Source organism: Paraburkholderia sp. BR10141 (genome assembly GCF_056155635.1).
Genome location: NZ_JBMIQH010000004.1, coordinates 339,523 through 397,193 on the forward strand (window position 1 = coordinate 339,523; position 57,671 = coordinate 397,193).

Genomic DNA, 57,671 nt, shown 5'->3' on the forward strand with positions numbered 1-57,671 from the left:
ACGAAGACGGTGGCCGTGTCGTCCGACTTCGGCGAGATGGTGAAGTTCGGCGATATCTGGCTCGCGCCGAAGCAGGGCACCGACGCGGCGCTCGCGCTCGCGATGGGCCACGTGGTGCTCAAGGAGTTTCACGCTACGGCGAAGTCCGCGTACTTCCGCGATTACGTGAAGCAGTACACCGACATGCCGATGCTCGTCGCGCTCGCGAAGCGCGACGGCTCGCTGGTGCCGGACCAGTTCCTGCGCGCGTCGCAACTCGCCGCGAATCTCGACGAAGCGAACAACCCGCAGTGGAAGACGCTCGCCATCGATTCGACCACGGGCGACATCGTCGCGCCGAACGGCTCGATCGGCTTCCGTTGGGGCGAAGGCGAGCACGACGGCGGCAAGAAGGTGGGCCGCTGGAACCTCGAAATGAAGGACGGTGGCAGCGGCCGCGAAATCGATCCGCGCCTTTCGCTCGTCGATCGGCATGACGAAGTGGTCGAGGTGGGCTTCCCGTACTTCGGCGGCGAACATGGCGCGCTGCTCGCGCGCCGCGTGCCCGTGAAGCGCGTGGCGCTGGCGGACGGCACGAGTGTGCTGGTCGCCACCGTCTACGACCTGCAGATGGCCAACTACGGCGTCGACCAGGGGCTTGGCGGCCCGAACGTCGCGTCCTCGTATGACGACGACGTGCCCTGCACGCCAGCATGGCAGGAGAAGCACACCACGGTGCCGCGCAAGCTCGTGATCCAGGTGGCGCGCGAGTTTGCCGACAACGCCGACCGCACGCGCGGCAAGAGCATGGTGATCGTCGGCGCGGCGCTCAATCACTGGTACCACAACGACATGATCTACCGCGGCATCATCAATCTGCTGATGATGTGTGGCTGTATCGGCCAGAGCGGCGGCGGCTGGGCGCACTACGTGGGCCAGGAAAAGCTGCGTCCGCAATTCGGCTGGGCGCCGCTCGCGTTCGCGCTCGACTGGTCGCGCCCGCCGCGCCAGATGAACGGCACGTCGTTCTTCTACAACCACACGAGCCAGTGGCGCCACGAGAAGGTGAGTCTCGACGAGATCCTCGGCCCCGGCGCGGACCGCGAACGCTACAAGAATCTGTCGATGCTCGACCTCAACGCGAAGTCCGAGCGCATGGGCTGGCTGCCTTCGGCGCCGCAACTGGGCGCCAATCCGCTCGACGTGGTGGATGCCGCGCAGCGCGCGGGCGTGCCGCCGGTGCAATACACCGTCGATCAGCTGAAGTCGGGCGCATTGAACTTCGCCTGCGACGACCCCGACAACCCTGCGAACTTCCCGCGCAACATGTTCGTGTGGCGCTCGAACATCCTCGGCAGTTCGGGCAAGGGGCACGAGTATTTCCTCAAGTACCTGCTCGGCACGCAGAACGCGCTGTTCGGCGACGAAGCCGACTCGATCAAGCCTTCCGAAGTGAAGGTGCGCGAAGCGGCCGAAGGCAAGCTCGACCTGCTCACCGTCCTCGACTTCCGCATGAGCACCACGTGCCTGTACGGCGACATCGTGCTGCCCTCGGCCACGTGGTACGAGAAGGACGACCTCAACACGTCGGACATGCACCCGTTCATCCATCCGCTTTCGGAGGCGGTGCAGCCGTTGTGGGAGAGCAAGACCGACTGGGAGATCTACAAGGCCATCGCGAAGACGTTTTCGGAGATCGGCGGCGCGCATCTGGGCAAGCGCACGGACCTCGTGTGCACGCCGCTCATGCACGACACACCGGGCGAACTCGGCCAGGCGTTCGAGCCGAAGGACTGGCGTCTTGGCGAATGCGATCTGATCCCTGGCAAGACCGCACCCTCGATGACGCTCGTGGAGCGCGACTATCGCGAGATCTGCAACAAGTTCACGTCGGTCGGGCCGCTGCTCGAGAAGCTGGGCAACGGCGGCAAGGGCATCAACTGGAACACCGTGCACGAGGTGGGCGAGTTTGCCCGGCTCACGGGCATCCAGCAGAACCGCGGCGCGGCCGAGGGGCGCCCGCGTCTGGAAACGGCCATCGACGCCGCCGAGATGATCCTCACCTTCGCGCCGGAAACCAACGGCCACGTAGCGGTGAAGGCGTGGGACGCGCTCTCGAAGATCACGGGCCGGAATCACACGCATCTGGCCGAAGGCCGCGAGCACGACAAGATCCGCTTTCGCGACGTGCAGGCGCAGCCGCGCAAGATCATCTCCGCGCCCACGTGGTCGGGGCTCGAATCGGAAGAGGTGAGCTACAACGCGGGCTACACGAACGTGCACGAGCTGATTCCCTGGCGCACGCTCACGGGCCGTCAGCAGTTCTATCAGGATCACCGCTGGATGCTCGATTTCGGCGAGGGCCTGTGCAACTACAAGCCCGCCATCGACACGAAGACGACCTCGCCGATGCTCGGCGCGAAACCCAACGGCGAGCACGAACTCGTGCTGAACTGGATCACGCCGCACCAGAAGTGGGGCATCCACTCCACGTACACGGACAACCTGCGCATGCTCACGCTCTCGCGTGGCGGCCCGCACGTCTGGGTCTCGGAAGCCGAGGCGAAAGAAGCCGGGCTCGTCGATAACGACTGGGTCGAAGTGTTCAACGTGAACGGCACGCTCACCGCGCGCGTCGTGGTGAGCCAGCGCGTGCCGCGCGGCATGTGCCTCATGTATCACGCGCAGGAAAAGATCATCAACGTTCCCGGCGCGGAAACGAGCGGCATGCGCGGCGGCATTCACAACTCGGTCACGCGCACGGTGCTCAAGCCCACGCACATGATCGGCGGCTACGCGCAACTCGCGTATGGCTTCAACTACTACGGCACCGTCGGCAGCAATCGCGACGAGTACGTGATCGTGCGCAAGATGAGGAAGGTCGAGTGGCTGGAAGGCCCGATGAAGGAAGGAGCAGCATCATGAAAATCCGCGCCCAGGTGGCGATGGTCCTGAACCTCGACAAGTGCATCGGCTGCCATACGTGCTCCGTCACGTGCAAGAACGTGTGGACGTCGCGCGATGGCGTCGAGTACGCGTGGTTCAACAACGTCGAGACGAAGCCCGGCATCGGCTATCCGAAGGAATGGGAGAACCAGGAGAAGTGGAACGGCGGCTGGGTCCGCAACCCGAACGGCAAGATCGAGCCGCGCCAGGGCCCGAAGCTCAAGGTGCTGGCCAACCTGTTCGCCAACCCGAACCTGCCCGGCATTGACGACTACTACGAGCCGTTCACGTACGACTACGAGCATTTGCAGAAGGCGCGCCTCTCGCAGACGCCGCCCACCGCGCGCCCCGTGTCGGTCATCACCGGCAAGAAGATGGACAAGATCCATTGGGGTCCCAACTGGGAAGACGACCTGGGCGGCGAGTTCGCCTCGCGCAGCCGCGACAAGCTGTTCGAGAACGTGCAGAAGGAGATGTACTCGACCTTCGAGAACACCTTCATGATGTATCTGCCGCGCCTGTGCGAGCACTGCCTGAATCCCGCGTGCGTGGCGTCGTGCCCCTCGGGCTCGGTGTACAAGCGCGAAGACGACGGCATCGTGCTCGTCGACCAGGACAAGTGCCGCGGCTGGCGCATGTGCATCTCGGGTTGCCCGTACAAGAAGATGTACTTCAACTGGAAGAGCGGCAAGGCCGAGAAGTGCATCTTCTGCTATCCGCGTATCGAGGCAGGGCAGCCGACCGTCTGCTCGGAAACGTGCGTGGGCCGCATCCGCTATCTGGGTGTGATGCTTTACGACGCGGACCGCATCAGCGAGGCGGCCTCGGTTGAATCGACGCAGGATCTGTATCAGTCGCAGCTCGACGTGTTCCTCGATCCGCACGATCCCGCCATTCAGGCCGAGGCGCGCCGCCAGGGCGTGCCGCAGAGCTGGCTCGACGCCGCCGTGCGCTCGCCCGTGTACCGCATGGCGGTCGAGTGGAAGATCGCGTTCCCACTGCACCCCGAGTACCGCACGCTGCCGATGGTCTGGTACGTGCCGCCGCTGTCGCCGATCCAGTCGGCCGCGGACGCGGGCCATATCGGCATGGACGGCGTGATTCCCGACGTGGCGAGCCTGCGCATTCCCATGCGCTATCTCGCCAACCTGCTCACCGCCGGCGACGAAAAGCCCGTGATTTCGGCGCTCAACCGCATGCTGGCGATGCGCGCCTACAAGCGCACCCAGGCCGTGGACGGCGTGAACGACAACGCGGTTCTCGCGCGCGCAGGCCTCACACCCGAGCAGGTCGAGGACATGTACCGCACCATGGCGATCGCGAACTACGAGGACCGCTTCGTCGTGCCGTCGCACAAGGAAATGGTCGAGGACTCGTTCAACGAGAAGGGCAGTTGCGGCTTCTCGTTCGGCAACGGGTGTTCGGGCGGCGTTTCCGAGGGTTCGCTGTTCGGCTCGAAGGTCGAAGGCAGCGTGGCGTATGTCGATATGCCGAAGTCGCGTCGCAAGACGCCGTCTGAAGCTTGAGCGGGAGGGCATCATCATGTCGATTTATCCGGTTCTCTCCGCGCTGCTCGATTATCCCGAGCAGCCCTTGCTCGACGCGCTCGACGAGATCGAAGCCGCGCTCGAGGCCCTGCCGAACGGTGCATTCGCAGCGCGCGAACTGGCGCCGCTCATCGCGGCGCTGCGCGAGCGCTCGCTCGTCGAGTCGCAGGAGGCGTACGTGGCCACCTTCGACCGCAATCCGCGCCACTCGCTGCATCTGTTCGAGCACGTGCACGGCGAGAGCCGCGCGCGCGGCCAGGCGATGGTCGATCTGCTCGACGAATACCGCAGCCATGGCCTCGACGTCGCGACGAGCGAGTTGCCCGACTACGTGCCGCTCTTTCTCGAAGTGCTCGGCCTGATTGGCGAGGACGAGGCGCGCGCGCTGCTTGGCGAGGCGATTCACGTGCTCGCGGCGCTCGGCAATCAGCTCGAGAAGAGCGAAAGCCCGTACGCGGGCATCTTCACGGTGCTGTGCGAGCTGACCGATGTCGAGCCGCTGCCGCTCGTGGACGCCCCCGTGCGCGACATGGACGAGGCGCTCGAACGCTTCGGCACCGGCGCAGATGGCGTGGAGCCGCTCGTGCACGCGTTCGGCGCGAGCAACTCGCCGCAGGTCGTTCAATTCCACCCGCGAGCGCAGTTTGCCGCGACCACTGCGACGACCGCGGCTGCCTGCGCAAAGGAATCGCCATGAACACGTTCAATCAGTTTTTGTTCGGCATCTATCCATATATTGCCGCCGCCATCTTCCTGTTCGGCAGCCTCGCGCGCTTCGAGCGGGAGCAGTACACATGGAAGGCGGACAGCTCGCAGCTGCTCTATCGCGGACATTTGCGGCTCGGCAATATCCTCTTTCACGTCGGCGTCCTCGGGCTCTTCTTCGGGCATCTGTTCGGTCTGCTCACGCCCGTCGCCGTGTGGGACTGGCTCGGCGTGCCGCACGCGGTCAAGCAGCTCGTGGCGATGGTCGCGGGCGGCGTGATGGGCTCGATGTGTCTGGTGGGCCTCGCGATCCTGCTGCACCGGCGGCTTTCGAACGCCCGCGTTTCGGCCGTGACGCGCGTGGGCGACAAGGTGCTGCTGTTGTGGCTGCTCGTCACGCTGCTGCTCGGGCTGAGCACCATCGGCGAATCGGCGAGCCACATGGACGGCGCGATGATGGTGCGGCTCATGACCTGGGCGCAGCACATCGTCACGTTCCGCGGCGACGCAGCGAGCTATGTGGCAGAAGCACCGCTTATCTTCCGCATGCACCTCTTCATGGGCATGACGCTGTTCGTGATCTTCCCGTTCACGCGGCTCGTGCACGTGTGGAGCGGGTTCGCCTCGATCACCTATCTGTCGCGCGCCTGGCAGCTCGTGCGCAGCCGCTAGCGGCCAACGTTTGCCTCTGGACGGCCGTGGGGATGGCCGTTCATTGCGGGGAGCGAGACCCACTCGCATTCCCCGCTTTTTTTCGCGATGCGCCCAGGTCAGGGGCGGCGCGACGTGGTTCGCCAGGACTCGCCCGGGAGGCAGCTGACCTGACGCATAGTGTCGCAGTTGGCCGTGCAGACCGCGACATAGCGCGCGATCGGCCGCACTCGGTCCGATAATGTCGATACAGGCGCCGCCGCTTCGGCGCAGCCGATTCCCGGTCCCGGCCATGACTCCGTCTTCCGATTCCGCAACCGCATCTGCCGCTTCCGCCGTATCCTCCGGCGCGCACGAAGCGCCGTTCCCGAAGCGGCTCTCCACGCGCATCGTTGTGCTCTCCACGGTTGCGCTGGCGCTCGTGCTTGCGATGATCAGCGGCACGCTCTGGCTCTCCTGGCAGCTCGAAGGCGGCGGCGCGGCGATCAACGACGCGGGCAGCCTGCGCATGCGCGCGAACGCGGTGGCGATCGCGCTATGGGAAGCCCGCACCGGTCAGCCCTCGCAAGTCGACGCGCAGATGCACCAACTCGACGAGACGCTGCGCGAATTGCGCGACGGCGATCCGGCGCGCCCGCTCTTTCTTCCCGCGGACGCCGGCATCCATGCGCAGTTCGAACGCGTCGCGTCTGCCTGGAATCACACGCTCAGGCCCGCTGCGCTAAGCGACCTCGCCGCCAGCGGGGGCGAGCCCTCGATGTATATCGGCCTGCTGCCCGGTTTCGTCGACGACGCGAACCGGCTCGTCAGCCTGATCGAGCGCGAGAACGCGCGCAAGACCGCGTGGCTGCGCATTTCGCAGGTCGCGCTCGCGGCGCTGTCGTGCGTGGGCACGATGGCGATCGTCTATTTGCTTTACCAGTGGTTCGTGGCGCCTGTGCAGCGCTTGCAGGACGGGCTCGCGCGCATCGAGGCGCGGGAGTTCGACACGCGGTTGCCGGTCGAAACGTACGACGAGTTCGGCCATCTCACGCAAGGCTTCAACCGCATGGTCGCGGAGTTGCAGGCGCTGTACCAGGACCTTGCCGGGCGCGTGGACGCCAAGACCGCGCAACTGGCGGCGCAAAACCGCGAACTCGCCACGCTTTACGAGATGGCGGCGTTTCTCAACACGCCGGGCCCGGCGGAAAGCCTGTGCCACGATTTCCTCACGCGCGTCATGCGCGAATTCGACGCCGACGGCGGCACGGTGCGCGTCGTTTCGCCTGACGACGGCAATCTGCATCTGCTCGTCTCGGAAGGCATGCCCGAATCGATCACGCGCGCAGAGCAGTGCATGCCGGCGGCGGACTGTGCGTGCGGCGGTGCCACGGCCGAGGCGCCGGTCGTATTCGGCCTGGTGGCACAGCCGGGCACGCGCGCGGCCGGCGGAGAAAGCGGCGAAAGCGGCTTGAGCGGCGCTTTCACGCAGCGCTGCCTGAAGGCGGGCTTCTTGAGCGTCGCGGTGTCGGCCATCGTCGCGCAGAACGAGACGCTCGGCACGTTCTCGCTGCACTTCCGGCGCGAGCGGGAGATTCCGCCTTCGGGCGTCCAGCTGCTCCAGACGCTCGGCCGCCACCTGGGCGTCGCGCTCATGAACCGGCGGCTCGTGGCGCTCGGACGCCAGCTCGCCGTGTCCGAGGAGCGCAATCTCGTCGCTCAGGGGCTGCACGACAGCATCGCGCAAGGCCTGAGCTTCCTGAAGATGCAGGTGCACCTGCTCGATGGGGCGGCGCAACGGGGCGACCTCGACGAGATTCGCGAGATCGTGCCGCTGCTCGCGGGCGGCGTAGAGGAGAGCTACGACGACGTGCGCGAACTGCTGCTGAATTTCCGCACGAAGCTCAGCCCAGGCAAGCTGCGGCTCGCCGTGGAGGACACGGTGGCGCGCTTTCGCCGCCAGTCGGACGCCGAGCTGACGCTCGACTATCGCGACGAAGACGGGCCGCCGCTGCCGCCTGACCAGCAGCTGCAGGTACTTTTCGTGTTGCAGGAGGCGCTCTCGAATGCACGCAAGCATGCGCAGGCGCTGCACGTACAGGTGAGTGTCGTGAACGCGCGCGACTTCCGCCTCACGATCGAGGACGACGGCGTGGGCTACGATCCCGCCGATATCGCCTCGCGTGGCGAATCGCACGTGGGCTTCCACATCATGCATGAGCGCGCGCGACGTCTTGCCGCCGTGCTCACGCTGCAGAGCGCGCCGGGGCGCGGCGCGCGCGTCGAACTGGTATTGCCCGCCGCGAGCCGCATGGCCGCGTAAATATGGCCAATGAACCTCGTCGATGGCGCTACGCTCAAAATCAGAAGACATCGCGACAAAACAACGATCCCCATGACCATACGCATCCTGCTCATCGACGACCACACGCTCTTTCGCTCGGGCGTGAGTGCGCTCCTGCAGCGCCAGCCTGACCTGGAAGTGGTGGGCGAGGCGTCGGACGGCGTGGAAGGCGTCAAGCGCGCGAAGCAGCACCTGCCCGACGTCATCCTGCTCGACCTCAACATGCCGGGCCTCTCGGGGCTCGAAACGCTGCAACTGCTGGTGGAAGATCTGCCGGACACGGCGGTCGTGATGCTCACCGTCTCCGAGGAAGCCGACGAGCTCACCGCCGCGATGCGCGAGGGCGCGCGTGGCTTCCTGCTCAAGAGCATCGACGCCGACGCGCTCGTCGCGGCGATCCGCAAGGCCGCGAGCGGCCAGCCGGTGATTACCGAGCACATGACGGCGAAGCTCGTGGAGCAGATGCGCAAGCCTGCGCAGTCGACCGGCGCAACCGGCACGACTGGCGCCGCGCGCGCGAGCGCGGAGGCGCTCACGGCGCGCGAGCGCGACATCGTGCGCGAACTGGCGCGCGGCGCGAGCAACAAGGAGATTGCGCGTGCGCTCGACCTGGCGGAGAGCACGGTGAAGATTCACGTGCGCAACATTCTGCGCAAGCTCAATCTCACGAGCCGCGTGCAGGTGGCGATCTACGCGATGGGGCACGACGGCATGACCGACGTGCCCGGCGAGCCGCGCGGGCGCTGAAGGCCGCGCGCGGGTCTGGGAAAAACGGGCTCAGACGAGCCGCAGATAGATCAGTTCGCGCTTGATATACGCGTAGAAAATCGGCGCGGCGACCACGCCTTGAATGCCGAACGCCGCTTCCATCACGAGCATCGCGACGAGCAGCTCCCACGTGCGCGCCTCGATCTGGCCGCCCACGATGCGCGCGTTCAGGAAGTATTCGAGCTTGTGGATCAGGATGAGGAACACGAGCGCCGTGACCGCCGCGGGCAGGCTCACGGTGAGCGCGATGGCGACGATCAGCGTGTTCGAGATCAGGTTGCCGATCACGGGCAACAGGCCCACCACGAAGGTCACCACGACCAGCATCTTCGCGAGCGGCAGCGGCGCGTGAAACAACGGCAGCGCGAGCAGGAGGAAGAGGCCGGTGAACACCGTGTTGATGGCCGAAATCTTCACCTGCGCGAACACGATGCGGCGGAACGCGTCGGCGAAACGCGACACGCGCGCGACGAACGCGGTCGAAAGCGGCAGCCGGGTGGCGTTCTTCTGCGCGCCAATGGCGATGATCGCGCCGATGATCATGCCGATCACGATATGTCCGAAGATGCGCGCGGCGTTCTTGCCGCCCTGGCCGAGCTGGGTGGCGTGCTCGTGCATGAGCGCGAGCGCCTTGAGCTTCATCTGGGCGACGTCCACGGGCAGATAGGCGGCAATGGACTCGGGAATGCGCCCGCGCGCCTGGTCGACGAACGTCATCATCTGCGCCATGACCTTCTGCACGCTCGGCACGTCGTTTTCGAACTGCTCGATGACGCCCACGGTGAGCCCCGTGAGCACGCCCACGATCACGATGGAAACCAGCACCACGGAAAGCCAGCGGGCGCGGCTGCTCGACATGCGCCGCTCGATGAGCGGCGAAATGGTATGAACGAGCTGGAAGACGAGCATGCCCGCGAGCAGCGCGCCGAGCAGGTTCAGGTGCAGCACCGCCAGCATGCCGGCGAGCGCGGCCACATAGCTGCCGATTTCCACTGCCGAAAGCTTCGGCAGGCTCATGTCGCTCGTGAGCCTGACCGGCCGTGGCCGCAGGTCGCGCACCTGTTTATCTTCCGTCGCTTCGTTGCGCTTGACCATGTTGGGTGTATTCCGTCTCCAAACTTCGGGGGCGCACGCGCCCCTGCCCCGTTGTTGCTGCAGCTATTTCTACTGCTAAATTTCCGGCCCGGTCGTCAGCCCGCCTGGCGGGTCATTTGCCCGAGGCCGTGTCCAGCGCGGCGATCTGGCGCTTGAGCAGCGGCGCGAGATAGCGGCCCGTGAAGCTTGCCTTCGACTTCGCCACCTGTTCGGGCGTCCCCTGGGCCACGATCTGCCCACCGCCCGCGCCGCCTTCGGGTCCCATGTCCACGACCCAGTCGGCGGTTTTGATTACATCGAGATTATGCTCGATGATGACCACCGTGTTGCCCTGATCTCGAAGCCGGTGAATCACTTCGAGCAAAAGCGCGATGTCGTGGAAGTGCAGGCCCGTGGTCGGCTCGTCGAGTATATACAGCGTGCGGCCCGTGTCCCGCTTGGAAAGCTCGAGCGAAAGCTTCACGCGCTGCGCCTCGCCGCCCGAGAGCGTGGTGGCCGACTGGCCGAGGCGGATATAGCCGAGGCCCACATCGAGCAGCGTCTTGAGCTTGCGCGCCACCACCGGCACCGCCTTGAAGAACTCGTAGGCGGCTTCCACCGTCATGTCGAGCACTTCGCTGATGTTCCGGCCCTTGTATTGAATCTCCAGCGTCTCGCGGTTGTAGCGCTTGCCGTGACAGACATCGCAGGGCACGTACACGTCGGGCAGGAAGTGCATTTCCACCTTGAGCACGCCGTCGCCCTGGCAGCTTTCGCAGCGTCCGCCCTTCACGTTGAACGAGAAGCGGCCCGACTCGTAGCCGCGTTCCTTGGCGGCCGGCACGCCCGCGAACAGTTCGCGGATGGGCGTGAACAGGCCCGTGTAGGTGGCCGGGTTCGAGCGCGGGGTGCGCCCGATCGGCGACTGGTCGACGTTGATGACCTTGTCGAAGTGCTCCAGGCCCTCGATCGCCTCGAACGGCGCAGGTTCCGCCGACGATCCATACAGATGCTGCGACACCGCGTGATAAAGCGTGTCGTTGATGAGCGTGGACTTGCCCGAGCCCGAGACGCCGGTCACGCAGGTCAAAAGACCGACGGGCAGGTCGAGCGTCACGTGCTTGAGGTTGTTGCCGTGGGCCTCGACGATGCGCAGGCGGCGCTCGCCGGGCTCGATGCGCTCGTCGGGATAGTCGATGCGGCGCGCGCCCGAGAGGTACTGGCCCGTCATCGAAGCCGGATCGTGTTCGACTTCCCCTGGCGTGCCTTGCGAAATCACCATGCCGCCGTGCTCGCCCGCGCCCGGACCCATGTCGACCACGTAGTCGGCCATGCGGATCATGTCCTCGTCGTGCTCGACAACGATCACCGAATTGCCGAGGTCGCGCAGGTGCTTGAGCGTGGAGATCAGGCGGTCGTTGTCGCGCTGGTGCAGGCCGATGGACGGCTCGTCGAGCACGTACATCACGCCCGTCAAGCCGGAGCCGATCTGCGAGGCGAGGCGGATGCGCTGCGCCTCGCCGCCGGAAAGCGTCTCGGCGCTGCGCTCGAGCGAGAGATAGTCGAGCCCGACGTTGTTGAGGAACATGAGGCGCGCGACGATTTCCTTGACCACCTTGTCGGCGATCTCGCGCTTTGCACCTTCGAGGTGCAGCGTCTGGAAGTAGCCGAGCGTGTCGCGCAGCGGCCAGCCGCTCACTTCATAAATGGCGCGCGCCTCTTCGCCCGCGCCGATGCGCACGAAACGCGCTTCGCGGCGCAGGCGCGTGCCTTCGCAGTGCGGGCAGGCCTGGTTGTTCTGGTACTTCGACAGCTCCTCGCGCACGGCGGCGGAGTCGGTCTCGCGGTAGCGGCGTTCGAGGTTCGGGATGATCCCCTCGAACACATGCTCGCGCACCGAAGTGCGGCCGCGCTCGTTGATGTACGAGAACGGAATCTCCTGCTTGCCGGAGCCGTAGAGCAGGGTCTTGCGCACTTTCTCCGGCAGGTCCTCGAACGCGGTGTCGATATCGAAGTCGTAGAACGCGGCGAGGCTCTGCAGCATCTGGAAGTAAAACTGGTTGCGCCGGTCCCAGCCCTTCACGGCGCCCGCCGCGAGCGAGAGCGACGGGTGCGCCACCACGCGCTTCGGATCGAAGAACGTGATCTGGCCCAGACCGTCGCACTCGGGGCACGCGCCCATCGGGTTGTTGAACGAGAAGAGGCGCGGTTCCAGCTCCGGCAGCGAATACGAGCAGATCGGGCAGGCGAACTTCGAGCTGAAGAGGTGCTCGCGGTTCGTGTCCATTTCGAGCGCGATGGCGCGGCCGTCGGCCAGACGCAGCGCGGTTTCGAACGACTCCGCGAGGCGCTGCTTCATGTCGGGGCGCACCTTCAGACGGTCCACCACCACGTCGATGGTGTGGCGCTCGCTCTTCTTGAGCTTGGGCAGCGACTCCACCTCGTAGATCTTCGCTTCTCCTTCGTTGGCCGTGCCGCCGCCCGAGCGCACCCGAAAGCGCACGAAACCCTGCGCCTGCATGTCGTCGAACAGCTCGGCGTGCTCGCCCTTGCGGTCCACGATCACGGGAGCCAGGATCATCAGCTTCGTTTCTTCGGGCAGGGCGAGCGCGGCGTCCACCATCTGCGAGACGCTTTGCGACTCGAGCGGAATCTCGTGGTCCGGGCAGTAGGGCGTGCCGATGCGTGCGTAAAGCAGCCGCAGGTAGTCGTGGATCTCGGTGACGGTGCCGACGGTCGAGCGCGGGTTGTGCGACGTGGCCTTCTGCTCGATGGAAATAGCCGGCGACAGACCCTCGATCAGGTCGACGTCGGGCTTCTCCATGAGCTGCAGGAACTGGCGCGCGTAGGCCGACAGGCTTTCCACGTAACGGCGCTGGCCTTCCGCGTAAAGCGTGTCGAACGCCAGCGAGGACTTGCCCGAGCCGGAAAGCCCGGTGATCACCACGAGCTTGTGGCGCGGCAGGTCCAGATTGACGTTCTTCAGGTTGTGGGTTCGGGCCCCACGGATACGGATCTGTTCCATGAACCTGCGGGAGAAAGGGAAACCAAACCTGCTACTATAACGACTTTTCCAGACCGCCGTTACGGCTTGCTGACGGTCTTTGAAAGGGCCCGGAGCGGCAAGTGCAAGGGCCTCGAAAGAGGCGCGTCAGGGGGCGTCCCGGTCAACAAACGTGCGGGCACTTGCGGTCCGAACACATAACGCTCCGATGTCCTCCAATTCACCCGCTACCTCTTCACGCATGAGCGCGCCAGAGTTGCGCGCGACCGTCTCGCTGGCGGCGATCTTCGCGCTGCGCATGCTCGGTCTGTTCATGATCATGCCGGTGTTTTCCGTCTACGCGAAAACCATTCCCGGCGGCGACAACCTGCTGCTGGTCGGCATCGCGCTCGGTGCATACGGCGTCACGCAGTCGCTTCTCTATATTTTCTACGGCTGGGTTTCGGACATGGTGGGCAGAAAGCCCGTCATCGCCACCGGCCTCGTCATCTTCGCGATCGGCAGCTTCGTCGCGGCGGGCGCGCACGACATGGTGTGGATCATCGTCGGGCGGGTGATCCAGGGCATGGGCGCGGTGTCGTCGGCCGTGCTGGCGTTCATCGCCGACCTGACGGCCGAGGAGCACCGCACCAAGGCCATGGCGATGGTGGGCGGCTCGATCGGCATGTCGTTCGCCGTGGCCATCGTCGGCGCGCCGATCGTGTTCCATTGGGTCGGCATGAGCGGCCTGTTCGCGCTGGTCGGGGTGTTCTCGATCCTCGCGGTGGGCGTGGTGATCTGGGTCGTGCCCGACGCGCCCAGCAAGCCCGTGCACGTGCGCGCCCCGTTCGCCGAGGTGCTGCACAACGTGGAGCTGCTGCGCCTGAACTTCGGCGTGCTCGTGCTGCACGCCACGCAGACGGCGCTCTTTCTCGTCGTGCCGCGCCTGCTCGTGGACGCGGGCCTGCCGGTCGCGTCGCACTGGATGATCTACCTGCCGGTCATGGGCCTCGCGTTCGTCATGATGGTGCCCGCCATCATCGTCGCGGAGAAGCGGGGCAGGATGAAGGCCGTGCTCGTTTCTGCGATCGGTCTTATCCTGATCGGCCAGCTTTTGCTCGGCTCGCTCGCGCATACACTTGTCATCGTGTCGGCCGTGCTGTTCGTGTACTTCCTGGGCTTCAACATCCTGGAGGCTTCGCAGCCTTCGCTCGTGTCGAAGCTCGCGCCGGGCAACCGCAAGGGCGCGGCCACGGGCGTGTACAACACCACCCAGTCGATCGGGCTCGCGCTCGGCGGCGTGGTGGGCGGATGGATCCTCAAGCACGAGGGCGCGAGCGCCGTCTTTTACACGTGCTCGGGGCTCGTCTTGTGCTGGCTTATAATCGCGGCCAATATGAAGGCGCCGCCCAAGCGGGCAGAAGCCACGCGGGCTTGACCCGGGCGGGCCTGAGTTAGAACCAGCGGTTCACAGCAACGCAATTCGCGGAGGCGGTCCGCGACCGGCGAAGGCGCATGACACATCAGGCGCTCGCCGGCGCGCACCGCGCGGCCGCTCCTCGCAACGGAATCAAACAGGAGAAATTCATGGCATCCGTGAACAAGGTGATCCTCGTCGGCAACCTCGGCGCCGATCCGGAAGTGCGCTATCTGCCGAGCGGCGACGCCGTGGCGAACATTCGCCTCGCCACGACCGACCGCTACAAGGACAAGGCGTCCGGCGAGTTCAAGGAAATGACCGAATGGCACCGCGTGTCGTTCTTCGGGCGCTTGGCCGAGATCGTCTCGGAGTACCTGAAGAAGGGTTCGTCGGTGTATATCGAAGGCCGCATCCGCACGCGCAAGTGGCAAGCGCAGGACGGCACCGACCGTTACTCGACGGAAATCGTCGCCGACCAGATGCAGATGCTGGGCGGCCGCAGCGGCGGCGCCTCGATGGGCAGCGACATGGGCGACGACGGCGGCTACAGCCGTGAGCAGTCCGCACCGCGCGGCGGCGGCCGTGCTTCGGGCGGTGGCGGCGCGCCGCGTTCGAGCGGTGGCGGTGCCGGCGGCGGCGCAGGCGGCGGCCGTTCGAACGCGCCGGCTGGCGGCGGCTTCGATGAAATGGACGACGATATTCCGTTCTAAAGCGTTCGAACAGATCGGCAGGACCTGAAGCCCCGGCTCGACCTTGCGGTCGAGGCGGGGTTTTTCATTTGTGCGTGCGGACCGAGCGAACCACGCGAGTCGAGCGCCGACCCGCTGCGACGTTTTCGCGCACACAGTCAATTCTCCGCCTCAAGCGACACGTTTTCTGATTTTTGTCACGGCAAAACTCCCGCCGGCGCGCGACCATTTAAAAGATGCATTGATTTTGCATCTTACAAGACGGCTCGCGCCGTCACCCCACAAGGAAAAGGAGTAAACCGTGTTTTGCTATCAATGTGAACAGACCGACCGCACCCAGGCCATACCGGGCTGTGCCTCGGCCAAGGGCAACTGCGGCAAGGACGCCACGACTGCGGATCTGCAGGACCTGCTGATCTACGCGGCCAAGGGCATTGCACAGTATGGCGCGCTCGCGCGCGGCCTCGGCAGCCCCGATCGCGAAGCCGACCGCTTCATGCTCTACGCGCTGTTCACAACGCTCACCAACGTCAATTTCAACGCCAGCCGTTTCGTGGCGATGCTGCGCGAGGCAGCGCAACACCGCGATCGCGTGAAGTCGACCTGCGAGGCGCTCGCGCACGGCGTCGCCAATGCGCAGCCGGGCGGCGCCGCGCTCTGGCAACCGGGCAACGACCTCGCCGAACTGCAGGCGCAGGCCGCGCTCGTCGGCATCAAGGCCGGGCTGCCGAAGGTAGGCGAGGACGTTGTGGGCTTGCGCGCCCTCGTGCTCTACGGCCTCAAAGGCGTGTGTGCCTACGCTCATCACGCGCGCGTGCTCGGATACGAGAGCGAAGAGGTCTACACGGGCGTGGAGGCGGCGCTCGTGTTTCTCGCGAGCGAACCCACGCAGGCCGGCGATCTTCTTGAACATGCGCTCGCCCTCGGCAACCTGAACCTCAAGGTCATGGAACTGCTCGATGCGGCAAACACGGGCCGCTTCGGCATGCCCGAACCCACTGCCGTGCGCGTGACGCCCGCGGCGGGCAAAGCCATCCTGGTTTCGGGCCACGACCTCGGCGATCTGGAGGCGCTGCTCGAAGCCACCCAGGGCACCGGCGTGCAGATTTACACGCACGGCGAAATGCTGCCCGCGCATGCTTACCCGAAGCTCAAGGCTTATCCGCATCTGGCAGGCAACTACGGCGGCGCATGGCAGGACCAGCAATCGGACTTCACTCATTTCCCCGGCCCGATCCTGATGACCTCCAACTGCCTGATCGAGCCGCTGCCGCAGTACCGCCAGCGCATCTTCACGACAGGGCCGGTAGGCTGGGCCGGCGTGCGCCATCTCGAGCATCACGCGTTCGCGCCGGTCGTGCAGGCCGCGCTCGCGCTGCCGGGCTTCCGCGAAACGACGCCGGAGGAAACCATCACCATCGGCTTTGCGCGCAATACGGTGCTCGGCGTGGCCGACAAGGTGATCGACGCGGTGAAGGCCGGACAGATCCGCCACTTCTTCCTGATCGGCGGCTGCGACGGCGCCGCGCCGGGCCGCAACTACTACACCGAGTTCGCGCAGGGCGCGCCCGGCGACACCGTCGTCATGACGCTCGGTTGCAACAAGTACCGCTTCAACCGTCACCAGTTCGGCGACATCGGCGGCATTCCGCGCCTGCTCGATCTGGGCCAGTGCAACGACAGCTATTCGGCGATCCAGATCGCGATCGCGCTCTCGAAGGCCTTCGACTGCGGGGTGAACGATCTGCCGCTCACACTCGTGGTGTCGTGGTTTGAGCAGAAGGCCGCCGCGGTGCTGCTCACGCTGCTCGCGCTCGGCCTGCGCAACATCCATCTCGGACCGACGTTGCCCGCCTTCCTCACGCCGAATGTCCTCGACATCCTCGTCGAGCAGTTCGGCATTTCGCCGATCGGCGAGGCGCAGGCGGACCTCGCCGCGGCGCTCGCTCGCAAGGCCGCTTGAGCGCGGGTGAAAGGTCATGAGTTATCAAATCGAGCTCACCACGCGCGACGGCCAGGCGTTCGGTTTCGCGTGCGAGCCGGGGCAGGACGTGCTGAGCGCGGCGGCGGCGGCGGATATCACGCTGCCCTCGCAGTGCCGGCGCGGCAGCTGCGGCGCGTGCCACGCCACCGTGACTGAAGGCGCGTACACGCTTGGCGACCACAGTGCGGACGCGTTGCCGTCCGGCGACCCGCACGCGGTTCTGCTGTGCCGCACGAGACCTTCGGCAGACTTGCGCGTCGCCGCGCCGTACGACGGCACGAAGGTGCTGCTGCAGCCGGTCGCCGCGCGCACGGCGCGCATCGCCGCGCTCGACACGATCGCCGACGACACGCGCCGTCTCGAACTGCTGCTCGACGCCGACGACACGAGCGGCAGCGCCGCCGAGTTCGAAGCGGGCCAGTTCGCGGAGCTGGAGCTGCCGAAGGGCGGCGTGAAGCGCCCGTTCTCGCTTGCCAACACGAGCAACTGGGAGGGGCGTCTCGAGTTCCTGATCCGGCTGCGGCCGCAAGGCGAGTTTTCGGCGTATCTGCGCGAGCGAGCGCAGCCGGGCGACGTGCTCACCGTTCACGGCCCGCAGGGCGGCTTCGGTTTGATCGCCGACAGTCTGCGCCCGCGCTGGTTCGTGGCGGGCGGCACGGGTCTCGCGCCCGTGCTCTCGATGCTGCGCCGCATGGCCGAATTCGGGGAAATGAACGACGCGCGGCTCTTCTACGGCGTGAATCGCGAGAGCGAACTTTTCCTGCTCGACGAACTGGACGCACTTCGGGAGGCGTTGCCGCAACTGCATGTCGAGCTTTGCGTGCGCGAAGCGGGCGATGGCTGGCAGGGCTCGCACAGCACCCCTGTCGACGCGCTCGCCGCCGCGTTGGCAGACGCTGGCGCGGCACCCGAACTCTACGTTTGCGGTCCGCCCGCGATGGTGAGCGCCGCGCAGGCGGTGGCGGCGCGCGCACGCGTGCCGTCCACGCAGTTCGTGAGCGAACGCTTCACGGTCTGAGCAGCAATGCAGTGAGTCGTGTTTCTTCGTGTCTGATTGACCTCGCCTTCGGGCGGGGTTTTTTTTCGCGTCTCGGGCGGCCATGCACGGCACTTCCGAGCGATCTGTTCAAGCGATTGACATTCAGTCATTAACTGTCAAAATGTCCAATATCATGATGCCAACCCGAAAAACCCGTTCCGGCCTTTCCACTGACGAAAATGCGCTGCTCCTGCGCGAAGGCGAGAAGATCGTCGCGGCGCTCGGGCAGACGCTCGCGCCGCTCGTCGAGGTCGTGCTGCACGACCTCACGCGGCCCGAGCACTCGGTCGTGGCGATCGCGAACAATTTGTCAGGACGGCAAGTCGGCGACGCCGCCACCGAAATGGGCCTCGCGCGCATCACCGACTCCGGCTTTCCCGAAGTCGTGGCCAACTATCCGAACCGCTTTCCCGACGGGCGTCCGGCCAAGAGCACATCCATCGGCCTGAAGAACAGCGCGGGCGAGTACGTCGCGGCCCTCTGCCTGAACATGGATGTGTCGCTGATCGGCGCGGTGACGGCGGGCCTCGGCCAGCTGATCCAGACGAGCGCGGCTGCGCCCGTCGCCGAAACGCTCGCACCGCGCGGCGTGGGCTGTGTGCGCGAGGCGCTCGAACGCTTCGCTGCCACGCGCAACACCACACCGATCGGCATGACGCTCGCGCAGCGCCGTGAGGCCGTGCGCGAGCTCGCGACAAACGGAATGCTGAACCTGCGTCATGCGCTCGCCGACGTGGCCACCACGCTCGGCGTGGCGCGCTCGACCGTCTACACCTACCTGCCAGCCGAAGAACGACCATGAGCACTCTGCCTATTACCTTCGAAGACGTCGCCGCCGCCCACGAACGCCTGCGTGGCGTCGCGCACCGCACGCCGGTTCTGACTTCCAGCACCGCGAACGAACGCACGGGCGCGCAGCTTTTCTTCAAATGCGAGAACCTGCAGCGCATGGGCGCGTTCAAGTTCCGCGGCGCCTATAACGCGATCGCGCAGTTCACGCCGCAGCAGAAGGCGGGCGGCGTGATCACGTTTTCGTCGGGCAACCATGCGCAGGCGATCGCGCTGTCGGCGCGTCTGCTCGGCGTGAAGGCCGTGATCGTCATGCCGCACGACGCGCCCGCCGTGAAGGTCGAGGCCACGCGCGGCTATGGCGGCGAGGTCGTCTTTTACGATCGCTATACCGAGGACCGCGAGGCACTCGGCAAACGGCTTGCGGCCGAGCGCGGCCTCACACTCATTCCGCCGTACGACCACGCTCACGTGATGGCCGGGCAGGGCACGGCCGCCAAGGAGTTGTTCGAGGAAACGGGCGAGCTCGACATGCTGCTCACCCCGCTTGGCGGGGGCGGGCTGCTGTCGGGCTGTGCGACCGCCGCGAATGCCCTCTCGCCCGCGTGCACGGTGATCGGCGTCGAGCCCGAGGCCGGCAACGACGGTCAGCGCAGCCTGCAGTTGGGCGAGATCGTCCACATCGACACGCCGAAGACCCTTGCCGACGGCGCGCAAACCCAGCATCTCGGCAACCTGACCTTCGCGGTGATTCGCGAGCGCGTGAGCGAGATCGTCACGGTGAGCGACGCGGAACTCGTCGATACGATGAAGTTCTTCGCGAACCGCATGAAGCTCGTGGTCGAACCCACCGGCTGCCTCGCGGCGGCGGCGGTGCTGCACGGCAAGGTGGACGTGCGCGGCAAGCGCGTGGGCGTGCTCATCTCCGGGGGCAACGTCGACCTGCTGCGCTTCGCCGAACTGGTTCAGGCCGCAGGCTAAAGCGCCTGAACTCAAGCGAGCAGTTGCGCGAGCGCCGCGCGCGCGTTCGTCACGTGCGCGGACTCGCCCGGCCGGCCCGGCAGCAAATGAAATTCGGCCGCGGGCAGTGCAGGCAAGCCGAATGAAGCCGGGCAGGGCATCAGTCCTTCGCCGATCGACGACTCGTTCAGACACGAGATTCCCAGCCCCGCCTTGAGCGCGAGCTGCAGCCCGGCCACGCCCGAAGCCGAATGCGAGATCAGATAGGGCATGCGCGCTTCGTCGAGCAACCTCACGACACGGCGCTGCAACTGGCAGGTCGCCGGCAGCAGCACGAGCGGCCAGGGCGGCGTGAGCGCGGGCCGCTCGCGCAGCGTTTGCGTCGCGCCCACCCACACCAGTTTTTCGCGGCGTATCGACGTGCTCTTGTGCGTGCTGCGGCCTTCCTCCACCAGCCGCAGCGACAAGCCGATGTCGTAGGCGTTATCGTCGGCGCTGCTGTCGATCACGGCGCTCGGCAGCACGGTCACATGCAGACGCAGGCGCGGATGCTGGACCGCGAAGCGCCGGATGATCTCGGCGACGTCGTGCGGCCGGTAATAGTCCGTGATCGCAATGCGCACTTCGCCGTCGAGCGTGCGGCCGAGCATGTCGTCGAAGGCGGCGTCGCAAAGCGCGACGATGCGGCGTGCGTGGTCGAGCAGCTTCGCGCCCGCGGGTGTGGCGGACATGCCCTGCTTGCTGCGCACGAAAAGCGGCTGGCCGACGCGCTCTTCGAGCTTCTTGAGCTGTTCGCTCACCGACGACTGCGAGAGGAACACCCGCTCGGCACCCGCAGAGACACTGCCCGCTTCTGTCACGGCGATAAACGTGCGCAACTGCGCGAGATCGAAACCGCGTGCGTTCATTGATTCGGCTTGATCAGATGCGTTTCATGCAATTCCATGATTCGGAAATTCCGAATATACGGATTGGAATTTCCCGCTTTTCCGATAGATGGTGCGCCTCTACGATGCCCTCAGTCAACCGTTTTCTGGAGATCATCATGGGACGCAGTACGACGCGGGGCGCGGCACACCGCTGGAAAGTGCTCGCGGTGGGCGTGGCGGCCAACGCGAGTTTTGCGGCAGCGCTCGGCGGCATTCCCGCAACGGGCGTCTTGATCCGGTCGGATTACCGTATCGGTACCGGGGAACTGGGTGTCGTGCTCGGCATGCTGGGACTGGGCATCGTGCTGAGCGAGCTTCCCTGGGGACTCCTGACGGATCGCTGGGGCGACCGGCGCGTGTTGCTCACGGGGCTCTCCACGACAGCGCTCGCCCTCGTCGCGATGGCGCTCTGGGGCGCACCGGCGGGCACGCACACGCCCAGCGGCACGGTGCTCGCGGTAGGCCTGCTCGCGCTCGGCCTGCTTGGCGGAAGCGTGAACGGCTCGAGCGGGCGTGCGGTGATGGCGTGGTTCGCCACCCACGAGCGCGGCCTCGCGATGAGCATCCGCCAAACGGCCGTGCCAACCGGCGGCGGGCTGGGAGCGCTCGTGCTGCCCGCGCTCGCCGAGCATGCGGGATTCGCAGCCGTGTACGGCGCGCTCGCGGCGATGTGTGTGGTCTCCACCGTGCTGACGATCGTCTGGTTGCATGAACCCGCGCACGAACAGGACGCCGCGCAGGCGCCACTCGTCGCTCACGAGGCGCTCGGACAGGCACAACGCGCCGTCTCACCGCTGCGCAGCGTCACCGTGTGGCGCATGGTGACCGGCATTGGCGTGCTGTGCGTTCCCCAGGTGGCGGTGCTCTCGTTCGCGAGCATTTTCCTGCATGACGTCGGCCATGCGGGTACCGCAGCAGTCAGCGCGACGCTTGCGGCCGTGCAGGGCGGCGCGGCCTTCATGCGTGTGTACGGCGGCCGTTGGACAGACCGGCACGGCGACCGGCGCATCTGGCTGCGCGGTTGCGCGGCGCTCACCGTCGCGCTGTTCGTCGTGCTTGCCGCGTTGACGGCTTTTGCGTCGCCAGCGCATCGCGCAAGCGCAGCGTTCGTCACCCTGCTTGCCGTGGTGATCGTGCCTGGCGGTATCGCCGCTTCCGCCTGGCATGGCGTTGCCTTCACCGAACTCGCGACGCTCGCGGGCAACGGTCGCGTGGGAACCGCACTCGCCATGGGCAATACCGGCGCATTCCTTGCGTTCTTCGTCGCGCCTTCGGCGATCCCGCTGCTGTTGTCGTGGTTCGGGTGGCCGGCGGTCTGGGCGGCGGCCGCGCTCTGCGCCGCGCTGGCATGGCCCGCATTCGCGGCGCCGCGCGAGCGCAGCGACGCGATGCGCACTGGCGAGCGTCGACAACGCACTCGCGCGCGCGCCGCGGTTTGACCGTACGGAACACAAGCCATATTTAACGTTTCGGAAATCTCCGATTTCGACGGCGGCCTTTCAATGGTCAGATGAACACCTTGTCGATGTTGCTGGTTGCCGATGCGCTCATGCGGCGCATCGCTTCCACGCAGATCCGCCTCGAAGGAGATTCAGTGTGAAGCTACGTATCGTCCTCGCCGACGATCATCCATTCGTTCTGCTCGGCGTTCGCTCGGTGCTCCTTGCAGCAGACGATATCGAGGTCGTGGGGCAAGCGTGCGGCGCGCGAGAGTTGTTGCAGACGCTCGAAGCCGTCCCATGCGACGTGGTGATCACTGACCTCACTATGCCGCCTGTCTCCGGCGAAGCGGAGGACGGCCTGCGCCTCGTGCAGCGTTTGCGCCGCGACTGGCCGCATATCGCCGTGGTCGTGCTGACCGGGGTTGCGAACGCCGTCCTCCTGCGCGCAGTGGCGCACGCGGGCGTTGTCGCCATGTTGCGCAAAACCGGGCCGATGGACGATCTCGCAGCCATCGTGCGCGGCGCCGCCCAGGGTCTCGCCCATCTCAGCCCGGCCATCGAGCGCGAACTCGCGGCCGCCGGCGGACCTTCCGACCTGTGTTTGCCGCGTTTGACGCCGCGCGAATCGGAGGTGGTCCGCAAATTCGCGAGCGGCGGCTCGATCACGGAAATTGCGCGCGCCCTCGGCCGCGACGTGCGCACGGTGAGCTGCCAGAAGCGTGACGCCATGGCGAAGCTCGGCATCAGTAACGACGCGGGACTCTTCGCCTATGTCAGGGCGTACGGACTTCTATGAACCTGCCTCCCTCATCACTGCCGGATCATGCCGCTGCGGCGACCGCTTCCCAGCGCGCCATGCGCGACCACGACGAACAGCGCGCCTGCCTCGCGGCACGCAACATGACGGATACGGCCGACCTCGCGGCACCCGTACGCGTGATCATCGCCGACGACCATCCGCTCGTCGTGCATGCGCTGGACAGCATGCTCACCAGCTATCCCAACGTGCAGGTCGTCGCGTGTGCGCGCAGCGTGCCCGAGCTGTTCGAAGTCGCGGCCCGCAATGCGTTCGACCTCTTGCTGATGGACCTCTACATGGCGTTGCCCGGCGAGCTGGACGGGCTCGAAGCCATCCGCGCCTTTCGCGCCGGGTTCCCGCACAAGGCCGTGGTCGTCCTCACCATGGAAAGCGAGGCCTCGGTGCTGCGCAAGACCCTCGACATGGAAGTGGATGCGGTGCTCAGCAAGCGCGACCGCATCGACCTGATCCCGGTTGCGATCCTGTCGGCGATGGCGCATGAGCAATACATCGGGCCAGTCGTACGCGACCTGCTCACGGAAGCGGCGCGCGCCGAGCGGCGCGAAGAGGTGCACCGCATTCTCACGCGGCGTGAATTCGAGGTGATCACGCACTATGCAACGGGGCTCGGCGTAACGGAAATCGCAGGTCTGCTCGGGCGCAGCGTCAAGACGATCAGTGCGCAAAAGTGCGCGGCGATGAAGAAGCTCGCACTCGGCAACGATATCGAGCTCTATCGCTTCGCGGTCGAATGCGGCGTGACGCAGGGCGAGCAAACCTGAACGGTTCTTCGCACGCGAGGTCTCCCATGCACGCTATCCGGGTCGGTCGAGAAGACGCGCTTCACACGGGCAAGCCGCTGCGCGTGATCGTTGCCGACGACCACGCGTGCATCCGGCTCGGCGTGGCCAGTCTGCTGCGCGCAACGGATCGAGCCCTTGTCGTCGGCGAAGCCGGCAACACGCTCGAGCTCGCCACGCAACTCGATACGACTGAGTGCGACGTCGTCATCTCCGATCTCTGCATGCCGGGGCTGGACGGCGAATATGGCTCTCTCACCCTGCTGCGGCGCCTCGCGCAAACACGAGGCACGCCTGGCGTCGTCGTCCTGAGCATGGTGTCGACGCCGCCCATCCTGACAGGCCTGATGCATCACGGCCTGAACGTCATCGTCGACAAGCGCGACGTCACGCACGATCTCCTGCTCGCCGTTGCCGCCGCTCGCGAGCGCACGCCGTTTCTCTCAAGCCATGCACGCGCAACGCTCGCGAGCGCGGGTGCCGCGTGCGCCCCCTGCTCGGGTGTGCCGAGCGTGCGCGAATGGGAGGTCTTCCAGCTTTACGCGCAGGGTATGTCGGTGCACCAGATTGCGCAGCGGTTTCAGCGTAGCGGCAAAACGATCAGCGCCCAAAAGCGCAGCACGATGCGCAAGCTGGGGCTCGTCACGGAGCGCGATCTGAGCGATTTCGCCATGCAGGTGGGGCTGACCTGATCCATCGTCAGGCGGCGCGTCCCTAAATTAGTCCTTCGATCGCCGGATTTTCTCTCGCCGTGTGTAGCGCAATGCGGCCGGAGTTTTAAGAGTTCTCCTATCTGATTGCAGGAATCGTCTCTCCATAATTCCAAGCTCGACGCATCGCTCGTCAGATATTGCCGACCCTGGGAATGCGTTCGAACGACGGCCAGGTCAGACCCGGGCCGCGATGCAGGCCGGATGTGGAGATGAAACGATGAAGCACGGTAGGCGTTTAGCGGTCGAGGGCGCGGGCACCGCGTGGCTCGTGTTCGCGGGTTGCGCAACCACGGCGCTCAACGCGAGCCCGCCCTCCCAGGGCTTCAACGTTTTCGAGATGGCCGCAGCATTCGGGCTCGCGCTCACGTTAGCGAACTACGCCGCCGCGCGCGCGGCGAGCGCCCATTTCAATCCCGCCGTCACGATTGGCTACGCGTTCTCCGGGCGCTTTCCGGTGCGCGATACCGGGCCCTACCTCGCGGCGCAAACCATCGGGGCCGTTCTCGGCGCGGCCTTGCTCTTGCGCGTGGCGAGCGCGCGCCCGGGTTTTTCCATCGCGGCGTCCGACCTCGGCAGCAACGGCTATGACGATCATTCGCCGACCGGCTACGCCCTCGCTGCCGTATTCCTGCTGGAACTGTCGGCGACCTTCGTGTTCGTCCTCTTCCATCTGCTGATGTCGAGCACGGTCGCACGCCGCAAGACTGCGGCGCTCGCCGTTGGAGCCTGCCTTGCCGCCATCTATCTCATCGCCATCCCGGTGAGCAACGGCGGCGCGAATCCGGCGCGCTCGACCGGCCCCGCGCTGTTCGTCGGCGAATGGGCGCTCGATCAGCTCTGGCTCTTCTGGGCGGCGCCGTTGCTGGGGGGCGCCGCGGCTGGCGTGATTTACCGCCTCGGGAGCCGGCGCTCGCGCATTTGCACCACGTCATCTCGCGACGGCGTCTGAAATCAAGTCTGCCGTGCGCCGATGAAGTCGATTCACCGCATCTTCCGTCTTCGCGCGCGCGCGGCTGCATCGTGGCGGGCGCGCCGACTCGCGTGCGCGTTCGCCTGCTTCGGCGCGCTCGCTGCGGCATGGGTACTCGCGTTTTCCGCGGCAGCGAGCGCCGCGACGTCGTGTGAGCAGACAAACGAGGGCGTCGAACTCTCGCGGCAGGTCGCCCCGACGTTGCCGCGAGAGCTCGTCGTCGGCGTGGTGGAAGGCGGGCGGCCGCCGCTCGAGGTGCTCGACGGCGCCACGCTCACGGGCTTCAGCGCCGACTATCTGCGCCTTCTCGCCGGTGCTGGCGTCAAGCTTCAGCCGCGCGTCTTCGCAGGCATGCCGGCGTTGCTCGCGGCGGCTTGCGCAGGCGATGTCGACATCGTGATGAGCGTCGCGCGTACACCGTTGCGCGAGCGCTGTCTCGCTTTCACGGTGCCGTATCTGAGCGGCACCACTGCATTTGTCACACGTGCCGGGAATACTGCGCTCGCGACCCAGCCGGCGCGCCTCGCGCGTGCGACGTTTGCGGTCGAGCGCGACGAGGCCCTCGAATCGGTATTGCGCGAGCGTTTCGCGCAGGCGCGCTTCGAAACCTTCGCGAGCACGCAGGCAGCGTTGCGCGCCGTCGCTCAGGGTCAGGCCGACGTCTATGCAGGTTTTTCGCCCGTGGCGCGCGATCAGCTCACGCTCGAAGAATTCCGGGATCTGCGCGTCGCCTTCGCGGAGCGCGAGCGCTTGCGCGAGTTGCGTTACGCCGTGCCGGTCTCGAGGTCGGACCTGCGTGACCGGCTGGACCTTCTGCTCGCTGGCGTGCGGCCTGCCGCGGCGGCGGCCGAGCGGGCGCGCTGGTTCGAAGGCGACGCGCCAGCACAGGCGTCGCCGCCCGGGTTCAGCCTGGGCGCTGACGAGCGCGCGTGGCTGCGCGCCTTGTCGCCGCTGAAAGTGGGCTACGACAGCGGCTGGCTCCCGTTCAGCTTCACGAACAAGGCTGGAGAGCCGGCGGGCATGGCCGTCGACTATCTCGGCTATCTGGGGCGTACCCTCGGCGTTACCTTCGAGCGCGTGCCGATTTCTCCCTGGACGAGCACCGGGGACGCAATGCAGCGTGGCGAGATCGCGCTCGCCGCAACCTCGGTCGGCGATGGCGTGTTCGGCACAGGCGTAGCGTACACGGAAGCGTTCGAGCACTATCCGCTCGTCATGGTGGGGCGCCGCGACGAGCCGATGGCGCGCTCGCTTGCCGACTTTGCGGGCCGCCGCATCGTGCTGGCGCCGCACACGCCGGCCATGCAGGCGTTGCCGGGTACGCAGCTCGTGCGCGCCGCCAGCCTCGACGCGGGGCTCGCAATGATCGGTCGCCACGAGGCCGACGTGCTGGTGGGCAACGCGGCCGCGCTCGACGAGCCGCTCAGCGGCACCTATCTCGACACGCTGAAGGTGCTGGGAGCGGTGGGTGTCGACGATTCGACGGCATTTGCCGTGCGCTGCGACCTTGCCCCGCTCGCGCGGCTCATCAATCGCGCGCTCGACGCGATGCCGCCCGTCGAACAGCAGCGCATCCGCAATCGCTGGACCGCTGCCGTCGCCACTCGGGCCGGGGGCTGGAGCGTGAACGCGCTGCGGCTGCTGCCGCTCCTGATCGTGTTCGGCGTGCTGCTGCTCGTCACGCTGCGCGCCTATGTGCTGCTCCAGCGAGAAATGCACCGGCGGCGGCGCGCGGAGCAGGTGCTCGCGCGCCAGGTGGAACTGCAGGACACGATGATGGAGATGATCCCGTATCCGCTCGGTGCACGGGATCTCGAAAACCGCTATCTCGCGATCAATCGCGCCTACGAAGAATCGACGGGCCTCGCGCGCGCCAGGGTGCTGGGGCGCACAGGTTCGGCCGTGATGGCGTGGGGGCCCGAAAACAGCCGCCGCATGGACGATCTCTACCGGCTCACGATCGTCGAGGGGGAGAGCCAGCGTGTCGAACTGACGTTCGAGGACGCGCTCGGGGAGACACGTCATGGCATTTTCTGGACACGCCTGTGCCGCGACCTGCAAGGCGCGCCGTTCTGCGTGCTCGGCACGATGATCGATGTCACCGACATTCGCCGCGCCGAGTTGCGCGAGCGCGAATCGGAGCGGCTTCTTTCGGAGGTGACGGGTTCGCTGCCCGCGATCGTATTCCAGTTGCGCCGATCGCCCGATGGCCGCTACTCGTTTCCGTACATTGGCGGCGACACGCAGCAGCTCCTCGGCAATACCGTCGAGGAGCTGCGCCGCGCGTATTCGGTCGATCTCTCGCGGGTGGGGCGACAAGACCGCGCGCGCCTTGCATCGCGGCTCGAACGCTCCGCGCGCCGGTTCGTACCCGTGCACGCCGAGTTCCGCTTTCAGGGCGCGGCCGGGTTCGTGTGGGTGCGCGCAGAGTTCGCGCCGCGCCGTGCCGAAGACGGCGCGATCGTGTGGAGCGGCTATGCGCTGGATGCGAGCGTCGAGCACGCGCGGGCCGACGAACTCGAGCATGCGCGCGATATCGCAGAGGCGGCCTCTCGTGCGAAGGACGATTTTCTCGCCATGATGAGCCACGAGATCCGCACGCCGATGAACGGCGTGCTGGGTCTCGTCGAGGTGCTCGAACGTACGCCCCTGAACCCGGACCAGGCGCAGATGGTCGACATGGTGCACGAATCGGCAGGGGCGCTGCTGCAAATCCTCGACGACCTGCTCGACTACTCGAAGATTCAGGCCGGCCATCTCGTCATCGACTCGCAGCCGTTCGACGTGCGCGAACTCGTCGACAACGCCGTTGGGCTGCTGGCCGCGCGTGCGCACGAGAAGGGGCTGAAGGTGCGCGTGGATGTCGAGCCGGACGTCGCGGTGCAGTTGCGCGGCGATAGTGTGCGGCTACGGCAGATCCTCTTCAATCTCCTCAGCAATGCGATCAAGTTCACACCGGCAGGCGAAGTGAGCGTGCACTTTAGCGCGTGCGATATCGGCGTCCGCGGAGGCGCGCCTGCCTGCCAGCGGCTGTCGATCGCGGTGGCCGACACTGGCATCGGCATTGCGCCCGAAGCGCAGGCGCAGCTCTTCGAGCCGTTCGTGCAGGCCGAGACTTCGACCACGCGACGCTTCGGCGGCACGGGGCTCGGCCTCACGATCTGCCGCAAGCTCGCGGCGCTGATGGGCGGCACGCTCGAACTGAACAGCGAAGTCGATCGCGGCACCTGTCTGACGCTGCATATCGAATTGCCCGTGGAAGTGCGTAGCGGCACGGCCGCCGGGCTGCGCGGCAAGCGCGCGCTCGTGGCGTGCGAGGACGCGAGCATCGCCGCCGCATTGATGCATTTTGGCTCGGCGCTCGGTATGGAAATGCGTCGCGCCGCGCCAGCGGACCTCGCCCGCGCCGTAAGCGCGGACAAGGCCGATCTGGTGTTCGTGTCGGAAGCGCTGGCCGAGCAGTTGGGCAAACCCGGTGTGCCTGTGCTTTGTCTGACGGACAACCCGAAGCCTAGCGGTTATCGCGTCGTCGAGAGCGGCGTGCGCGTGAGCGTCAACCCGTTATCCTGGCGGGGCTTGAGCGCCGTTTGCGCGCTGGCGCTGGCGGGGCTGCCGGTCAAGGCTGCCAGCCCGTCGCGTCCTGCCGCCGATGTCGAAACCACACTCCCGGCGCCCGATCGCGAGCAGGAACGCGCTGCTAGCCGCCTCATCCTCGTGGCAGAGGACCATCCCGTGAATCAGGAACTGATCCGCCATCAACTGGCGTTGATCGGGTTCGCTTGCGACGTCGTCGACGACGGTGCGAAGGCGCTCGAAGCGCTGGCCGAATGCGAATACGGCTGCCTGATCACCGACTGTCATATGCCGAACGTATCGGGCTACGATCTCGCCCGGCGCGTACGCCAAATGGAACAGAAGGCGCACGGCGCGCGGCGCTTGCCGATCCTCGGCATCACGGCCAATACGGCGCCCGAGAACCTGAGTCAATGCAGCGAAGCGGGCATGGACGATTGCCTCGTCAAACCCACGCGCGTGGCCACGCTGCGCGAGCATCTCGCGCGCTGGTTCGGCGTGGAGGGCATACAGCGCACCGTGCAGGACGAAGTCGTGCGCGAGGCAGGCGCGAACGGACAACGGGCGGGGCAAGCAGCGTTGCGGGCTTCCGGGTCGCCTTCACCGGGACGCGACGGAAAGCTCGCGGAAAAGCCTGCAAACGCGCGGGCGTTCGAGCCGCTGGATCTCGCGCATATGATCCAGGTTTGGGGCGGCGAGGCGACCGTGAAGACGTTGCTCGGCTCGTTCGTTTCGGCGATGCGCGACGACCTGGATGCCTTGCCGCCGCTCCTCGAACAAGCCGATGTCGCGGGCCTGCGCGAATGGCATCACCGGCTTGCCGGTGCGGTGGGCGTGCTGCAGTACCCTGCGCTGCTCGCCGAGCTCGAGACGTTTCGCGGTCATATGAACGGTCACACTGCCGGTCAACTGCGTGAGGAAGGCTATGCGCTCATCCGCACTTGCCAGGCGATGCTGGTCGGAATCGAGCAGCAGGTCGCGCTGCTCGCGTGAATGATGTACATCAGGAAATCGACTGGCGCAGGGCAATAGAGCGGAAAAACAGGCGAAAAAAAACGCGGCCGAAGCCGCGTTCAAGCTTGGAGACCCTTCGATGAAGAGTCACTTCTCGCACTGGGTAGCTTAGCCGCCGTGCGACGAGAAATCGAGACAATTTCGATCAATTAACTATTACAGGAAGTGCAGGTAATCGCGCTTGCTGCCGCGGTGTCATGGCGGCGAAATGGTTCGACCGTGAAATCGATGAACGAGCGTGTTTTTGCCGGAACGTACGCGTTGTCAAATGGTGGTTCGTCAAACGATGGCGCCAAGACACTTCGCTATGCAAATCAATTCGGTGTTGCGTCCATGCACCTCGAACGGTTCTTCGCCATCGCTTCCAGGCATTCGGTGGCAATACCCGATGGCAGGAAGGGAGTACCTGGGTTGCAAGGCGTCGCTTGCGGCGCATTTTTTATTGCACGCAGCTTACGTTGGGCCGACATCGGCGCAGCGGACGCGCCCAGCCGATTTGCTCTAGCATGTGAGAGCGCGGTTTTGCGCCTTCTGGCGCAGCGCGCCACAAAAACAGGAGAAATTCCATGAATTTGCTTCGTCCGCTGCAGCTCGCTCTCGCTCTGTGTGTCCTTGCCTCCAGCGCCGCGTATGCCGACACCGTTGCCCTTAAGGCCGATCTCGAACCGTCCAGCGAAGTCCCGCCGCGCGTGAGCCAGGGTCACGGCATGCTCAACGCCACCTTCGACACGTCCACGAAAACGCTGAACTGGACGATCACCTATGAAGGCCTCTCCGGCCCGGCTGCCGCCGCGCACTTCCACGGCCCGGCGCCGGTCGGACAGAACGCCAACGTGCAGGTACCGATTCCGAAGGGCGAACTGGCGAGTCCGATCAAGGGCTCCGCCACGCTCAACGAGCAGCAGGTCACCCAGCTGATGGGCGGACAGTGGTATTTCAACATTCATACGGCGCAGAACCCGTCAGGCGAGATTCGCGGTCAGGTGCTGCCCGCCAATTGACCGGCCCTCGATCGTTCGCCTCACTCGCCGCACCGTGCGCGCCGCGCGTTCCCGCGATCGAAGTCTGATTGCGGGACGCCATCGACCGACCGCCGCCGAGTGCTGGTCGAGGCCAGTTTGAGTGCTGCGGAGGGGCTGAGCCGATGAGCTGGCAAAGCAGGCTGATCTGCAGGTTCTTGCGCCGCACCTTCCGGCCGCAAACGCGCAAGTCGATCAACGTCGCGCGCGTGCGCATGCTGACGGCGAGGCGCATCTGGACGCCGGGCGTGCCGAGCGGCTGGCGCCTGCGCGAGCAGTACGACGCCTCCGATGTTCCGATGCGCGGCGAGTGGCTCTTCCGCGAGCGCTTGCCCGCGCATCGCACGCTCCTTTATCTGCATGGCGGCGGCTACTACTTCTGCTCGCCGCGTTCGCAGCGCGCGATCTCGTTCGGTCTGGGCAAGCGCGCCGGCGCCGACGTCTTCTCGCTCGACTATCGCCTCGCGCCCGAGCATCCTTTTCCCGCCGCGCTCGAGGACGCAATGGCCGCGTACCGCCATTTGCTGGCGCAAGGAACGCAGCCCGGCTCGATCGTGATTGGCGGCGATTCGGCTGGCGGCGGACTTGCGCTTGCGACGCTCGTCGCCTTGCGCGACGCAGGCGACGCGCTTCCCGCCGGCGCCGTGCTCTTTTCACCGTGGACCGATCTTGCGGCGACGGGCGCTTCGATACGCGAGAACGACGGGCGCGATCCCATGTTCAGCGGCGCGGTATTCGAGCGCATCGCGCCGTTTTACCTCGGCGCGGCCAGTGCGACCGATCCCTACGTGTCGCCGCTGTATGCCGACTTTCGCGGCTTGCCGCCGCTCAGCCTCTTCGTGGGCAGCTCCGAAACGCTGCTCGATGACACGCGCCGCGTCGCCGAGCGCGCGCGCGCCGACGGTGTGTCGGTGGAGTGCGAGATTGCCAGCGGCATGCCGCATATCTGGCCGATCTATGCGCCGTTCATGCCCGAAGCGCGCCGCACGCTCGACGTCGCCGCGCGCTTCGTGCGCCGCGTGACGACCGTGCCGGCGCGCGGCGACGAAAAACCGCAGCCGCCTCAATCGAGCGAGACATCGATCGCGTCATAGGCCGCGTGCACGGCGGCTTCGCCGTAGCGGCGCTCGAGCCGGCGCACGGTGAAGTGCCCATGCGCCACCTGCTGGAAATGATCGATGAACACGGTGTTGACCATGGCGCCGAGCACCGCGCCGATGGCGGGTATCGATTTCGCTGCGACCTGCTCGCTCACCTGCACGGAGAAGCGCGCGGCCACGGTCTGCATGAGCTTGAGGAGCGCGGTTGAGCCGTGTGCGGCGAAGCCCTTCGTTGCCATTTCCGACGACGCCGCCGATACCGCCTTCGCGAGCGCGCCGCGCGCGATGAAATAGCCGAAGTCGGCCTCGTCGTCGGCGGCCGAGCGGCCGCCCATGCCGAACACGGTCAGACATTGCAGCTGCGTGTCGGTGCTGGCCAGATTCTCGCCTTCGCTACGCGCGATGTCGCAGATCGAGCGAAACATCAGCGTGGTGGTGACGGGCAGCTCGACCGGCAGCGCGAACAGGCCGAACGCGCCGCCTGCCGCGCCCGTGGTCGCCACCGCGAACTTGTGCAGCAGGTTGCTCGGCTTCGCGCTCGTGCGCGCTTGGGCCGTGGAGAGGGCGCTTTGCTTGCCGAGCGTCTTCAGCGCGAGCTGCAGACACTTGCGCAGCGCGGCTTGCGTCGCCTCGGTCACCTTGTCGTTCGCGACGCCGGGTAGCCGCGCGATCAGCTTTTCTACCGGCGCACCCACGATCGCTGCGAGCTTCATGCCGAGTGGCGGCGTTTCGAGCTCATGTTTGGCGCGCCGCAGCGCGTCGAGATCGGCCTCTGTGAAGGCCGCGATGGCGCCCGTGCGGGCCGGATCTGCGGCGGTCGGTTCGGTCGTGGGTTCCATGGCGCTCCCGGATTTTCAGCGACGACGGCGAGGGCATCGCCGCCGTTCGACGCCCCAGTGTAGTGGATCGGACCGTGCTATGATGATCAATCTTTGACGCGTCAACCGTTGCTGGATCAAAAAATGGCCGTTCATACCGCCGCCCACCATTCGAGCGGGCAGGTTCTGCCGTTCCGGGAGTCGCTGCTCGCGATGCTCGGCGTCTCGTTCGTGACGATGCTCGTCGCGCTCGATCAGACCGTCGTCGGCACCGCGCTGCCGACCATCGTCGCCGAACTGCGCGGCTTCGAGCTTTATGCGTGGGTCGCCACATCCTATCTGCTCACCTCGGTCATCACTGTCCCCATTTTCGGGCGGCTCGGCGACTATTACGGGCGCAAGCCGTTCGTGATCGCGTCGATCGTCGTCTTCACCGCCGCATCCGTGCTGTGCGGCGCGGCCAACAGCATGCTGTTCCTCGTGATTGCGCGCGGGCTGCAAGGCATCGGCGGCGGTATGCTGGTCGGCACGGCGTTCGCCTGCATTCCGGATCTCTTCCCCGATTCGGTCGTGCGCCTGCGCTGGCAGGTCCTCATGAGTTCCGCATTCGGTATCGCCAACGCGGTCGGGCCGTCGCTCGGCGGCTTTCTCACGCAGTACTACGGCTGGCGTTCCGTGTTTTACGTGAATCTGCCCGTTGGCCTGCTGTCGCTGTTTTTCGTCTGGAAGTATCTGCCGCATCTGCGCCACGTCGCGCACGAGGCGCGCATGCGGCTCGACTGGCCAGGTGCGCTCCTCATCGCGGTCGCGCTCGGGAGTCTGCAGCTTTTCGTGGAGCGTCTGCCGGGGCACGGTCTCAGCGCTTCGGCCATCGGCCTGCTCGCCCTCGCGCTGGCGGCCGGCTGGGCGCTCTGGCAATGGGAGCGGCGCTGCCCGCAAGCCATCCTGCCCGTCGACATGTTCCGCAACGCGAGCTTGAATGCGCTTTTCACGCTCGCCGTGCTGGGCGGTTTCACGATGTTTTCGCTGCTCTTCTACGCGCCGCTCCTCTTCCAGGGCGGCTTCGGCATGACGCCGAAGGAAGCGGGCGTCGTCATCACGCCGCTCGTGGTGTTCATCACGATCGGCAGTATCGCGAACGGGCGCATCGTCTCGCGCATCCGCAATCCGAACCTGATGCTCTACATCGGCTTCGCAATGCTCGCAGTGGCCTGCTTCGCCGTGGCGCTCGCCACCCGCAACACGCCGCGCGGCCTGCTCATGACGTTCATGATCGTGGCTGGCATCGGCTTGGGCTTCGTCATGCCGAACCTCACGGTGTTCGCGCAGCAGACCGCTGGGCGCGAGCATCTGGGCATCGCCACCGCGCTGTTGCAGTCGCTGCGGATGATCGGCGGCATGATCGGCACGGCGCTCACCGGCACGATGGTCACGCAGCTCTACTCGAGCGGCGTGCAACGCGCGCTGGATGCCGACCACGCCACGCACTGGCTGCCGCAGCTCGCCGACCCGCAGATCCTCATCAACCGCGACGCGCAGGCTTCACTGATCGCCGATCTCGCCAACGCCGGGCATAATGGCGCGCCGCTGCTCGAAGCCGCGCGCGAGGCCCTCGTGGGCGCGATTCACCGGGGCATTGCCGTGGCGGCGGCGATCGCGGTGGTGTCGATCTGGCAAACCCGGCGCGTGCCGCCCGTCAAGCTGCAGCGCAAGTTGGAGCCCGTGATTCACGCGGATTGAGACGTTCCGCCCCTGGCGGGCACCGGCACGGACCCGGCAAACGCGCGGCGATGATGCCGGCAGGAAGACAAAGCATGGAAATTCAGGATCGCATCGCCGTCATGCAGCAGTTTGGTCGGACCTACCGGACGTTCATGTCGGCGTTCGAGGCGCAGGTCGGCCATCCGCTGCCGCGCTGGCGCATTCTGCTCGCGCTTTACGAGCAGGACGGCGAGTCGTCGCAAAAGCGGCTCGTCGAGCGGCTGCGTGTCGACCCGGGCGCGCTCACGCGCCAATTGAAAGCGCTTGAGGCGCTCGGCTGGATCGCGCGCCGCGCCGACGAGCGCGACAACCGCATCACCAACGTGACGCTGACCGACGCCGGCCGCGCCGTGACCGAAGAGGGGCTGCCGCGCCGCAACGCGTTCCTGGACGTGACGATGTCGCTGCCCGACGATGCGCTCGCGGCGCTGTCGAGCGCGTTGGGGATGATGGAGGCGCGCATCGGCGAGGCCGCTATGGCGGCGGCCGCGCTCGCGCAGGCTCCGCAGGCCGAGCCCGAAGCGGGCTGAGCCTGCACCGATGCGCGCCAAGCTCAGAAGAACGTCTCGATCACTTCCGTCACGCGATATTTCGCATCGACCATCAGCACCTGACGCCACTTGTCGAACGTGAGGCAGGGGTGCGAGATATCGAACGCGATCATGTCGCCGACCTTGAGGTCCGCGCCCGCTGGAATCTTCAGGTAGGCGTGCTGATCCATCATCTGGAACACTTCCCAGCCTTCGCTTGCCGCCACTTCGCGCGGCGCGCCGCCGTTCGCGGGGCGATAGTGGCGCGACGGCTCCGGAAAGCCCGCGTCGAACGCGGCGTCGCGCTTGCCGAAGCCGATGATGGCGCGGCCGGGCTCCGGAATCGACTGCACATAGGCCCAGAGCTGTAGCGCGGGCAGCAGCGCCACGCCCATTTCGCGCGCCACGGGGTTGCGCGTGAGGATCTGCGACTGAGCCTGCTTGTAGACACCCACGTCGTGCGTCACGTAGCAGCCGGGGCGCAGCACCACGTCGATCGCGCCCGCCTGCGTGGCCGGCGCGAACTCTTCCGCGACGATGTCGTACCAGGCCGAGCCCGCGCCCGAAAGCAGCGCGGGCGTGCGCGCGAAGCGGCCCGCGGCGGCCAGTTCCTGGGTGACGTTCAGCGCGTCGCGCAGGAAGGTGCGCACTTCGCTTTCTTCCTTGAGGATGCCCTCGTAGATTTCCACGCCCGCCAGCTTGAGCGAGTCGGGATAGCGCGCGATTGCCGCGAGTACGGCGTTGCGCGTGTCGGTGTCGCGCACGCCCGTGCGGCCGCGCGGCACGCCCAGTTCGAGCAGCACCTGCAGCGTGCGGCCCGCTGCGCGGAAGAACTCGCCCAGATGCTCCACGCCTTCGACCGAATCGACGAGGCAGAAGAACTCGAAGGTCGCGTCGCTGAGCAGTTCGGCAATGATCGCCATGTTGCGGCGGCCCACGAGCTGGTTCGCCATCAGCACGCGCGAGATGCCACCGCGGTAGGCGGCGCGAGTCTGGTGCGCCGTGGCGAGCGTGATGCCCCACGCGCCGGTGTCGATCTGGCGGCGAAAGAGCTGCGGCGCCATCGTCGTCTTGCCGTGCGGCGCGAGCTTCACGCCATAGCGCGTGACGAAGTCCTGCATCCACTTGAGGTTGTGCTCGACGCGGTCGGCATACAGCACCGCAGCGGGCAGGCTCACGTCCTCTTCGAGTAAATTCCATTCGAGGCGCCCGGCGTCCCCGAGCGGCACGCTCGCGCCCGGTACGTTGCCAAGGCCCTTGCTGTTCGGGTCGATCGTTGCACTCTGATAGTTTGTAACTTTCATTTCCCTTCGCTCCATATGCTTCATGCGGCTCCGCTACACCGGCATCTTCAGGACCGGCGTTGACTCGGAGATAGTACACAAAGTAACATCGCTTCGTGAATTGTTATTTATTAACAGACTCCACTGCAATGAACACCGCCGCCGATCCGGCCCGCTTCGACATCGTCGCGCGTATCGCGCAATGCGTGCCCGAATTGCGTCCCGCCGAGCGCGACGTGGCTGCGCTCATTCTCGACGATCTTGCCAGCGCCGCGCGGGCGAGCATCGGCGAGCTGGCGCAGCGTGCGGGCGTGAGCATCGCCTCCGTCACGCGCTTTGCGAAGGCGGTGGGCTGCCACGACGTGCGCGAACTCAAGCTGCGGCTCGCCCAGGCGGCCGCCGTGGGCGACCGCTTCCTGCGCGGTGCGGCAACTGGCGCTTCCGAAGGCGCGGGCAAGCCGCGCGCCGCCGACGCGAACGGCGAAGCCGAACCGCTCGCCACGCGCGTCTACGACGAAATTCACACGGCGCTCGCGCGCAACCACGAGCTGCTGTGCCAGGCGCCGTTTGCGCAAGCCGCCGCGGCGCTGGCGCAGGCCCGCATGATCTACGTGTTCGGCATGGGCGGCGGCTCGAGTGCGCTCGCCGACGAAATGCGCTTTCGCCTCGTGCGCCTGGGCCGCCCGGTGGCTTCGTACCAGGACAGCATGCTGCAGCGCATGGTGGCGAGCACGCTTTCGCCCGAAGACGTCGTCGTCGCGCTTTCCGTAACAGGGCGCGTGCCCGAACTCGTCGACGCGTGCCGCATCGCGCGCGACTACGGCGCGAAGCTCGTCGCGCTCACCGCGCCGGCTTCGCCGCTCGCCGCGCTCGCCGACTGGCTCGTGCCGATCGTCGCGAGCGAGACCGATTTCATCTACAAGCCGTCGTCGTCACGTTACGCGATGATGATGGCACTCGACGTGCTCGTGACCGAACTGGCGCTCGCGCAACCCGAAGAAAGCCGCGAGTTGCTGCGCCGCATGAAGCACACGCTGGACGCGCATCGCGGCGGCGGCGAACGCCAGCCGCTCGGTGACTGAGCGTCCAACCAAGAGCCATCCTGAGGAGACGCGTATGCATTCGCACCCCGAAGCCGCCGACACGCTGATCGTCGGCGCCATGCTGTATGACGGCACCGGCGCGCCGCCCGTCGAGCGCGACGTGGCGCTGCGCGACGGACGCATCGTGGCGATCGGCAACCTGTCGAACTGGCTCGCGGAAGAGGTGATCGAGGCCAATGGGCGCGCGCTCGCGCCGGGTTTCATCGACGTCCATACGCACGACGACACGCACGTGATCCGCGCGCCGCAAATGCTGCCCAAGATCAGCCAGGGCGTGACGACGGTGGTGGTCGGCAACTGCGGGATCAGCGCCTCGCCGGTGACGCTCAAGGGCGATCCGCCAGACCCGATGAACCTGCTCGGCGAGCGCGACGCGTTCAGCTATCCGACGTTCTCCGCGTACGTCGACGCCGTCAACGCGGCGCGACCCGCCGTGAACGTCGGCGCGTTGATTGGCCATACGGCGCTGCGCAACAACCACATGAACGACCTGAAGCGCGCCGCCACCGGCGACGAGATCGCGGCCATGCGCGCGCAGCTCGAAGACGCGCTCGCGCACGGCGCGCTCGGCCTTTCCACGGGCCTCGCGTACGGCTCGGCCTTCGAGGCTTCGACCGAAGAGGTCGCCTCGCTTGCCCAGCCGCTCGCCGCCGCCGGCGCGCTCTACACGACGCACATGCGCACGGAGTTCGACGCGATTCTCGAAGCGATGAACGAGGCGTACCACATCGGCCAGCATGCGCGCGTGCCGGTGGTGATCTCGCATCTGAAGTGCGCGGGGCCCACCAACTGGGGGCGCAGCACGGAGGTGCTCGCGTCGCTCGAAAGCGCGCGCAAGTATCAGCCGGTCGGGTGCGACTGCTATCCGTATAGCCGCAGCTCGTCGACGCTGGATCTCAAGCAGGTGACGGGCGACATCGACATCACCATCACGTGGTCCACGCCGCACCCGGAGCAGGCGGGCAAGCTCATCAAGGACATCGCGGCCGGGTGGGGCGTGTCGCAGCAGGAAGCGGGCAAGCGTCTGCAGCCGGCGGGCGCCGTGTACCACAACATGTCCGAAGACGACGTGCGCCGCATTCTTTCGCATCCGGCCACGATGGTCGGCTCGGATGGACTGCCCAACGATCCGCTGCCGCATCCGCGCCTGTGGGGCGCATTTCCGCGCGTGCTCGGCCACTACGCGCGCGACGCGGCCTTGCTGCCGCTCGAAGAAGCGGTGCGCAAGATGACGGGCCTTTCGGCACGGCGCTTCGGCCTTTCGCAGCGCGGCGAGGTGCATGTGGGCTGGCACGCCGACCTCGTGCTGTTCGACCCCGCCCGCGTGCGCGATGCGGCGACGTTCGAGAAGCCGCAGCAGGTGGCCGAGGGCATCGACGCGGTATGGGTGAACGGCGTGCTTTCGTATCGCGACGGGCAACCCACGGGCGAGCGCGCGGGCCACTTCGTCGCGCGCGGCAAACGCGAGGCGCAGGCCGAGGCAATGGCCTTCTAAACCGGCTTTATCTATCGAATTTCGACCCCCGGCGTACGCGGCCCAAAAAGCTGCGCGCGCCGTACGATCTCAAAGGAGCAAACGATGAAACGAATTGGAGCGGAAGGCGGCAAGGGCCAGGGCGGACAGCATCTGCCGTTCGCGCGCGCCGTGGAAGCCGACGGCTGGCTGTACGTCTCGGGCCAAACGCCGATGGAAGGCGGCGAAGTGATCAGCGGCGGGATCGTCGAGCAGTCGCACAAGGCCATCCAGAATCTTTTCGCGATCCTGAAGGAAGCGGGCTATGGCGCGGAGCACGTGGTGCGCTGCGGCGTGTGGCTCGACGACGCGCGTGACTTCACCTCGTTCAACAAGGTGTTCCGCGAGTACTTCGGCGAGCATCCGCCCGCACGCGCCTGTGTGCAGTCGAGCATGGTGGTGGACTGCAAGGTCGAAGTCGACTGCGTGGCTTACAAGGCGCCGGCGGGGAAGTAAGGGCGCGGCTGTTGGCGAGCGATACGCGAAAGCCTGATTGAGTGCCGCACGAAACGGCTGCCGGAATCATCCGGCAGCCGTTTTTTCTTGCTGGTCATGCCGACGGGCTTTTCCGTGCTGAGTTCTGTCCCTCATTAGGCATTCGGCAGATGGCACTCCCATGTGTCTTTTTTCCCAATATATGAGCGACCCAATCACATATTGGAGAACTCGAAAAAACCTGCCTACAATCAGTCCATCCGATAAGCCGCGACTGTCACAGCGCGGCAGACATCGTCGGCAGACCCAGATAAATCCGGCGCACGCGTAACACGCGGAGCGAACCGGACCGCAAAGGAGACGTTCGCCATGCTTCAGCCAGCGCTTTGCGCGGCCACGCGCCGCCCGCCGCTACCTGTCCGAGTCCCGGCCGCCCGCGCGGCGGGCCGTCTCCCGAAGCACGGTTCGCGCGCCGCCTGACGGCACGCGCCTTTCGATCGTCTCTTTTCATCGCCCTCGCCATGAACAAAGCGATGTCTTCCACACTCGCCGCGAATCTCCCCGACGAGGCCGCGCCCGCAAAAAACGCCGCGGCAACCCCCGCGCAAGCGCAGCCGAAAGCCCGCCCCGCCGCCGATGAAATCGGCGTCGCGAGCACGTTGCTCGACGGCTCGATGCAGCAGGCCGGCACCCAGACGCTCCTGCGCGGCCTCGCGATCCTCGAAGCGGCCGCCGCCGGCGTACGCGACCTGCGCTCGTTCGGCGCGGTGCTCGGCACGACGCGCAGCACCACGCACCGTCTCGTTTCGAGCCTCGTGCAGGCGCGCTATCTGCGCCAGGTGCAGGGCGGCTACCTGCTCGGGCCGAAGCTCATCGAACTCGGCACCATCGCACTCGAGCAGATGCCGCTCACGGCCGTTGCGCGCCCGCATCTGCAGGCGCTCGCCGACGAAACGCTCGACACGATCCACCTCGGCGTGCGCGACGGCGACGACGTGCTGTACATCGACAAGATTCCCGGCCAGCGGGGCCTCGAAATGCGCTCGCGCGTGGGGCACCGCATGCCGCTCGCGTCGACAGGCATCGGCAAGGCGATGATGCTCGACCTCGCGCCGCAATCGTGGCGCGACCTGTTCGACGCTTCGCGCCGCACGCTCGCCGGCGTGAGCTTCCGTCCCGATCACAGCCTCGAACCCGATACCTTCCTCAAGCGCATGGCGACTTATTCGGCGGGCGGGTACACGTTCGATCTGGAGGAGAACGAAATTTCGATCCGCTGCGTGGCGGCGCCCGTGCGCGACGCTTCCGGCGCGATCGTGGCGGCGCTTTCGGTGGCGAGCACGATTCCCTACATGCCGCTCGAGCGCATGGACGAACTGATTCCCGTCGTGCAGCGCGAGGCACGCGCGATTTCGCAGGAACTGGGCTGGCGTGCGCCGCAGCCCACCACGCGCAGGATTCGTCGATGAAAGCACGCGAGAAGCCTGTAAGCGGCGCGGCGATCGATGCCGGCGACGCCGCGATCGCTCGCGAAGCCGCGCTCATCGCGCTCGACTGGGGCACGACCTCGCTGCGTGCGTATCTGTTCGATGCGGCGGGCCAGGTGATCGCCACGCGCGTTTCGACGGCGGGAATCATGAACCTGCCCGTGCCCGCCGAAGAAGGCGGCTTCGACGCCGCCTTCGACGAAGCGTGCGGCGTGTGGCTCGCGCAGGCTCCCTCGCTGCCCGTGCTGGCCGCGGGGATGGTCGGCAGCGCCCAGGGCTGGGTGCAGGCACCGTATGTCGAAACGCCCGCGAGCGCTCAGGCGCTGGTGGCCGGCATCGTGCGCGTGCGCGCCGCATGCGGCGCCGAAGTCGCCGTGGTCCCGGGCGTGCTGGAGCCGGGTGCGCTGCCCAACGTGATGCGCGGCGAGGAAACGCAAATCTTTGGCGCGCTCGGCGCAGCGGGTGACGACGCCGAGCCGCAAACGGCGCTAGTCGGACTGCCCGGCACGCACGCGAAATGGGTGGTGGTGGAGGGCGAGCGCATTGCGCGCTTCTATACCTTCATGACGGGTGAGGTCTACGCGGCGCTGTGCGCGCACACGATCCTCGGCCGCACGATGAAGCATCCCGTCGAGCCCGACACCGCGGCGTTTCTGCGCGGCGTGAGCGTGGCGCGCGAGCAGGGCTGCGTGGGACTGCTGGCCACCGCGTTCAGCACGCGCACGCTCGGCCTCACGGCCCAGCTCGCCGCCGACGAGCAGCCCGACTATCTCTCGGGCCTCGTGATCGGCCATGAGCTGGCGGGCCTCGAAGCGGCGCTGGCGCGGCGCGACGTGACGCTCGCCGGCTGCGCGCCGCAGCTGATCGGCGCCGAGGCGCTGTGCGAGCGTTACCGCATGGCGCTTGCCGCATTCGGATGCAGCGGCGCGCATCTCGTGCGCCAGGCGACCGAACACGGGCTTTGGCGCATCGCCGTGCAGGCCGGCCTCGTCACGCCGCGCTAAGTGCGCGCCGATGGGCCGATGAATCGAATCCGCTGAACCGAACCAGACACGAAGCCAGGCAACAGGAAGCCAGGCAACAGGAAGCCGACATGGAACCCGAACTGAATCTGCCCGCCCCGTACACGCCGCACGCCGGCTTCGTCGCCGCGTTCGGCGCCTGCGGGATGGTCGCGATCGTGCGCGGCATCAAGCCCGCCGAGGCCGCCGAGCATGGCCGCGCGCTCTACGACGCGGGCTTCCGGTTGATCGAGGTGCCGCTCAATTCGCCGCAGCCGCTCGACAGCATCGCGGCGTTGCGCGAGGCGCTGCCCGACGACGCGATGATCGGCGCGGGCACCGTACTCACCACCGAGCGCGTGCGCGACGTGCGGGAAGCGGGCGGCGAACTGATCGTGATGCCACACGCCGACACCGACGTGATCCTCGCCGCCAAGCTTCAGGGCCTCGCTTGCGTGCCCGGCGTCGCCACGCCGACCGAAGCGTTCGCGGCGCTCAAGCACGGCGCCGACGCGCTCAAGATGTTCCCCGCCGAGCAGCTCGGCCCGGCCGTCACGAAGGCATGGCGCGCCGTGATTCCGCCGATCGTGCCCCTGCTGCCCGTGGGCGGCGTGAAGCCGGACAACATGGGCCCGCAGCTGGCCGCGGGCGCGAGCGGCTTCGGCCTCGGCTCCGCGCTCTACAAGCCGGGCCAGGACGCGGCGGCCACGCATGCGAACGCACTGGCCTTCATCGAAGGCTGGAAAGCTGCGCGAGGAGCGCAAAAGTGAATCGCCTCGCGGGCAAGGTCGCGCTCATCACCGGCGCCGGACGCGGCATCGGCGCGGCGATCGCGCGCGCGTTCGCGGCCGAGGGCGCCGCCGTCGTGCTCGCGGAACTGGACGGCGCGACGGCCGTTGCAACGGCGCGCGAGATTGCAAACGCGTGTGAAGGCGCGCGAACGCTCGCCGTGCAAACCGACGTGACGCAGCCCGCCTCGCTGCGCGCCGCCGTGCAAGAAGCGCAACGCGCGTTCGGCCCGGTCGACGTGCTCGTGAACAACGCCGGCATCAACGTGTTCGCCGACCCGCTCACGATGACCGACGACGACTGGCGCCGCTGCTTCGCCGTCGATCTGGACGGCGTGTGGAATGGCTGCCGCGCGGTGCTGCCGGGCATGGTCGAGCGGTGTGCGGGCAGCATCATCAACATCGCCTCGACGCACGCGTTCCAGATCATTCCGGGCTGCTTCCCGTACCCGGTGGCGAAGCACGGCGTCATCGGGCTCACGCGCGCACTCGGCATCGAGTACGCGCCGAAGAACGTGCGCGTGAACGCCATCGCGCCGGGTTACATCGAAACGCAGCTCACGCACGACTGGTGGAACGCGCAGCCCGACCCGGAAGCCGCGCGCAAGGCGACGCTCGAGTTGCCGCCGATGAAACGCATTGGCCGACCGGAGGAAGTCGCGATGACGGCGGTGTTCCTCGCCTCGGACGAAGCGCCGTTCATCAACGCGAGCTGTATCACGATCGATGGCGGCCGCACGGCGCTCCATCACGAATGAGCGCGTTGAAAAAGGAATTCGCAGCACGAAAGAAAACGAGGTTGGAACGAATGTGCAGGAATCCGCCGAGGCGCTGGCCGCGCGCATCGACGGGTAAAAGAAGAGGCGGCCGATACCCTTCCCGTGACTGAAGAAGACAGGAGACTAGCAACATGCAACGACGCATCTTTCTGACGCTGGTGGCTGCAGCCGCCACTGCCATGTTCGCGCAAGCGCCCGTCGCGCAGGCCGCCGACCAGGTGAAGATCGGCTTCCTCGTGAAGCAGCCCGAAGAGCCGTGGTTCCAGGACGAATGGAAGTTCGCGGAAGCGGCCGCGAAGGAGAAGGGCTTCACGCTGGTGAAGATCGGCGCGCCCTCGGGTGAGAAGGTGATGAGCGCGATCGACAACCTGGCCGCACAAAAGGCGCAGGGCTTCATCATCTGCACGCCTGACGTGAAGCTCGGACCGGGCATCGTCGCCAAGGCGAAGGCCGACAAGCTCAAGATGATGACGGTAGACGACCGTCTCGTCGACGGCGCGGGCAAGCCGATCGAGTCGGTGCCGCACATGGGCATCTCGGCGTACAACATCGGCAAGCAGGTGGGCGACGGCATCGCCGCCGAGATCAAGAAGCGCGGCTGGGACATGAAGGACGTCGGCGCCATCGACGTGACCTACGAGCAGTTGCCGACGGCGCATGACCGCACGTCGGGCGCGACCGACGCGCTCGTGGCCGCGGGCTTCCCGAAGGCGAACATCGTCCAGGCGCCGCAAGCGAAGACCGACACGGAAAACGCCTTCAACGCCGCCAACATCGCGCTCACGAAGAACCCGCAGTACAAGCACTGGGTGGCATACGGCCTGAACGACGAAGCCGTGCTCGGCGCCGTGCGCGCAGCGGAAGGCCGCGGCTTCAAGGCCGACAACATGATCGGCATCGGCATCGGCGGTTCGGACTCGGCGCTCAACGAGTTCAAGAAGCCGCAGCCGACGGGCTTCTATGGCACCGTCATCATCAGCCCGAAGCGCCACGGCGAGGAAACCTCGGACCTGATGTACTCGTGGATCACGCAAGGCAAGGAACCGCCGCTGCTCACGCTGACGACCGGCATGCTGGCCACGCGCGACAACGTGGAGAGCGTGCGTCAGCAGATGGGTCTCGCGTCGAAGTAAGCGCTGGATAGTAGTGGTTTAGGGTGTTTCCCGCTGCGGGGCGGCCAGCAGGCCCGAAAGGCATGAAGGCCGCGCCCGCAGCGTATCGAATGAGAGGAAACCGAAGTGTCAGCGACACTGCGTTTTGACAATATCGGCAAGGTGTTCCCAGGCGTGCGCGCGCTCGACGGCGTGTCGTTCGAGGTGAATGCAGGGGAAGTCCATGGCCTGATGGGCGAGAACGGGGCGGGCAAGTCCACGCTTCTCAAGATTCTCGGCGGCGAGTATCAGCCCGATTCCGGCCGCATCCTGATGGACGGCAACGAGGTGCACTTCGCCGATGCGGCGGCCTCGATCGGCGCGGGCATCGCGGTGATTCACCAGGAACTGCAGTACGTGCCCGACCTGACCGTCGCGGAAAACCTGCTGCTCGGCGCGTTGCCCAATGCGCTCGGCTGGGTGAAGCGCGGCGAGGCGCGCAAGTTCGTGCGCGAACGCCTTGCCGCGATGGGCGTCGATCTCGATCCGGCCGCGAAACTGCGCAAGCTCTCGATCGCGCAGCGCCAGATGGTGGAAATCTGCAAGGCGCTGCTGCGCAACGCGCGCGTGATCGCGCTCGACGAGCCGACCAGCTCGCTCTCGCACCGCGAGACCGAAGTGCTGTTCAAGCTCGTGCGCGAGCTGCGGGCCGACAATCGCGCGCTCATCTACATCTCGCACCGCATGGACGAGATCTACGAGCTGTGCAATGCCTGCACGATCTTCCGTGACGGCCGCAAGGTCGCCTCGCACGAGAAGCTCGAAGCGGTGAAGCGCGAAACGCTCGTGGCCGAAATGGTGGGCCGCGAGATCAGCGACATCTACAACTATTCGCCGCGCGAGCACGGCAACGTGCGTTTCGCCGTACGCGGCGTGCAAGGGCATCCGCTCAACGAAGCGGCGAGCTTCGAGGTGAAGTCGGGCGAGATCGTCGGCTTCTTCGGGCTCGTGGGCGCGGGGCGCAGCGAGCTGATGCAGCTCATCTACGGCACGCACAAGCGGCGCGCGGGCGAGATCGAGCTGGACGGCAAGACCATTCGCGTGAAAAGCGCGAGCGACGCGATTCGCCACGGCATCGTGCTGTGCCCGGAAGACCGCAAGGAGCAGGGCATCGTTGCGATGGCGACGGTGTCGGAGAACATCAACATCAGCTGCCGTCGCCATTTTTTGCGCGCGGGCATGTTCCTCGACCGCAAGAAGGAAGCGGAAACGGCGGACCGCTTCATCAAGCTGCTGAAGATCAAGACGCCGAGCCGCCGCCAGAAAATCCGCTTTCTCTCGGGCGGCAACCAGCAGAAAGCGATTCTTTCGCGCTGGCTCGCCGAGCCCGACCTGAAGGTCGTGATTCTCGACGAACCGACGCGCGGCATCGACGTCGGCGCGAAGCATGAAATCTACAACGTGATCTACCAGCTCGCCGCGCGCGGCTGTGCGATCGTGATGGTGTCGTCGGAGTTGCCGGAAGTGCTCGGCGTGTCGGATCGCATCGTGGTGATGCGCGAAGGCCGCATTTCGGGCGAGTTGCCGCGCAGCGCGGCGAGCGAACACGCGGTGCTTGACCTCGCGCTGCCCAAGCGCACGCAGGCCAAGGCTGCATGAGTGGATGGGGAGGAGTGACTGAAATGCAAGCAAGAGAAAACCTGGCGGCCGAGTCTGCCAACAGCGCCGCCAAGAGCGTCGCCGACGCGCTGATTCCGAGTCCCACCGACAAGCAGAAGTGGTGGCAGCAGATCACCGAGTACAGCCTGATCGTGATCTTCGCGGTCATGTTCATCGTGATGTCGCTGACCGTCGATCACTTCTTCTCGATCGAGAACATGCTCGGCCTCGCACTGTCGGTCTCGCAGATCGGCATGGTGGCCTGCACGATGATGTTCTGTCTCGCGTCGCGCGACTTCGACCTTTCCGTGGGCTCGATCGTCGCGTTCGCGGGCGTGCTCTGCGCGATGGTGCTCAACGCGACGAACAACACGTTCATCGCCATCGTAGCGGCCGTTGCGGCGGGTGCCGCGATCGGCTTCGTGAACGGCGCGGTGATCGCGTATCTACGCATCAATGCGCTGATCACCACGCTCGCCACGATGGAAATCGTGCGCGGCCTCGGCTTCATCGCCTCGCACGGCCAGGCCGTGGGCGTGTCGTCGGACACGTTCATCGCCATGGGCACGGCCTCGCTCTTCGGCGTGCAACTGCCGATCTGGGTCACGCTCGTCTGCTTCATCGTGTTCGGCGTGATGCTCAATCAGACGGTGTACGGGCGCAATACGCTCGCCATCGGCGGTAATCCGGAAGCGTCGCGTCTCGCCGGTATCAAGGTCGAGCGCACGCGCGTGTGGATCTTCCTGATCCAGGGCGCGGTCACGGCGCTCGCGGGCGTGATTCTCGCCTCGCGTATCACGTCGGGTCAGCCGAATGCGGCCGAAGGCTTCGAGCTGAACGTGATTTCGGCGTGCGTGCTGGGCGGCGTGTCGCTGCTGGGCGGCCGGGCGACCATCTCGGGCGTGGTGATCGGCGTGCTGATCATGGGTACGGTCGAAAACGTCATGAACCTGCTCAACATCGACGCGTTCTACCAGTACCTCGTGCGCGGCGCGATCCTGCTCGCGGCGGTGCTGCTCGACCAGCTCAAGAATCGTGGCGCTCGCGATTGAGTTCGCTGACAGTTTCATAAGGAAACCAAAACGATGTCGTCCAACGCAAATTCGCCCGCTAACGCGCTCGCGCGCCACGCGCACGAAAACTACGCGCGCTATCCGAGCCTGACCGACCGCGTGGTGCTGATCACGGGCGGCGCGACCGGCATCGGCGCGTCGTTCGTCGAGCACTTCGCCGCGCAGGGCGCACGCGTGGCGTTCTTCGACATCGACGCGAGCGCGGGCCAGGCGCTCGCCGACGAACTCGGCGATTCGCGCCACAAGCCGCTCTTCGCCAACGTCGATCTCGCCGATATCTCGGCGTTGCGCGCCGCCATCGCCGATGTGAAGGCGGCGTTCGGGCCGATTCAGGTGCTCGTGAACAACGCGGCCAACGACAAACGCCACACGCTGGCCGAAGTCACGCCGGAGTCGTTCGACGCCGGCGTGGCCGTGAACCTGCGCCATCAGCTATTCGCCGCGCAGGCGGTGGCCCCGGACATGAAGGCCGCGCGCGCGGGCTCGATCATCAATCTGGGCTCGATCAGCTGGATGCTCAAGCAGTCGGAAATGCCGGTCTATACGATGAGCAAGTCGGCGGTGCAGGGGCTCACGCGCGGTCTCGCGAGAGACCTCGGCCCGTACGGCATCCGCGTGAATTCGCTCGTGCCGGGGTGGGTGATGACCGAGAAGCAGCGGCGCCTGTGGCTCACCGACGAAGGCCGCGAGTCCATCAAGCGCGGCCAGTGCATCGACGCGGAGCTGCTGCCCGCAGACCTCGCGCGCATGGCGCTCTTCCTCGCCGCCGACGACAGCCGCATGATCACGTCGCAGGACATCGTCGTTGACGGAGGCTGGGCATGAGCGCAAAGGAAAGCGCTTCGAACGAAGCGGTGGCCGAACTGCTCGTCCACGCGAAATGCGAGCTGGGCGAAGGCGCGACGTGGTGCGCGCGCAGCGGCCGGCTCTACTGGGTCGATATTTCGGGCAAAAGCCTGCAACGCTACGACGCGAATGCGTCCGGCGCCAAACACGTCACGTGGGAGATGCCCGAGCGCCTCGCGTGCTTCGCGCTGTGCGAAGACGAGCGCACGCTGCTCCTCGGCCTCGCTTCGCAGCTGGCATTCTTCGACCTGGAGACGGGCGCGATCGATACCATCGTCGAAGTCGAACCCGGCGTGCCGACGCGCCTGAACGACGGACGCTGCGACCGCCAGGGCCGCTTCGTATTCGGCACGAAATACGAAGGAACGCCGAGGCAGGCGATCGGCGGTTTCTATCGCCTGAACCACGATCTCACGCTCGAACGTCTGCCGCTGCCCGCGCCCGCGATCTCGAACAGCATCGCGTTCAGCCCGGACGGTTCGACCATGTATTACTGCGACACGCTCACGCGCGAGATTCGCGCGTGCGACTACGGCGCAGACGGAACGATTGCAAACGAGCGTACCTTTGTCACGCTCACCGACGACACCGGCGTGCCGGACGGCTCGACCGTCGACGCGCAAGGCGGCCTCTGGAACGCGCAGTGGGGCGGCGAGCGCGTGGTGCGTTATGGCGCCGATGGCGTCGAAACCGAACGCGTAAAGATTCCCACAGCGCAGCCAAGCTGCGTTACGCTCGGCGGTGCGCTTCTGGACACGCTTTATGTCACGAGCGCGCGCGAGGAAATGGAGGAGGAGGCCCTCGCGCGCGAGCCGCATGCGGGCGGCGTGTTTTCGGTTCGAATTGGCCGCCAGGGCCTTGAAGAACCGCGGTTTCAGGGGCGCAGGCGCGCTTGAGTCCGGGGTATCGGGCGCTTGCACAAAGGCGCGCGTGGATTTTCATCAGACGATACATGCGCACGCACAGTGCGAAGCGCCGCTGCGGGCAGGCGGCATGAAGAGACGGCCAGTCGTTGTAGTTCGGCAACAGATGCAGTCGATCGATAGTGTGCAGTTGGCTTTGCCAGTACCACTAGAAGGGCGAACACAAGAAGCGGCCACAGGCCCGCGCATAGGCGCGGTGTCGACAGGCCACCGGTGAGCCGCCTTTTGCGGCGGCAATCAAACATGCCTCTCGAGGAGCATCTTATGAGCGTCGCGAATTCCGCTGTGCGTCGACCTACCCGTTCCACCGTTTCCGCAGGCGCCGCTGCTGCAAGCGCGCCGCCCACCGCTACCTCCGCTCCGTCTGTGTCACCGGTCGTGTCACCCGCGGCCGCCGCGCGCCGCGCGCGGCTCGAAGCCGCCACGCATCCGGTTTTGCCGGGGCCGAGCACCTCCGCGGTTGCGATCGGCGCGGCGGGCTCGAGCGACGTGGCGTGCGTGACGCTCGCGAACGCGTATCTGAGGCTCGACGTCGCGCCCCAACTGGGCGGCGGAATCACGCGATTCGACTGGCGCAGCGAAGGCGCGTTCGAGCCCGTGTTTCGTCGTTGCGAGCGCGTGAGCGCGCGCATGGACCCGAACGAACTCGCGTGCTACCCGCTGCTGCCGTACTCGAACCGCATCGGCGCAGGGCGTTTTCACTTTGGCGGCCGCGATATCGAAGTGCCGCGCAATCGCGCTAGTGAACCGCTGCCGATCCATGGTGACGGCTGGCTCGCGCCCTGGAGCATCGAAAGCGCCGATCGAGAGAACGTGCGCCTCGTGCTCGATCGCAGCGACGGCGAGCCGTATTCGTACCGCGCGGCGCTCACCTATGCGCTCGACGGCGCGACGCTCGCGATGACGCTGGAAGTGGAGAACACGGGCCGCGAGGCGCTGCCGTTCGGCCTTGGCGTGCATCCGTTTCTTGCGCGCGACACGAGCACCGAGCTGTCGGCCCCGGCGAGCGGCCTGTGGCTCTCGGGCCAGGACTGGCTGCCGGTGCGTCACGTGCCCGCGCCGCCCGCCTGGCAGTTCGGCGTCGCCTATCCGCTGCCTGCGCAACTCGTCAATCATGCGTTCAGCGGCTGGAGCGGACGCGCGGCGGTGGTGTGGGAGCGCCGCAGGCTCTCGCTCTCGATTTGCGCGAATACCGACTACTACGTGCTCTACACGCCTCCCGGCGCAGACTTCTTCTGCTTCGAACCCGTCGATCATCCGATCAACGCCGTGAACCTGACTGGCGGCGGCGATGCGCACGGCATGACCGTGCTCGCGCACGGCGAGCGGCTCGTGCGGCGCTTTTCCTTCACCGTGGAGCGCATGGACATGCGCGCGTCAGCGAGCCCGCACCGCGCCGGCGCGCGCGGCCGCACGGGCGCGAGAGGCGGCAAGGGCCCGCGCGCACGGACCTAAGATGGTCGTGAGTTGGGCGTAGCGCGCGTCGACCACGCGCGCTACGCACTTGCGGCGATTCATCTCGCGGAAGCGCCGGGCGCCGGCCGATTCCGGAGCCGTGGCGCGGCCTCATCTTCCGGGGCGGGTAAAATACGCGCCGTTTTCCCTTATTGGCTCGCCGCGAGCAACCACCATGACTTCCTTCATCCAGACCCTCGGCGCCGCGTGGCAGCGCACCGGCTCGCTGTTGTGCGTGGGCCTCGACCCTGAGCCCACGAAGTTTCCCGCCGCGCTGGCCGGCCGCAGCGACGCGATCTTCGAGTTTTGCCGCGAGATCGTCGACGCCACCGCGGCGTACGCGTGCTCGTTCAAGCCGCAGATCGCCTACTTCGCCGCGCACCGCGCCGAAGACCAGCTCGAAGCGCTGATCGCGCACGTCCACGAGAAGCACCCGGGCCTGCCCGTGATCCTCGACGCCAAGCGCGGCGATATCGGCAGTACCGCCGAGCAGTACGCGCGCGAGGCCTTCGAGCGCTTCAAGGCAGACGCAGTCACGGTCAACCCGTATATGGGCTTCGATTCGATCGAGCCGTGGCTCGCGCATAAGGGCAAGGGCGTGATCGTGCTGTGCCGTACGTCGAACCCCGGCGGCTCGGACCTGCAGTTCCTCGAGACCGGCGGCAAGCCGCTGTATCAGGTGGTGGCGGACCTTGCCGCGAACAAATGGAACGCGAGCGGCGAACTCGGCCTCGTGGTGGGCGCGACGTTCCCGAAGGAAATCGAAACCGTGCGCGGCATCGTAGGCGACATGCCGCTGCTGATTCCCGGCATCGGCGCGCAGGGCGGCGACGTCGAGGCGACCGTGAAGGCGGGCCGCACGGCGAACGGCACGGGCATGCTCATCAACTCGTCGCGCGCGATCATCTACGCGAGCAAGGGCGAGGACTACGCGCAGGCGGCTGCAACGGCCGCGAAAGAAACGCGCGACCGGATCAACGCGTATCGTTGAGACGGGTTTCCGCGGTGACAGGTAGACGCTCCTGAGCGCTCGCGCCTTTACCGTCACCGCCTTTGCGAGCGGGCGTCACGTTGACGACGCCCGCGCGGCTAACCCGAATGCGAGCGCCGCGCGAGCGCCCGCAGTGCTTCGAGTTCCGCCGCCACGGCGGCTGCCAGACCGCCGACCTCCTCAGTCCATCCGCCCGCATCGCGCATCGTCGCGCGTAACTCCATGCAGGCTTCATTGATCCTCGAAGGACCCAGCACCGCCAGCCCGCCGGACACGCGATGCGCCCAGTCGTTCAACCGCGCGAAGTCGCGCTGCGAGGCGATCTGCGCGTAATCGACGATATCGTGATCCACCTGCGCGATGAAAATATCGGCGAGCGCGGCAGGCAGCGGCGGGAAGCGGGGCGGCCCGGCTTGTGGATCTGATTCGGAATCCTCTGCGAGTGTGGCGCTCCCCGCGACGCTGATCTGCGCCGACACGACGGCCAGCACGCGGACGAGTTCCGCAAGCGCGACCGGCTTGGTGAGATAGTCGCTAAAGCCCAACGCGCGCCCCTGCGCGATCTGCTCGGGCAGCGCATCCGAACTCACCGCGTAGACCGGCAGATGAGGGCGCTTTGCGCGTACGGCGTCCAGCAGCGCGTAGCCGTTCATGCCCGGCATGTTCAGATCCGTGAGGATGAGGTCCACTGGCCGCTCGTCGAGTCGCGCCAGCGCCTCCTCGCCGTCCTTCGCCTCGATGACGGTGGCGCCGAGTATGCGCAACTGGTCGCGCAGCAGTGCGCGATTGAGCCGGTTGTCCTCGGCGATCAGCGCAGTCAGCGATGCGAAATTCTCATCTGTCGCGGGCTGGTCCGCTGCGGGTTGCTGTGCTTGCGCTGCCGCCACACGGCTGCGAATCCGCTTCTGCGTCGCGGCGCGTATGCCCGCGAGACTGTACAGGCTCACCACGAGTGCGCCGCCGTCGAGTTCGAGCGGGACGAGTGGTCCGTCCTGTCGCAGCCATATGATTTTCGCTTGATCAGGCCATAGCGAAGCGATGTCGTCGCCGGTGAATTCGTCGGTTACGAGCAGGTAGTCGAACGTGCCGTCACGCGGTGGCGCTTCGAGGCTCAGGAAGGTCGGCATGCTGCTGCGGCTGTCGAACAGATTGGCCAGCCACTCGCGATTCTCCGGCGCGCGGCACAGGATGGCGGGATGCGCATCGGGTAGCGTCCATTCATCGCCAGCCGTGGCTTCGCCTTCGGGGTGCAGTGGCAGCGTCACCGCCACGCGCGTCCCGACGCCGAGCGCGCTGTCGAGTTCGACGCGGCCGTGCATCAACTGGGCGAGCCGGGCGCAGATCGAAAGCCCGAGGCCGGTGCCGCGCGCTTGCGTCAGTCGATGGGCGTCGCCTTGTGTGAAGGGCTGGAACAGGTGTGGCTTGAGGTCTTCGGGGATGCCGTCGCCGGAGTCGCTCACGCTGATCGCAAGCGTACCTTCGCTCCAGCGCGCACGCAGGACGATCTTCCCGGAGCGGGTGAACTTGAACGCATTGCTGAGCAGATTGTTGGCGATCTGCGCGACGCGCACGGCGTCGAAGCGAACCTGCGCCGGAATGGCCCGATCCATCACGAGATAGAACGGCAGGTGCTGGCGCACGGCGAGCGGTGCATGGCCGAGCGCGATGCGGACAAGGAGTGCCGCAATCGCCCCAGGTTCTTCGACGAGCCTCATCTGACCGACGTCGATTTTCGAAAAATCGAGCACATCGCTCACGATCTGCAGCAGTTCAGCCGAGGAGTTTTGCATGGCCTGCACGCGCGCGCTCTGTTCCGGCGCGAGCGGCCCGCGCGCGACGAGTTCGATATTGCCGACGAGCGAAGCGAGCGGCGTGCGGATCTCATGGCTCATCGCCGCGAAGAAGCTCACCTTGGCGCGCGCGGCTTCGTCGCTCATGCGCTTGGCTTCGCGCAGCAGGCGCTCGGCTTCGTAGCGCTCCGACATGTCGGCTATCGCGCAGAACAGGACGGCTTCGTGGTGCATCGTGGCCGGCGCATAGGTGATGGCGAGATGGAGCGCTTCCTTGCCGGGCCGCTCCAGCGAATACGGCAACTCATACACCGTGGTCTCGTCATCGTGTTTCGCGGGTCCGGGCCATGGCCCGTGCTGCTCGAACGCGACACACACTGCGTTCGGCAAGCGCGTGGCGTGCGCGTCTATCCCGAGAACATCGCGCACCATCTGGTTCGCCACGACGATCTCGAAGTTGCTGCGCCGGACGATGCACAGACCCACCGGCGTGGCGTGCACGAGCAGGTGATTGAGCAACTCGCCTTCGAGCGCGCGCGTGGCTTCGTCGTAGGTACGCGTCAGCACCCGGCGATTCCAGTAGCGCGACAGCAAGGTGAGCATGGCAATGAGCGCGGCCGTCAGCATCAGGACGATGATGACGGGCGTGCGCGTGATCGCGAAGAGCTCGCCCCACGACAGCGCCACCAAGAAGTGTCCGAAGCCATGCACGAGCGGCGCTTCGCGCAGCGCGACGCCGAAGCGGGGGAGTACGTGGAAGTTGCCGGGGGCAAGGTTCGCAAGGCGTCGGTCGAGAGACTGCGCGTCAGCAGGCGGCAGCGGGCCGGCAAGCATGATGCCGTCAGCGCCGAACAGCGTGGGGGTGATCGACGGGACGCTGGTGCTGGCGGCGATGAGGAGCGAGTCGAGATCGACGCTGGTGATCGTGAACGCGTAGAGCGTGCCGTTCCTGAGCACCGGCAACGCGCCAAGCACGAGATCGCGCGGGAACCCCAGCGCTTCGGGCGGGCGGAACCAGGCGACCTTGATCCCTCTGGCTGCCGCGACCGGATCGAGGCCGTGGGTCGTGATCTGCAGGAGCGCGGCATCGGCCAGCGTGCGCGCGGCTTCGACCGGCCGCAAATGCGACCCCTCGAGGGCGACACCACGGCTATAGGCCGCGCTGCCGTCGGCGCGCAGCAACATGATGGGAACGGCGGACGAGACGCGCTCGAGCACCCCAGCCATGTGCTCGCACACCGCCCTCAGATCGGGCGACCCGTCCATGCCTTCGAAGGTCGTCGCGCAGCGGGATGTTGGCTCGGCGCTCAACGGTGCCTTCGATGTCGAGGCGGTCTCGAGCACGAGGACGACGCCCGCACTGCCGAGCAGGGTGTACAGCCGGTCGAGCCGCGCGTTGGCCTTCGCACTGAGGGTGTTCGCTTCCAGCGCCTGCGCGCGCAGCGCGCTGAACCCGATGCCGCCGAGCGCGGCGGCGGCCATGCACAGCGCTGCAAGGATCAGCAGGCCGGTGAGCAGTGCGAAGACGCGCCGTTCACGCCTGAGGTTGCGCTGGAGCGCCTCGAGCGCGGCGTACGGCGAAGTGGGCGGGGCGCCATGGCGGCGGCCGAAGCTGGGCATCATGCGAATCCGCGTCCCCGGACGCCGCGCCCCTAATCTTTCTTCGCGGCTGCAGCCGCAACGGATGCCGGTTTGCGGAACAATTCGACGATCGATCGATGCAGCGGGTATTTATCGGCGAGCGCGTTCACATCGGCGATCTCGAACTCGCTGAACTCGAACCCGGGCGCCACCGTGCAGCCCACGAGCGCATAGGTCGAAGGATCGCAGCAGCGCGCCGCGAACCAGTGTCCGGCCGGCACCACCGCCTGGAACACGGTGCCCGGATGGTCGAGCGCGTGGCCGAGCTTGCGCGTGGAGAGCACGCCGCGTTCATCGATCGAATGAATCTCGAGGGGGGAGCCCGCGTAGAAGTGCCAGAGCTCGTCGGAGCGGATGCGGTGCCATGCCGAATAGGCGCCTTCCGCCAGCAGGAAGTAGATGGCCGTCGAGGCTGCGCGCGTGCCCTCTGCGGCGGCTGCGCCGTCGCGCCGCACGAGCTTGTCGGCTCGATAGGTTTCGCTGTAGTAGCCGCCTTCGGGATGCGGTTCGAGCCCGAAGCGGCGGATCAATGCTTCGACTGCGGTATTCGCGGCTGCCATGGCATGGGCCTCCTTGGTGGGCCCGGCCGGCGCTCCGGCGAGGCGCGGGCCGGTTTTAGCGTTCCTGTTCGTCGATGAACGCGAGCAGCCCGCGCAACGCGTGCGCGGCGGCCTGCACGCGGATCTGTTCGCGGTCGCCCTTGAAGACCAGCGTCTCGACGCTCGTATGGAGCCGGTTGCTCCAGCCGAACGACACCATGCCGACCGGTTTTTCCGGCGTGCCGCCGCCCGGTCCAGCGACGCCGGTGATGGAGAGCGAAACTTGTGCCCGGCTGTTGCTGAGCGCGCCTTCAGCCATCGCGCGCGCGACCGGCTCGCTCACCGCGCCGTGCTTTTCGATGAGTTCGGGCGGCACGCCGATCATCTCGGTTTTCGCCTGGTTCGAGTAGGTGACGAAACCGCGCTCGAACCAGACGCTGCTGCCGGATATGTCGGTGATGGCGGTGGCGACCATGCCGCCCGTGCAGGATTCGGCGCTCGCGAGCATGAGCCGCCCGTCGCGCAGCTTGTTGCCGACGCGGATGGCGAGTTGGTGGACGACGGAATCGGTAGCCATTGCAGCAATCCGTTGGGTTGGCGGCGAGGTGGCGCTACACCGACATGCGCCAGAGCGCGATGACGAGCAGCGTAAAGAATGCGGCGACGATGTCGTCGAGCATGATGCCGAGGCCGCCCTTGAAGCGCCGGTCGAAATAGCGGATGGGCGGCGGCTTCACCATGTCGAAAAACCGGAAGACGACGAAGGCCCACAGCCGGCCCTCGAAAGCGACGGGCGTGATCATGAGCAGCACGAGCCAGAACGCCACGATCTCGTCCCAGACGATGGCCGAGGGATCGTCCGTGCGCAGCTTCTTCGCCGTGAAGGCCGTGATCCAGATGCCCGCAAAGAAGCCGAAGAAGATCAGCAGTCCCCACTCCGTCACCGTCAGATAGCGGTTGAGCACCTCGAAGGACGCCCAGGCGAACAGCGTGCCGGCCGTGCCGGGCGCGAGGCGCGAGAGTCCCGAGCCGAAGCCGAGCGAAACGATGTGCAGCGGATGGGTGAGCATGAACGGCGCGTCGGCGCGGCGCGGGCGAGTGGCCTGAGCGCCCGTGCCGGGTGCGGCGGCGTTGCTTGCCGAGCCTGCCGGAGGAGCCGGCTGACCGGCGGGCGAGGGCGTGGGATCAGTCTGCATGGAAGTGATCGAAACCTTGCAACGTCAGATTGAGCGGCGTGCCGCCCGCGTCGCGCCAGGCGATCTCGGGGGCGGCTTGCGGCGAAGTGCGGGAAGTCATTGTACCGATGCGCGTGACACGCACCCCCGCCTGTTGCGCGGCCGCCTCGACCGCGTCGCGCTGCGCGGGCGCCGCCGTGAAACACAGTTCGTAGTCGTCGCCCCCCGCGAGCGCGCATTGCAGCTGCACGTCGCGCGGCAGGCGCGCGAGCGCAGGCGAGAGCGGCAAGGCGTCGACGTCGATCGTCGCGGCGAGGTGCGAGCGTTCCAGGATATGGCGCAGGTCGCCGGCCAGACCGTCCGATACGTCGAGCGCCGCGCGGGCCACGCCGCGCAGCGCGAGGCCCAGCGCCACGCGCGGTTCAGGGTATTCGAGCGCCCGGCGCAACGGCGCGGCGTCCTGCTCGCGCACCGGCCATTCGCCGCGCATCATGCCGAGACCCGCGCGCGCATCGCCGGGCGTGCCGGAGACCCAGATGTCGTCGCCCGCGTGGGCGGCGTCGCGCCGAAGTGCGGCATCCTGACGCACGGAGCCGAACACTGTCAGGCACAAGTTCAGCGGCCCTGCCGTGGTATCGCCGCCGATCAACTCGCAGTCGAAGCGGTCGGCCAGCTCGAAGAGGCCCGCGCTGAAAGCGGCTAGCCAGTCCTCGTCCGCCTTGGGGAGCGCGAACGCGAGCGTGAAGCCGAGCGGCTGCGCACCCATCGCGGCGA

47 protein-coding genes (2 of these 47 only partly in view) are annotated in these 57,671 nt (G+C 66.6%); 37 read left to right on the forward strand and 10 right to left on the reverse strand.

Features of this window, described 5'->3' with window-relative positions:
* The 6 genes from ACOJB8_RS08145 to ACOJB8_RS08170 all read left to right on the forward strand — a co-directional run.
* Positions 1–2,904 carry the 3' portion of a nitrate reductase subunit alpha gene (locus ACOJB8_RS08145; protein ID WP_342949509.1) on the forward strand. The gene continues 822 nt to the left of window position 1, outside the view, so 2,904 of the gene's 3,726 nt are visible here — the last part of the coding sequence; the start codon falls outside the window, past its left edge; it ends in the stop codon at positions 2,902–2,904.
* Complete coding sequence (gene narH / locus ACOJB8_RS08150) at positions 2,901–4,451, forward strand: nitrate reductase subunit beta (RefSeq protein WP_475012036.1); 1,551 nt, start codon at positions 2,901–2,903, stop codon at positions 4,449–4,451. Before ACOJB8_RS08145 ends, narH begins: the two co-directional genes overlap by 4 nt.
* The gene (gene narJ / locus ACOJB8_RS08155) at positions 4,441–5,169 is read left to right on the forward strand and encodes a nitrate reductase molybdenum cofactor assembly chaperone (RefSeq protein WP_475012084.1); all 729 of its coding nucleotides are present in this window, start codon (positions 4,441–4,443) and stop codon (positions 5,167–5,169) included. Before narH ends, narJ begins: the two co-directional genes overlap by 11 nt.
* Positions 5,166–5,849, forward strand: coding sequence for a respiratory nitrate reductase subunit gamma (narI, locus tag ACOJB8_RS08160; RefSeq protein ID WP_069264820.1), 684 nt, complete (start codon positions 5,166–5,168; stop codon positions 5,847–5,849). The genes narJ and narI overlap by 4 nt, the downstream gene beginning before the upstream one ends.
* Positions 5,850–6,120: 271 nt before the next feature.
* Positions 6,121–8,130: a type IV pili methyl-accepting chemotaxis transducer N-terminal domain-containing protein gene (locus ACOJB8_RS08165; protein ID WP_475012038.1), complete on the forward strand. Its 2,010-nt coding sequence runs from the start codon at positions 6,121–6,123 to the stop codon at positions 8,128–8,130.
* Positions 8,131–8,202: 72 nt separating this feature from the next.
* Positions 8,203–8,898 carry a response regulator transcription factor gene (locus ACOJB8_RS08170; RefSeq protein ID WP_342949506.1) on the forward strand — a complete coding sequence of 232 codons (696 nt, stop codon included), beginning with the start codon at positions 8,203–8,205 and terminating at the stop codon, positions 8,896–8,898.
* Between the two features lie 30 nt (positions 8,899–8,928).
* Here the strand turns inward: ACOJB8_RS08170 and ACOJB8_RS08175 are convergent, their stop codons facing one another.
* Complete coding sequence (locus ACOJB8_RS08175; protein WP_069264815.1) at positions 8,929–10,014, reverse strand: AI-2E family transporter; 1,086 nt, start codon at positions 10,012–10,014, stop codon at positions 8,929–8,931.
* 112 nt (positions 10,015–10,126) lie between these two features.
* Positions 10,127–13,018, reverse strand: coding sequence for an excinuclease ABC subunit UvrA (gene uvrA, locus ACOJB8_RS08180; RefSeq protein WP_069264813.1), 2,892 nt, complete (start codon positions 13,016–13,018; stop codon positions 10,127–10,129).
* 220 nt (positions 13,019–13,238) lie between these two features.
* Here uvrA and ACOJB8_RS08185 point away from each other — a divergent pair, with 220 nt between their 5' ends.
* The 6 genes from ACOJB8_RS08185 (at position 13,239) to ACOJB8_RS08210 (ending at position 19,878) form a co-directional block, all read left to right on the forward strand.
* A complete protein-coding gene (locus ACOJB8_RS08185; RefSeq protein WP_342949504.1) occupies positions 13,239–14,414 on the forward strand; it encodes an MFS transporter in 1,176 nt (391 codons plus the stop codon).
* Positions 14,415–14,563: 149 nt separating this feature from the next.
* The gene (locus ACOJB8_RS08190) at positions 14,564–15,106 is read left to right on the forward strand and encodes a single-stranded DNA-binding protein (protein ID WP_069265232.1); all 543 of its coding nucleotides are present in this window, start codon (positions 14,564–14,566) and stop codon (positions 15,104–15,106) included.
* A 280-nt stretch (positions 15,107–15,386) separates the two neighbouring features.
* A complete protein-coding gene (hcp, locus tag ACOJB8_RS08195) occupies positions 15,387–17,048 on the forward strand; it encodes a hydroxylamine reductase (protein ID WP_475012041.1) in 1,662 nt (553 codons plus the stop codon).
* 16 nt (positions 17,049–17,064) lie between these two features.
* Positions 17,065–18,087 (forward strand): 2Fe-2S iron-sulfur cluster binding domain-containing protein, encoded by a 1,023-nt coding sequence (locus tag ACOJB8_RS08200; protein WP_368618137.1) that lies wholly within the window; start codon positions 17,065–17,067, stop codon positions 18,085–18,087.
* A 154-nt stretch (positions 18,088–18,241) separates the two neighbouring features.
* Positions 18,242–18,910 carry a helix-turn-helix transcriptional regulator gene (locus ACOJB8_RS08205; RefSeq protein ID WP_324162487.1) on the forward strand — a complete coding sequence of 223 codons (669 nt, stop codon included), beginning with the start codon at positions 18,242–18,244 and terminating at the stop codon, positions 18,908–18,910.
* A complete protein-coding gene (locus ACOJB8_RS08210) occupies positions 18,907–19,878 on the forward strand; it encodes a threo-3-hydroxy-L-aspartate ammonia-lyase (RefSeq protein WP_475012044.1) in 972 nt (323 codons plus the stop codon). Before ACOJB8_RS08205 ends, ACOJB8_RS08210 begins: the two co-directional genes overlap by 4 nt.
* An 11-nt stretch (positions 19,879–19,889) precedes the next feature.
* Here the strand turns inward: ACOJB8_RS08210 and ACOJB8_RS08215 are convergent, their stop codons facing one another.
* The gene (locus ACOJB8_RS08215) at positions 19,890–20,765 is read right to left on the reverse strand and encodes a LysR family transcriptional regulator (RefSeq protein WP_368682798.1); all 876 of its coding nucleotides are present in this window, start codon (positions 20,763–20,765) and stop codon (positions 19,890–19,892) included.
* A gap of 137 nt (positions 20,766–20,902) precedes the next feature.
* Between ACOJB8_RS08215 and ACOJB8_RS08220 the strand changes: the two genes are divergently transcribed.
* The 9 genes from ACOJB8_RS08220 (at position 20,903) to ACOJB8_RS08260 (ending at position 32,210) form a co-directional block, all read left to right on the forward strand.
* Complete coding sequence (locus ACOJB8_RS08220; RefSeq protein ID WP_342949500.1) at positions 20,903–22,225, forward strand: MFS transporter; 1,323 nt, start codon at positions 20,903–20,905, stop codon at positions 22,223–22,225.
* Positions 22,226–22,382: 157 nt separating this feature from the next.
* Positions 22,383–23,024 carry a response regulator gene (locus tag ACOJB8_RS08225; protein ID WP_406952600.1) on the forward strand — a complete coding sequence of 214 codons (642 nt, stop codon included), beginning with the start codon at positions 22,383–22,385 and terminating at the stop codon, positions 23,022–23,024.
* Positions 23,021–23,809, forward strand: a complete 789-nt coding sequence (locus ACOJB8_RS08230) for a response regulator transcription factor (RefSeq protein WP_342949498.1) — start codon at positions 23,021–23,023, stop codon at positions 23,807–23,809. The genes ACOJB8_RS08225 and ACOJB8_RS08230 overlap by 4 nt, the downstream gene beginning before the upstream one ends.
* Before the next feature lie 26 nt (positions 23,810–23,835).
* Complete coding sequence (locus tag ACOJB8_RS08235) at positions 23,836–24,519, forward strand: response regulator (protein ID WP_368605872.1); 684 nt, start codon at positions 23,836–23,838, stop codon at positions 24,517–24,519.
* A gap of 238 nt (positions 24,520–24,757) precedes the next feature.
* Positions 24,758–25,489, forward strand: a complete 732-nt coding sequence (locus ACOJB8_RS08240; protein WP_475012047.1) for an aquaporin — start codon at positions 24,758–24,760, stop codon at positions 25,487–25,489.
* A 21-nt stretch (positions 25,490–25,510) separates the two neighbouring features.
* Entirely contained in the window at positions 25,511–30,076 is a 4,566-nt protein-coding gene (locus ACOJB8_RS08245; RefSeq protein WP_475012049.1) for an ATP-binding protein, read from the forward strand.
* A 240-nt stretch (positions 30,077–30,316) separates the two neighbouring features.
* Positions 30,317–30,667 carry a hypothetical protein gene (locus tag ACOJB8_RS08250; RefSeq protein ID WP_475012051.1) on the forward strand — a complete coding sequence of 117 codons (351 nt, stop codon included), beginning with the start codon at positions 30,317–30,319 and terminating at the stop codon, positions 30,665–30,667.
* Entirely contained in the window at positions 30,664–31,098 is a 435-nt protein-coding gene (locus ACOJB8_RS08255) for a CHRD domain-containing protein (protein WP_069269154.1), read from the forward strand. Before ACOJB8_RS08250 ends, ACOJB8_RS08255 begins: the two co-directional genes overlap by 4 nt.
* Positions 31,099–31,241: 143 nt before the next feature.
* Positions 31,242–32,210 (forward strand): alpha/beta hydrolase, encoded by a 969-nt coding sequence (locus ACOJB8_RS08260; protein WP_342949493.1) that lies wholly within the window; start codon positions 31,242–31,244, stop codon positions 32,208–32,210.
* Here ACOJB8_RS08260 and ACOJB8_RS08265 read toward each other — a convergent pair.
* Positions 32,180–33,055 (reverse strand): EcsC family protein, encoded by an 876-nt coding sequence (locus ACOJB8_RS08265; protein WP_342949492.1) that lies wholly within the window; start codon positions 33,053–33,055, stop codon positions 32,180–32,182. The genes ACOJB8_RS08260 and ACOJB8_RS08265 overlap by 31 nt on opposite strands.
* 123 nt (positions 33,056–33,178) lie before the next feature.
* Here ACOJB8_RS08265 and ACOJB8_RS08270 point away from each other — a divergent pair, with 123 nt between their 5' ends.
* Positions 33,179–34,774: an MDR family MFS transporter gene (locus ACOJB8_RS08270; RefSeq protein WP_475012053.1), complete on the forward strand. Its 1,596-nt coding sequence runs from the start codon at positions 33,179–33,181 to the stop codon at positions 34,772–34,774.
* A 74-nt stretch (positions 34,775–34,848) separates the two neighbouring features.
* Positions 34,849–35,325 (forward strand): MarR family winged helix-turn-helix transcriptional regulator, encoded by a 477-nt coding sequence (locus tag ACOJB8_RS08275; RefSeq protein ID WP_342949490.1) that lies wholly within the window; start codon positions 34,849–34,851, stop codon positions 35,323–35,325.
* Between the two features lie 23 nt (positions 35,326–35,348).
* On the opposite strand, the gene ACOJB8_RS08280 is transcribed toward ACOJB8_RS08275, so the two are convergent.
* Positions 35,349–36,629, reverse strand: a complete 1,281-nt coding sequence (locus ACOJB8_RS08280) for an amino acid deaminase (RefSeq protein WP_368605877.1) — start codon at positions 36,627–36,629, stop codon at positions 35,349–35,351.
* A gap of 128 nt (positions 36,630–36,757) precedes the next feature.
* Between ACOJB8_RS08280 and ACOJB8_RS08285 the strand changes: the two genes are divergently transcribed.
* The 14 genes from ACOJB8_RS08285 (at position 36,758) to pyrF (ending at position 51,752) form a co-directional block, all read left to right on the forward strand.
* The gene (locus ACOJB8_RS08285; protein WP_475012055.1) at positions 36,758–37,690 is read left to right on the forward strand and encodes a MurR/RpiR family transcriptional regulator; all 933 of its coding nucleotides are present in this window, start codon (positions 36,758–36,760) and stop codon (positions 37,688–37,690) included.
* Positions 37,691–37,724: 34 nt separating this feature from the next.
* Entirely contained in the window at positions 37,725–39,206 is a 1,482-nt protein-coding gene (locus ACOJB8_RS08290) for an N-acyl-D-amino-acid deacylase family protein (RefSeq protein WP_475012057.1), read from the forward strand.
* An 84-nt stretch (positions 39,207–39,290) separates the two neighbouring features.
* Entirely contained in the window at positions 39,291–39,680 is a 390-nt protein-coding gene (locus tag ACOJB8_RS08295) for a RidA family protein (RefSeq protein WP_069269146.1), read from the forward strand.
* Between the two features lie 500 nt (positions 39,681–40,180).
* Entirely contained in the window at positions 40,181–41,128 is a 948-nt protein-coding gene (locus ACOJB8_RS08300) for an IclR family transcriptional regulator (protein WP_069269145.1), read from the forward strand.
* Positions 41,125–42,150 carry a 2-dehydro-3-deoxygalactonokinase gene (locus tag ACOJB8_RS08305; protein ID WP_069269144.1) on the forward strand — a complete coding sequence of 342 codons (1,026 nt, stop codon included), beginning with the start codon at positions 41,125–41,127 and terminating at the stop codon, positions 42,148–42,150. The genes ACOJB8_RS08300 and ACOJB8_RS08305 overlap by 4 nt, the downstream gene beginning before the upstream one ends.
* Positions 42,151–42,239: 89 nt before the next feature.
* Complete coding sequence (locus tag ACOJB8_RS08310) at positions 42,240–42,917, forward strand: 2-dehydro-3-deoxy-6-phosphogalactonate aldolase (protein ID WP_475012059.1); 678 nt, start codon at positions 42,240–42,242, stop codon at positions 42,915–42,917.
* Positions 42,914–43,693: an SDR family oxidoreductase gene (locus ACOJB8_RS08315; RefSeq protein ID WP_475012061.1), complete on the forward strand. Its 780-nt coding sequence runs from the start codon at positions 42,914–42,916 to the stop codon at positions 43,691–43,693. Before ACOJB8_RS08310 ends, ACOJB8_RS08315 begins: the two co-directional genes overlap by 4 nt.
* Before the next feature lie 152 nt (positions 43,694–43,845).
* Positions 43,846–44,847 carry an arabinose ABC transporter substrate-binding protein gene (locus tag ACOJB8_RS08320; protein ID WP_069269141.1) on the forward strand — a complete coding sequence of 334 codons (1,002 nt, stop codon included), beginning with the start codon at positions 43,846–43,848 and terminating at the stop codon, positions 44,845–44,847.
* Positions 44,848–44,952: 105 nt separating this feature from the next.
* Positions 44,953–46,464, forward strand: coding sequence for an L-arabinose ABC transporter ATP-binding protein AraG (gene araG / locus ACOJB8_RS08325; protein ID WP_069269140.1), 1,512 nt, complete (start codon positions 44,953–44,955; stop codon positions 46,462–46,464).
* 23 nt (positions 46,465–46,487) lie between these two features.
* Positions 46,488–47,516: an L-arabinose ABC transporter permease AraH gene (araH, locus tag ACOJB8_RS08330; protein ID WP_342949485.1), complete on the forward strand. Its 1,029-nt coding sequence runs from the start codon at positions 46,488–46,490 to the stop codon at positions 47,514–47,516.
* Between the two features lie 33 nt (positions 47,517–47,549).
* On the forward strand, positions 47,550–48,362 hold the full coding sequence (locus tag ACOJB8_RS08335; RefSeq protein ID WP_475012064.1) for an SDR family NAD(P)-dependent oxidoreductase: 813 nt from the start codon (positions 47,550–47,552) through the stop codon (positions 48,360–48,362).
* Positions 48,359–49,279 carry an SMP-30/gluconolactonase/LRE family protein gene (locus tag ACOJB8_RS08340; protein WP_475012066.1) on the forward strand — a complete coding sequence of 307 codons (921 nt, stop codon included), beginning with the start codon at positions 48,359–48,361 and terminating at the stop codon, positions 49,277–49,279. Before ACOJB8_RS08335 ends, ACOJB8_RS08340 begins: the two co-directional genes overlap by 4 nt.
* A 405-nt stretch (positions 49,280–49,684) precedes the next feature.
* Complete coding sequence (locus ACOJB8_RS08345) at positions 49,685–50,761, forward strand: aldose 1-epimerase (protein ID WP_368605695.1); 1,077 nt, start codon at positions 49,685–49,687, stop codon at positions 50,759–50,761.
* Positions 50,762–50,936: 175 nt separating this feature from the next.
* Entirely contained in the window at positions 50,937–51,752 is an 816-nt protein-coding gene (pyrF, locus tag ACOJB8_RS08350; protein ID WP_342949481.1) for an orotidine-5'-phosphate decarboxylase, read from the forward strand.
* Between the two features lie 98 nt (positions 51,753–51,850).
* Here the strand turns inward: pyrF and ACOJB8_RS08355 are convergent, their stop codons facing one another.
* The 5 genes in view from ACOJB8_RS08355 to thiL are tightly spaced (at most 55 nt apart) and all read right to left on the reverse strand, a layout consistent with a single transcriptional unit that may run on beyond the window.
* Positions 51,851–55,165, reverse strand: a complete 3,315-nt coding sequence (locus ACOJB8_RS08355; RefSeq protein ID WP_475012068.1) for an ATP-binding protein — start codon at positions 55,163–55,165, stop codon at positions 51,851–51,853.
* A 29-nt stretch (positions 55,166–55,194) separates the two neighbouring features.
* On the reverse strand, positions 55,195–55,743 hold the full coding sequence (locus ACOJB8_RS08360) for a cupin domain-containing protein (RefSeq protein WP_069269132.1): 549 nt from the start codon (positions 55,741–55,743) through the stop codon (positions 55,195–55,197).
* Positions 55,744–55,798: 55 nt separating this feature from the next.
* Complete coding sequence (locus ACOJB8_RS08365; RefSeq protein ID WP_069269131.1) at positions 55,799–56,299, reverse strand: CinA family protein; 501 nt, start codon at positions 56,297–56,299, stop codon at positions 55,799–55,801.
* A 34-nt stretch (positions 56,300–56,333) separates the two neighbouring features.
* Positions 56,334–56,918 carry a phosphatidylglycerophosphatase A family protein gene (locus ACOJB8_RS08370; protein WP_069269130.1) on the reverse strand — a complete coding sequence of 195 codons (585 nt, stop codon included), beginning with the start codon at positions 56,916–56,918 and terminating at the stop codon, positions 56,334–56,336.
* Positions 56,908–57,671: the 3' portion of a thiamine-phosphate kinase gene (gene thiL, locus ACOJB8_RS08375; RefSeq protein WP_069269129.1), read on the reverse strand. Its footprint extends 226 nt past the window's final position; only the last 764 of its 990 coding nucleotides appear in the window; its start codon lies off the right edge, out of view — the gene reads right to left on this strand; the stop codon is at positions 56,908–56,910. Before thiL ends, ACOJB8_RS08370 begins: the two co-directional genes overlap by 11 nt.

Excerpts from the sequence above, each read along its gene's own strand:
- narH (WP_475012036.1), top strand. The coding sequence starts at position 2,901 with ATGAAAATCCGCGCCCAGGTGGCGATGGTCCTGAACCTCGACAAGTGC.
- narI (WP_069264820.1), top strand. The coding sequence starts at position 5,166 with ATGAACACGTTCAATCAGTTTTTGTTCGGCATCTATCCATATATTGCC.
- ACOJB8_RS08165 (WP_475012038.1), top strand. The coding sequence starts at position 6,121 with ATGACTCCGTCTTCCGATTCCGCAACCGCATCTGCCGCTTCCGCCGTA.
- ACOJB8_RS08170 (WP_342949506.1), top strand. The coding sequence starts at position 8,203 with ATGACCATACGCATCCTGCTCATCGACGACCACACGCTCTTTCGCTCG.
- ACOJB8_RS08175 (WP_069264815.1), bottom strand. The coding sequence starts at position 10,014 with ATGGTCAAGCGCAACGAAGCGACGGAAGATAAACAGGTGCGCGACCTG.
- uvrA (WP_069264813.1), bottom strand. The coding sequence starts at position 13,018 with ATGGAACAGATCCGTATCCGTGGGGCCCGAACCCACAACCTGAAGAAC.
- ACOJB8_RS08185 (WP_342949504.1), top strand. The coding sequence starts at position 13,239 with ATGAGCGCGCCAGAGTTGCGCGCGACCGTCTCGCTGGCGGCGATCTTC.
- ACOJB8_RS08190 (WP_069265232.1), top strand. The coding sequence starts at position 14,564 with ATGGCATCCGTGAACAAGGTGATCCTCGTCGGCAACCTCGGCGCCGAT.
- ACOJB8_RS08200 (WP_368618137.1), top strand. The coding sequence starts at position 17,065 with ATGAGTTATCAAATCGAGCTCACCACGCGCGACGGCCAGGCGTTCGGT.
- ACOJB8_RS08205 (WP_324162487.1), top strand. The coding sequence starts at position 18,242 with ATGATGCCAACCCGAAAAACCCGTTCCGGCCTTTCCACTGACGAAAAT.
- ACOJB8_RS08210 (WP_475012044.1), top strand. The coding sequence starts at position 18,907 with ATGAGCACTCTGCCTATTACCTTCGAAGACGTCGCCGCCGCCCACGAA.
- ACOJB8_RS08215 (WP_368682798.1), bottom strand. The coding sequence starts at position 20,765 with ATGAACGCACGCGGTTTCGATCTCGCGCAGTTGCGCACGTTTATCGCC.
- ACOJB8_RS08220 (WP_342949500.1), top strand. The coding sequence starts at position 20,903 with ATGGGACGCAGTACGACGCGGGGCGCGGCACACCGCTGGAAAGTGCTC.
- ACOJB8_RS08230 (WP_342949498.1), top strand. The coding sequence starts at position 23,021 with ATGAACCTGCCTCCCTCATCACTGCCGGATCATGCCGCTGCGGCGACC.
- ACOJB8_RS08235 (WP_368605872.1), top strand. The coding sequence starts at position 23,836 with ATGCACGCTATCCGGGTCGGTCGAGAAGACGCGCTTCACACGGGCAAG.
- ACOJB8_RS08240 (WP_475012047.1), top strand. The coding sequence starts at position 24,758 with ATGAAGCACGGTAGGCGTTTAGCGGTCGAGGGCGCGGGCACCGCGTGG.
- ACOJB8_RS08245 (WP_475012049.1), top strand. The coding sequence starts at position 25,511 with ATGAAGTCGATTCACCGCATCTTCCGTCTTCGCGCGCGCGCGGCTGCA.
- ACOJB8_RS08255 (WP_069269154.1), top strand. The coding sequence starts at position 30,664 with ATGAATTTGCTTCGTCCGCTGCAGCTCGCTCTCGCTCTGTGTGTCCTT.
- ACOJB8_RS08260 (WP_342949493.1), top strand. The coding sequence starts at position 31,242 with ATGAGCTGGCAAAGCAGGCTGATCTGCAGGTTCTTGCGCCGCACCTTC.
- ACOJB8_RS08265 (WP_342949492.1), bottom strand. The coding sequence starts at position 33,055 with ATGGAACCCACGACCGAACCGACCGCCGCAGATCCGGCCCGCACGGGC.
- ACOJB8_RS08270 (WP_475012053.1), top strand. The coding sequence starts at position 33,179 with ATGGCCGTTCATACCGCCGCCCACCATTCGAGCGGGCAGGTTCTGCCG.
- ACOJB8_RS08275 (WP_342949490.1), top strand. The coding sequence starts at position 34,849 with ATGGAAATTCAGGATCGCATCGCCGTCATGCAGCAGTTTGGTCGGACC.
- ACOJB8_RS08280 (WP_368605877.1), bottom strand. The coding sequence starts at position 36,629 with ATGAAAGTTACAAACTATCAGAGTGCAACGATCGACCCGAACAGCAAG.
- ACOJB8_RS08285 (WP_475012055.1), top strand. The coding sequence starts at position 36,758 with ATGAACACCGCCGCCGATCCGGCCCGCTTCGACATCGTCGCGCGTATC.
- ACOJB8_RS08290 (WP_475012057.1), top strand. The coding sequence starts at position 37,725 with ATGCATTCGCACCCCGAAGCCGCCGACACGCTGATCGTCGGCGCCATG.
- ACOJB8_RS08295 (WP_069269146.1), top strand. The coding sequence starts at position 39,291 with ATGAAACGAATTGGAGCGGAAGGCGGCAAGGGCCAGGGCGGACAGCAT.
- ACOJB8_RS08300 (WP_069269145.1), top strand. The coding sequence starts at position 40,181 with ATGAACAAAGCGATGTCTTCCACACTCGCCGCGAATCTCCCCGACGAG.
- ACOJB8_RS08305 (WP_069269144.1), top strand. The coding sequence starts at position 41,125 with ATGAAAGCACGCGAGAAGCCTGTAAGCGGCGCGGCGATCGATGCCGGC.
- ACOJB8_RS08310 (WP_475012059.1), top strand. The coding sequence starts at position 42,240 with ATGGAACCCGAACTGAATCTGCCCGCCCCGTACACGCCGCACGCCGGC.
- ACOJB8_RS08320 (WP_069269141.1), top strand. The coding sequence starts at position 43,846 with ATGCAACGACGCATCTTTCTGACGCTGGTGGCTGCAGCCGCCACTGCC.
- araH (WP_342949485.1), top strand. The coding sequence starts at position 46,488 with ATGCAAGCAAGAGAAAACCTGGCGGCCGAGTCTGCCAACAGCGCCGCC.
- ACOJB8_RS08335 (WP_475012064.1), top strand. The coding sequence starts at position 47,550 with ATGTCGTCCAACGCAAATTCGCCCGCTAACGCGCTCGCGCGCCACGCG.
- ACOJB8_RS08340 (WP_475012066.1), top strand. The coding sequence starts at position 48,359 with ATGAGCGCAAAGGAAAGCGCTTCGAACGAAGCGGTGGCCGAACTGCTC.
- pyrF (WP_342949481.1), top strand. The coding sequence starts at position 50,937 with ATGACTTCCTTCATCCAGACCCTCGGCGCCGCGTGGCAGCGCACCGGC.
- ACOJB8_RS08355 (WP_475012068.1), bottom strand. The coding sequence starts at position 55,165 with ATGATGCCCAGCTTCGGCCGCCGCCATGGCGCCCCGCCCACTTCGCCG.
- ACOJB8_RS08360 (WP_069269132.1), bottom strand. The coding sequence starts at position 55,743 with ATGGCAGCCGCGAATACCGCAGTCGAAGCATTGATCCGCCGCTTCGGG.
- ACOJB8_RS08365 (WP_069269131.1), bottom strand. The coding sequence starts at position 56,299 with ATGGCTACCGATTCCGTCGTCCACCAACTCGCCATCCGCGTCGGCAAC.
- ACOJB8_RS08370 (WP_069269130.1), bottom strand. The coding sequence starts at position 56,918 with ATGCAGACTGATCCCACGCCCTCGCCCGCCGGTCAGCCGGCTCCTCCG.